52 protein-coding genes and 1 pseudogene (1 of these 53 running past the window's edge) are annotated in these 57,671 nt (G+C 50.7%); 20 read left to right on the forward strand and 33 right to left on the reverse strand.

What is annotated here, in order from left to right:
* Nucleotides 1–552 precede the first annotated feature (552 nt).
* Entirely contained in the window at nt 553–762 is a 210-nt protein-coding gene (locus ACO0LK_RS14760) for a hypothetical protein (protein WP_422976264.1), read from the reverse strand.
* Nucleotides 763–781: 19 nt separating this feature from the next.
* Between ACO0LK_RS14760 and ACO0LK_RS14765 the strand changes: the two genes are divergently transcribed.
* Nucleotides 782–3,919: a BTAD domain-containing putative transcriptional regulator gene (locus tag ACO0LK_RS14765; protein ID WP_422976266.1), complete on the forward strand. Its 3,138-nt coding sequence runs from the start codon at nt 782–784 to the stop codon at nt 3,917–3,919.
* A gap of 33 nt (nt 3,920–3,952) precedes the next feature.
* Here the strand turns inward: ACO0LK_RS14765 and ACO0LK_RS14770 are convergent, their stop codons facing one another.
* Entirely contained in the window at nt 3,953–7,144 is a 3,192-nt protein-coding gene (locus ACO0LK_RS14770) for a sensor histidine kinase (RefSeq protein WP_422976579.1), read from the reverse strand.
* Nucleotides 7,145–7,462: 318 nt separating this feature from the next.
* Here ACO0LK_RS14770 and ACO0LK_RS14775 point away from each other — a divergent pair, with 318 nt between their 5' ends.
* Nucleotides 7,463–7,603 (forward strand): hypothetical protein, encoded by a 141-nt coding sequence (locus tag ACO0LK_RS14775; RefSeq protein WP_422976593.1) that lies wholly within the window; start codon nt 7,463–7,465, stop codon nt 7,601–7,603.
* Nucleotides 7,604–7,618: 15 nt separating this feature from the next.
* Here ACO0LK_RS14775 and ACO0LK_RS14780 read toward each other — a convergent pair.
* Nucleotides 7,619–8,038, reverse strand: a pseudogene (locus ACO0LK_RS14780) (ligand-binding sensor domain-containing protein); the annotation flags it as partial.
* 116 nt (nt 8,039–8,154) lie between these two features.
* Entirely contained in the window at nt 8,155–8,622 is a 468-nt protein-coding gene (locus tag ACO0LK_RS14785; RefSeq protein WP_422976268.1) for a response regulator, read from the reverse strand.
* Between the two features lie 416 nt (nt 8,623–9,038).
* Here ACO0LK_RS14785 and ACO0LK_RS14790 point away from each other — a divergent pair, with 416 nt between their 5' ends.
* The 3 genes from ACO0LK_RS14790 (at nt 9,039) to ACO0LK_RS14800 (ending at nt 12,197) form a co-directional block, all read left to right on the forward strand.
* On the forward strand, nt 9,039–9,380 hold the full coding sequence (locus tag ACO0LK_RS14790) for a four-helix bundle copper-binding protein (RefSeq protein ID WP_422976270.1): 342 nt from the start codon (nt 9,039–9,041) through the stop codon (nt 9,378–9,380).
* 128 nt (nt 9,381–9,508) lie between these two features.
* The gene (locus ACO0LK_RS14795) at nt 9,509–11,095 is read left to right on the forward strand and encodes an oleate hydratase (RefSeq protein WP_422976581.1); all 1,587 of its coding nucleotides are present in this window, start codon (nt 9,509–9,511) and stop codon (nt 11,093–11,095) included.
* Between the two features lie 67 nt (nt 11,096–11,162).
* Entirely contained in the window at nt 11,163–12,197 is a 1,035-nt protein-coding gene (locus tag ACO0LK_RS14800; protein WP_422976271.1) for a zinc-dependent alcohol dehydrogenase, read from the forward strand.
* 236 nt (nt 12,198–12,433) lie between these two features.
* On the opposite strand, the gene ACO0LK_RS14805 is transcribed toward ACO0LK_RS14800, so the two are convergent.
* The 7 genes from ACO0LK_RS14805 to ACO0LK_RS14835 all read right to left on the reverse strand — a co-directional run bounded on the left by ACO0LK_RS14805 (nt 12,434) and on the right by ACO0LK_RS14835 (nt 20,993).
* Nucleotides 12,434–13,210: an enoyl-CoA hydratase gene (locus tag ACO0LK_RS14805; protein WP_422976273.1), complete on the reverse strand. Its 777-nt coding sequence runs from the start codon at nt 13,208–13,210 to the stop codon at nt 12,434–12,436.
* Nucleotides 13,211–13,227: 17 nt separating this feature from the next.
* A complete protein-coding gene (locus tag ACO0LK_RS14810; protein WP_422976275.1) occupies nt 13,228–14,106 on the reverse strand; it encodes an alpha/beta fold hydrolase in 879 nt (292 codons plus the stop codon).
* Nucleotides 14,107–14,203: 97 nt separating this feature from the next.
* Nucleotides 14,204–15,400 (reverse strand): acetyl-CoA C-acyltransferase, encoded by a 1,197-nt coding sequence (locus ACO0LK_RS14815; RefSeq protein ID WP_422976277.1) that lies wholly within the window; start codon nt 15,398–15,400, stop codon nt 14,204–14,206.
* 15 nt (nt 15,401–15,415) lie between these two features.
* Nucleotides 15,416–17,803 (reverse strand): 3-hydroxyacyl-CoA dehydrogenase/enoyl-CoA hydratase family protein, encoded by a 2,388-nt coding sequence (locus ACO0LK_RS14820; protein WP_422976279.1) that lies wholly within the window; start codon nt 17,801–17,803, stop codon nt 15,416–15,418.
* Nucleotides 17,804–17,860: 57 nt separating this feature from the next.
* Nucleotides 17,861–19,651 (reverse strand): acyl-CoA dehydrogenase C-terminal domain-containing protein, encoded by a 1,791-nt coding sequence (locus tag ACO0LK_RS14825; protein ID WP_422976281.1) that lies wholly within the window; start codon nt 19,649–19,651, stop codon nt 17,861–17,863.
* 92 nt (nt 19,652–19,743) lie between these two features.
* Nucleotides 19,744–20,346 (reverse strand): TetR/AcrR family transcriptional regulator, encoded by a 603-nt coding sequence (locus ACO0LK_RS14830; protein WP_162061746.1) that lies wholly within the window; start codon nt 20,344–20,346, stop codon nt 19,744–19,746.
* 260 nt (nt 20,347–20,606) lie between these two features.
* Nucleotides 20,607–20,993 carry an RNA-binding S4 domain-containing protein gene (locus ACO0LK_RS14835; RefSeq protein WP_422976283.1) on the reverse strand — a complete coding sequence of 129 codons (387 nt, stop codon included), beginning with the start codon at nt 20,991–20,993 and terminating at the stop codon, nt 20,607–20,609.
* Nucleotides 20,994–21,265: 272 nt separating this feature from the next.
* Between ACO0LK_RS14835 and ACO0LK_RS14840 the strand changes: the two genes are divergently transcribed.
* Both ACO0LK_RS14840 and ACO0LK_RS14845 read left to right on the forward strand, forming a co-directional pair.
* Nucleotides 21,266–21,904 carry a TetR/AcrR family transcriptional regulator gene (locus ACO0LK_RS14840; protein WP_422976285.1) on the forward strand — a complete coding sequence of 213 codons (639 nt, stop codon included), beginning with the start codon at nt 21,266–21,268 and terminating at the stop codon, nt 21,902–21,904.
* 155 nt (nt 21,905–22,059) lie between these two features.
* The gene (locus ACO0LK_RS14845; protein WP_422976287.1) at nt 22,060–22,944 is read left to right on the forward strand and encodes a hypothetical protein; all 885 of its coding nucleotides are present in this window, start codon (nt 22,060–22,062) and stop codon (nt 22,942–22,944) included.
* A gap of 3 nt (nt 22,945–22,947) precedes the next feature.
* On the opposite strand, the gene ACO0LK_RS14850 is transcribed toward ACO0LK_RS14845, so the two are convergent.
* The 10 genes from ACO0LK_RS14850 to ACO0LK_RS14895 all read right to left on the reverse strand — a co-directional run bounded on the left by ACO0LK_RS14850 (nt 22,948) and on the right by ACO0LK_RS14895 (nt 32,452).
* Nucleotides 22,948–23,748 carry a DUF429 domain-containing protein gene (locus tag ACO0LK_RS14850; RefSeq protein WP_422976289.1) on the reverse strand — a complete coding sequence of 267 codons (801 nt, stop codon included), beginning with the start codon at nt 23,746–23,748 and terminating at the stop codon, nt 22,948–22,950.
* Nucleotides 23,745–24,908 (reverse strand): cardiolipin synthase ClsB, encoded by a 1,164-nt coding sequence (gene clsB / locus ACO0LK_RS14855; RefSeq protein WP_422976291.1) that lies wholly within the window; start codon nt 24,906–24,908, stop codon nt 23,745–23,747. The genes ACO0LK_RS14850 and clsB overlap by 4 nt, the downstream gene beginning before the upstream one ends.
* Nucleotides 24,905–25,720 carry an endonuclease/exonuclease/phosphatase family protein gene (locus ACO0LK_RS14860; RefSeq protein ID WP_422976293.1) on the reverse strand — a complete coding sequence of 272 codons (816 nt, stop codon included), beginning with the start codon at nt 25,718–25,720 and terminating at the stop codon, nt 24,905–24,907. The genes clsB and ACO0LK_RS14860 overlap by 4 nt, the downstream gene beginning before the upstream one ends.
* A gap of 11 nt (nt 25,721–25,731) precedes the next feature.
* Entirely contained in the window at nt 25,732–26,199 is a 468-nt protein-coding gene (gene nudB, locus ACO0LK_RS14865) for a dihydroneopterin triphosphate diphosphatase (RefSeq protein WP_422976295.1), read from the reverse strand.
* Nucleotides 26,200–26,386: 187 nt separating this feature from the next.
* Complete coding sequence (locus tag ACO0LK_RS14870; RefSeq protein ID WP_422976297.1) at nt 26,387–26,869, reverse strand: cache domain-containing protein; 483 nt, start codon at nt 26,867–26,869, stop codon at nt 26,387–26,389.
* Between the two features lie 316 nt (nt 26,870–27,185).
* Complete coding sequence (locus ACO0LK_RS14875; RefSeq protein ID WP_422976299.1) at nt 27,186–27,992, reverse strand: CsgG/HfaB family protein; 807 nt, start codon at nt 27,990–27,992, stop codon at nt 27,186–27,188.
* A 28-nt stretch (nt 27,993–28,020) separates the two neighbouring features.
* Nucleotides 28,021–29,823 (reverse strand): aspartate--tRNA ligase, encoded by a 1,803-nt coding sequence (aspS, locus tag ACO0LK_RS14880; protein ID WP_186950204.1) that lies wholly within the window; start codon nt 29,821–29,823, stop codon nt 28,021–28,023.
* A 61-nt stretch (nt 29,824–29,884) separates the two neighbouring features.
* On the reverse strand, nt 29,885–30,487 hold the full coding sequence (locus tag ACO0LK_RS14885; protein ID WP_422976302.1) for a DUF502 domain-containing protein: 603 nt from the start codon (nt 30,485–30,487) through the stop codon (nt 29,885–29,887).
* Nucleotides 30,488–30,540: 53 nt separating this feature from the next.
* Nucleotides 30,541–30,867, reverse strand: a complete 327-nt coding sequence (locus tag ACO0LK_RS14890) for an FmdB family zinc ribbon protein (protein ID WP_422976304.1) — start codon at nt 30,865–30,867, stop codon at nt 30,541–30,543.
* Nucleotides 30,868–31,027: 160 nt separating this feature from the next.
* Complete coding sequence (locus ACO0LK_RS14895; RefSeq protein ID WP_422976306.1) at nt 31,028–32,452, reverse strand: sodium:solute symporter family protein; 1,425 nt, start codon at nt 32,450–32,452, stop codon at nt 31,028–31,030.
* Between the two features lie 404 nt (nt 32,453–32,856).
* Between ACO0LK_RS14895 and ACO0LK_RS14900 the strand changes: the two genes are divergently transcribed.
* On the forward strand, nt 32,857–33,537 hold the full coding sequence (locus ACO0LK_RS14900) for a Bax inhibitor-1/YccA family protein (RefSeq protein ID WP_422976308.1): 681 nt from the start codon (nt 32,857–32,859) through the stop codon (nt 33,535–33,537).
* 78 nt (nt 33,538–33,615) lie between these two features.
* Here the strand turns inward: ACO0LK_RS14900 and ACO0LK_RS14905 are convergent, their stop codons facing one another.
* Nucleotides 33,616–34,560 (reverse strand): M28 family peptidase, encoded by a 945-nt coding sequence (locus ACO0LK_RS14905; protein WP_422976310.1) that lies wholly within the window; start codon nt 34,558–34,560, stop codon nt 33,616–33,618.
* 229 nt (nt 34,561–34,789) lie between these two features.
* Between ACO0LK_RS14905 and ACO0LK_RS14910 the strand changes: the two genes are divergently transcribed.
* Nucleotides 34,790–35,920: a GNAT family N-acetyltransferase gene (locus ACO0LK_RS14910; RefSeq protein ID WP_422976312.1), complete on the forward strand. Its 1,131-nt coding sequence runs from the start codon at nt 34,790–34,792 to the stop codon at nt 35,918–35,920.
* A gap of 24 nt (nt 35,921–35,944) precedes the next feature.
* Nucleotides 35,945–36,253, forward strand: a complete 309-nt coding sequence (locus ACO0LK_RS14915) for a single-stranded DNA-binding protein (RefSeq protein ID WP_422976314.1) — start codon at nt 35,945–35,947, stop codon at nt 36,251–36,253.
* A gap of 110 nt (nt 36,254–36,363) precedes the next feature.
* Here the strand turns inward: ACO0LK_RS14915 and ACO0LK_RS14920 are convergent, their stop codons facing one another.
* The gene (locus ACO0LK_RS14920; RefSeq protein ID WP_422976316.1) at nt 36,364–36,960 is read right to left on the reverse strand and encodes a DUF938 domain-containing protein; all 597 of its coding nucleotides are present in this window, start codon (nt 36,958–36,960) and stop codon (nt 36,364–36,366) included.
* Between the two features lie 163 nt (nt 36,961–37,123).
* The gene (locus ACO0LK_RS14925) at nt 37,124–37,747 is read right to left on the reverse strand and encodes a LysE family translocator (RefSeq protein ID WP_422976318.1); all 624 of its coding nucleotides are present in this window, start codon (nt 37,745–37,747) and stop codon (nt 37,124–37,126) included.
* Between the two features lie 131 nt (nt 37,748–37,878).
* Between ACO0LK_RS14925 and ACO0LK_RS14930 the strand changes: the two genes are divergently transcribed.
* The 3 genes from ACO0LK_RS14930 to ACO0LK_RS14940 all read left to right on the forward strand — a co-directional run bounded on the left by ACO0LK_RS14930 (nt 37,879) and on the right by ACO0LK_RS14940 (nt 40,061).
* Complete coding sequence (locus tag ACO0LK_RS14930; RefSeq protein ID WP_422976320.1) at nt 37,879–38,331, forward strand: Lrp/AsnC family transcriptional regulator; 453 nt, start codon at nt 37,879–37,881, stop codon at nt 38,329–38,331.
* Nucleotides 38,332–38,480: 149 nt separating this feature from the next.
* Nucleotides 38,481–39,278: a type IV pili methyl-accepting chemotaxis transducer N-terminal domain-containing protein gene (locus tag ACO0LK_RS14935; RefSeq protein ID WP_422976322.1), complete on the forward strand. Its 798-nt coding sequence runs from the start codon at nt 38,481–38,483 to the stop codon at nt 39,276–39,278.
* A 102-nt stretch (nt 39,279–39,380) separates the two neighbouring features.
* On the forward strand, nt 39,381–40,061 hold the full coding sequence (locus ACO0LK_RS14940) for a flavin reductase family protein (RefSeq protein WP_422976324.1): 681 nt from the start codon (nt 39,381–39,383) through the stop codon (nt 40,059–40,061).
* A 5-nt stretch (nt 40,062–40,066) separates the two neighbouring features.
* Here ACO0LK_RS14940 and ACO0LK_RS14945 read toward each other — a convergent pair whose 3' ends face one another.
* Entirely contained in the window at nt 40,067–41,275 is a 1,209-nt protein-coding gene (locus ACO0LK_RS14945; protein ID WP_422976326.1) for a hypothetical protein, read from the reverse strand.
* Nucleotides 41,276–41,673: 398 nt separating this feature from the next.
* Here ACO0LK_RS14945 and ACO0LK_RS14950 point away from each other — a divergent pair, with 398 nt between their 5' ends.
* Nucleotides 41,674–43,662 (forward strand): OPT family oligopeptide transporter, encoded by a 1,989-nt coding sequence (locus tag ACO0LK_RS14950; RefSeq protein WP_422976328.1) that lies wholly within the window; start codon nt 41,674–41,676, stop codon nt 43,660–43,662.
* 268 nt (nt 43,663–43,930) lie between these two features.
* Here the strand turns inward: ACO0LK_RS14950 and ACO0LK_RS14955 are convergent, their stop codons facing one another.
* Nucleotides 43,931–44,461, reverse strand: coding sequence for an RNA polymerase sigma factor (locus tag ACO0LK_RS14955; protein ID WP_422976330.1), 531 nt, complete (start codon nt 44,459–44,461; stop codon nt 43,931–43,933).
* Between the two features lie 3 nt (nt 44,462–44,464).
* A complete protein-coding gene (locus tag ACO0LK_RS14960) occupies nt 44,465–44,689 on the reverse strand; it encodes a YgaP family membrane protein (RefSeq protein ID WP_422976332.1) in 225 nt (74 codons plus the stop codon).
* A gap of 247 nt (nt 44,690–44,936) precedes the next feature.
* Between ACO0LK_RS14960 and ACO0LK_RS14965 the strand changes: the two genes are divergently transcribed.
* Entirely contained in the window at nt 44,937–47,264 is a 2,328-nt protein-coding gene (locus tag ACO0LK_RS14965; RefSeq protein ID WP_422976334.1) for a DUF6600 domain-containing protein, read from the forward strand.
* Between the two features lie 421 nt (nt 47,265–47,685).
* Nucleotides 47,686–48,453 carry a substrate-binding periplasmic protein gene (locus ACO0LK_RS14970; RefSeq protein WP_422976336.1) on the forward strand — a complete coding sequence of 256 codons (768 nt, stop codon included), beginning with the start codon at nt 47,686–47,688 and terminating at the stop codon, nt 48,451–48,453.
* A gap of 14 nt (nt 48,454–48,467) precedes the next feature.
* Here ACO0LK_RS14970 and ACO0LK_RS14975 read toward each other — a convergent pair whose 3' ends face one another.
* From ACO0LK_RS14975 to ACO0LK_RS14985, 3 genes are all read right to left on the reverse strand, one after another.
* Nucleotides 48,468–49,085, reverse strand: a complete 618-nt coding sequence (locus ACO0LK_RS14975; RefSeq protein ID WP_422976338.1) for a hypothetical protein — start codon at nt 49,083–49,085, stop codon at nt 48,468–48,470.
* Nucleotides 49,086–49,446: 361 nt separating this feature from the next.
* Complete coding sequence (locus ACO0LK_RS14980; RefSeq protein WP_422976340.1) at nt 49,447–50,106, reverse strand: hypothetical protein; 660 nt, start codon at nt 50,104–50,106, stop codon at nt 49,447–49,449.
* A 161-nt stretch (nt 50,107–50,267) separates the two neighbouring features.
* Nucleotides 50,268–50,882, reverse strand: a complete 615-nt coding sequence (locus tag ACO0LK_RS14985; RefSeq protein ID WP_422976342.1) for a DUF4337 domain-containing protein — start codon at nt 50,880–50,882, stop codon at nt 50,268–50,270.
* Nucleotides 50,883–51,204: 322 nt separating this feature from the next.
* Here ACO0LK_RS14985 and ACO0LK_RS14990 point away from each other — a divergent pair, with 322 nt between their 5' ends.
* The 4 genes from ACO0LK_RS14990 to ACO0LK_RS15005 all read left to right on the forward strand — a co-directional run bounded on the left by ACO0LK_RS14990 (nt 51,205) and on the right by ACO0LK_RS15005 (nt 55,231).
* Entirely contained in the window at nt 51,205–52,464 is a 1,260-nt protein-coding gene (locus ACO0LK_RS14990; RefSeq protein WP_422976344.1) for a sensor histidine kinase, read from the forward strand.
* Nucleotides 52,457–53,227: a LytR/AlgR family response regulator transcription factor gene (locus tag ACO0LK_RS14995; RefSeq protein ID WP_422976346.1), complete on the forward strand. Its 771-nt coding sequence runs from the start codon at nt 52,457–52,459 to the stop codon at nt 53,225–53,227. The genes ACO0LK_RS14990 and ACO0LK_RS14995 overlap by 8 nt, the downstream gene beginning before the upstream one ends.
* Nucleotides 53,227–54,657 (forward strand): DUF4407 domain-containing protein, encoded by a 1,431-nt coding sequence (locus ACO0LK_RS15000; RefSeq protein WP_422976348.1) that lies wholly within the window; start codon nt 53,227–53,229, stop codon nt 54,655–54,657. Before ACO0LK_RS14995 ends, ACO0LK_RS15000 begins: the two co-directional genes overlap by 1 nt.
* 235 nt (nt 54,658–54,892) lie before the next feature.
* Nucleotides 54,893–55,231: a hypothetical protein gene (locus tag ACO0LK_RS15005; protein ID WP_422976350.1), complete on the forward strand. Its 339-nt coding sequence runs from the start codon at nt 54,893–54,895 to the stop codon at nt 55,229–55,231.
* A gap of 67 nt (nt 55,232–55,298) precedes the next feature.
* Here ACO0LK_RS15005 and pcp read toward each other — a convergent pair whose 3' ends face one another.
* The 3 genes in view from pcp to ACO0LK_RS15020 are tightly spaced (at most 48 nt apart) and all read right to left on the reverse strand, a layout consistent with a single transcriptional unit that may run on beyond the window.
* Nucleotides 55,299–55,949 (reverse strand): pyroglutamyl-peptidase I, encoded by a 651-nt coding sequence (gene pcp / locus ACO0LK_RS15010; protein ID WP_422976352.1) that lies wholly within the window; start codon nt 55,947–55,949, stop codon nt 55,299–55,301.
* 48 nt (nt 55,950–55,997) lie between these two features.
* On the reverse strand, nt 55,998–56,984 hold the full coding sequence (locus tag ACO0LK_RS15015) for a DUF979 domain-containing protein (RefSeq protein WP_422976354.1): 987 nt from the start codon (nt 56,982–56,984) through the stop codon (nt 55,998–56,000).
* Nucleotides 56,981–57,671, reverse strand: the 3' portion of a protein-coding gene (locus tag ACO0LK_RS15020; protein ID WP_422976583.1) for a DUF969 domain-containing protein. 44 nt of this gene lie beyond the right edge of the window; the window shows 691 of its 735 coding nt (coding positions 45–735); its start codon lies beyond the right edge, outside the window; the stop codon is at nt 56,981–56,983. The genes ACO0LK_RS15015 and ACO0LK_RS15020 overlap by 4 nt, the downstream gene beginning before the upstream one ends.

Raw genomic sequence — 57,671 nt, forward strand, 5'->3', positions numbered from 1 at the left:
CTGCGTATTCTTTCTGAACGGAGAAGCTTTGCGCGATGTCTTTGAGGGACAGGTTGGAGGCTGTCCAGTATGCCAGGCCCAATGGGTCCGCTGGACGGTTGAAATAAGCGATGTAAAGCTTTTGGATGTCACTAGCTGCATTAGCCATTTAGAACTCCTGTAAATTTTATTTGAATCGTTTTGCGCATCAAGCACGCACCAGTTAATTACCGGTTCGTATCTTCACAGAGATAATTATCTGGAGTAAGTGCCTAGAATCACAACAAGATATGACATTAGTCATTTGCACCATGTCTGGCCTGGAAAAATGCTTTTCTGTTCACGAATAAAGCGTGTTAAGCTTGACTCGATAACTAAAACTGATTTCAAGGATGAAAGCCGAAGTGAAAGCAGAGATGAAGACCAAGATGCAGCTATTCTGATGCTCTGCGATGACGGGGATGAAAATTTACCGGTGCGCTTCATAAAGCCTCATTTATAGAAAATGCTTCCTTTGATGAAATGAGTGTGAAGTGAGCGCGAAGTGAGCATTAAGTGAGTGCGAAGTGAGCGTTAAGTGAGTGTTACAGCGTTTGAAATCAGTCCCGGATATTTCAATGGCACATAATTATTTGATGGATTAGTCAGCAGACTCATATAAAACTTAATTCCACCCGTTGTGCCAAAGATTAATAAAACCAACAAGACATCCAAAGCATTAGCCACCATCCAGACGGCTAAAAAGAAAAGCCTTGGCATCAGCAAATATGCAAAGCTGACCATACCGCGCCTGCATGAGACCATGCAGCGACCAAGATTATTTTCTTTACTTGACCGCTTGTTTCAACAACATGCCATCGTTTGGGTAGTATCACCACCAGGAGCAGGAAAAACCACACTCGCGGCAAGTTATCTTGCGCAAAGCCGGCGTACGCCCATCTGGTATCAGATTGATGAACTGGATGGTGACAGCGGTACCTTATTTTTCTTTCTTTCAGAAGCAAGCAATTATCTGGCAAAGCCTGTCTCCATCACGCATGAAGATAAATTGAGAGATGCGAAAAAATTAGACCGCCTATATTTTCGTGATTTTTATGCCAATCTCCCGCCGGATACCATCATCGTGTTCGACAATATTCAGGATTTTGACTGGCAAAACGGTATTCATTTGATCGAGAGTGCATTGAGCGAAATACCTGCTGGAATTTCCATACTGGTACTCAGCAGAGAAGCACCTCCGGCAAGATTTTCAAGAATGCAGTTAGATCATAAATTGAGTGTCGTCAACTGGAATGAAATCAGTTTGACCCAGGAAGAGGCTTTAAACCTCGCGCGCTTGCACACGAGGCACAGCGAGATAGACACGCAATGGCTTTCACTGGTCGATGGCTGGGCTGCAGGCATCGTCATGTTGCGTGATCTGGCCAGACAAGCCGATGACAGTCCCCTTCAGCGATTTAATGGCCGGGACGAATTGTTCAAATACTTTGCAGGCGAAATTTTTGAGCGTATGCCAGCACAGCATCAACTCATTCTATTAAAGCTGTCGGTCATGACAGGCATGACCGAGAATGATGCAATCACATTAAGCGGCGATCAAAATGCGCCGGCACTTTTTAAATCGCTTTACTATAAGTCTCTTTTTCTCGAAAGACGGGGAACAGAACCCTACTCTTATCATTTTCATGCGTTGTTCAGGGAATTTTTACGACACGAATTCAATTCACGTATCGATGAACATGATCAGATCAGCTTGCGTCATATTGCCGCCAGACTTCATGAAGAAAAAGGACAGATTGAAGATGCCGTCATCCTGCACCAAAGAAATGCCAATTTTCAGCAATTGATACAACTCTTGATCAGCAGCGCAGAAGGCATGCTGAAAAATGGCCGGGGCCAGGTTTGGCGCGACTGGATAAGTGCTATTCCACCAGCGGTGATGAATGATGTACCTGAACTCTGGTACTGGCAAGGAATGTTTCTCAATGATGTAGCCCCAAGACAAGCCCGTACCTCACTGATACGGGCTGCCAATACTTTCCATGGGCCGGCACAATTGCACTTGAAGTTATTGGCCATCGCTGCAATTATCGAAGGCTATGATACAGAGGCAAAAAATTATGACGAACTAGGCCCCTGGATCAAAGAAATGCTAAGCGGCCTTGAGGTGCTCGATGTCAGCACTACTGGGGTTGGATCCGAAATTGAACTCAGACTATATTCAAGACTGCTGCTTGCACTGCTATTGTTTTCGCCGGAATCCGCCGATCCACCACATTTGATCAAACAAGTCATCGGCACACTCAGACTGGCGACAGAACCTGTGGAGAAATTATCAGCAGGCTCCATCTTGCTGCGTGTCATTGAAAGAGGATTTGAAGTCACTGCCGGACAAATCAATTGGTTACTGGCGACCATGCAAGACTGCTTGTCCGCCTTTGCAGCGCAGCCATTAAACCAGTTGAAATGGCTACGTCAAATAATTCGCTGGCATCAAAATGAAGGCAATCTGCATGAGTCATCCCGCTTCCTCGATGAAATAAAGAATATCGTCAACAGTAGCAATCTTGATCCAATTCTTGCACAGCTCATAGAAATTGAATATCTGATCGCTACGGGGGATGTGAAAAATTCACGCCATTTATTGGATCAGATACAAACTGCACTACCCTCCTCACCGGACAAGGAACATATAGAATTTCAGATTCTGGAAGCAAAATGGCATGCCCTCAATAACAATGTATCGCAGACCATTCGCTGCCTGCACCATGCATTTGAATTAAGCGACAAATTGAGGGTAAAGAACATAGGGCAATCACACCTTGAAATGTTTCTGGCGGCCTGTCATGCACAACAAGATGAATTTATCCTGGCCATGGACTGGTGTACAAAGGCATTAGCGCATGCAAATGGCTATGAACTATTTATAGCGCAGGAATGCCAGATTTTCATCCGCGCCTGCGCACAGATATCGACCGCCAATAACAAGCTAGCAATCCAATTATTGAATGATGCGTTGACACGTCATCAACAAAGAAAGGCGATTACGCTTTTCCCACTGAACCCCATGCTTGCCGCACGCCTGATCGATTTCGCACTGAAGAAAAATATCCAGCCCGAACATGCACGAAATATTATAGTCAGGCAAAATTTAAACCCACCAGATAAGTTTACGCCCCACTGGCCGTGGCCTGTCTCTGTACGTATCTTTGGCCAATTTGAGTTATTAATCAGTGGGGAAAGTGTTGCACATGCAGGCGGTGGCCAGCAAAAGCCCTTGTTGCTGTTAAAAATACTGATCTGCGCTGGCAACAAAGGACTTGGCTTAAAATCTGTTGCCTCGCAATTATGGCCAGACTCGGAAACTGCCCGCACCACCTTGAATGTGACTGTACATCGTCTGCGTAAAATTTTAGGTGGCGATGACAGGATACTGATAGCGAACGGAAATATTTTTATTTCCGAATCAAGAACCTGGTCGGACCTGGCAGCCATTACAAATAGCTGCCAAGTCATTTCAACTTTGGATTCTGCGACATCAACCGCAAGTATTGTTCAACTTGGTAATGAGTTACTGGGCTTATATAGAGGCCCTTTATGCGCAGAAGAAAGCGATAGCTGGCTCGTTGCCCATAGAGAACGCTGGAACAATCATTTCAGAGAGGCTGTAACACAGTTAGGACGACATCTGGAAAATGCTGAGGAATGGGGTTTAGCAGCAACACTATATAGAAAAGTACTGGAAGTTGACGCCTTGGCAGAGTCCAGTTACCGCGGCTTAATGCGTTGTGCCCATGCAAAAAATGATATCGTAACTGCCGTCGCCGCTTTCCGTCGATGCCGCGAAACACTGTCCATTCTGGTTGGTCTGCCACCGTCGGCTGAAACAGTATCGCTGGCCATTGAACTGGGTTTGATCATCGCGCCGCAATCGGATTAGATCTCACTGTGTTGATAACACCCTACCGGTCCGTCAGGAACGCGAACGTTCAAAATTCAATGGTAAATATAGTGTAAAGCAAGTTCCTTCGCCGACAATTGACCTTACCTGTATGCTGCCGCCATGTTGTTCGACAATGTCACGGACAATAGTTAATCCCATCCCCATACCTTCTCCAGCTGTTTTGGTCGTATAAAGTGGATCAAACAGGCGTTGCTGTGATTCGTGTGACATGCCAATGCCGTTATCTTCAAATTCAATTGCCAATACCTCCTTGATGATGGCTGTGCGAATAGTCAAGCTACCGGGTTTCTGTGTATGAAGTTTTTCGGGGCGCGCAAGGATGGCCTGACAAGCATTGATCAGCAGATTCATGAATACCTGATTTAATCTGGAGGGCCAACACTTCAGAACAGGATTGGCGTCCAGCTGAGAAATGATTTCTATGGCATCTCCGTACTGAACGCGCACCAGCTTGATTGTTGAAAGAATGCCTTCAGCGATACCCGTTTCTTTCATATCGGCATCATCCAGACGGGAAAAGGTACGTAAATTCAATACCAAATCGCGTATTTGCCTGGCGCCACCCAAGATGGTATCGAGCGATTCCACAGAATAGTTCAAATGCTGTTGAAAAATGGTGGCGATCTCTGGGTCAGTATCTTCATCCAGTAAATTGATCAGAAAATCATTGAACTGTATCAAATGCAGACGCAGGTTCTGGCTACCTACGTAAATGAAGTTGACCGGGTTATTTATTTCATGGGACAAGCCGGCAGTCAAGGTACCGATAGAAGCCACCTTTGCCTGGTTGATCATGTGCACCTGGGTACGTCCCAGCGTTTCTCTGGTCGTATCAAGCTGCTGTGACGCCTCTATATTTTCTATCGCGATTGCGCCATAGGAGCACAGGGCACGGAAGACCAGCCTTCTACGTTCATCAAACACTTTTGTTTCGGGAAATTTGACGTGCACCAGTCCAAGCAATTTACTACCTATAAGCAGTGGCGCAATCAGCGCAGCAATTTTTGGATTCAACTGTAAGACATCATTGTCGTCACCGTCATCCACACCGGTTTTAACAAGCAGTTCTTTTCTTTCCCGCGCGACTCTTGCCAGTTGAGAATCGCTTGATGCAAGCGAAATTTTTCTTTCACCGCTTACCGTCCTTGATTTGGCCGGAAATACCAATTCGAGCTCCGTACCCTCTTGCACTACCCGATAAATCAATATCTCTGGTGCATCAAGCAAGCGGCTGATGTGTGTATGCAAAGCTTCATACATCAGTTCAATATCGAGGTCGTGCGTTATGTCTACACCGATTTCAGAGAGATGACGAAAACTTTCCAATGACAAGGCTAGCTCAGTATTTGCCCGGTTCAGGGCAACATTGGTGTGAATCAAGTCCTTGTTAATATCCAGCAATTCAAGCTGCTTCTGCCGCAATGCCGCAGTACCCTCCTTGACCTTGGCGTCAAGAACTGTCTGTGCGTTACGCAAATAGCGGGTCCTTAACTGCACCAAAAAATAAAGAATCACGATGACAAGTAAAACCTGCAAGATGGTGAACCACCAGGTCTGCCGCCACGAAGGTAGCACCAGAACCGGTATGATCAATGCTGGCTCGGTCCATAGACCATTACGATTCGACACGCGCAATTTCAAATGATATTGACCAGGTGGCAAATTTGAATAACTGACCAGACGCCGGGAAGCATCGATTTCTATCCAGTCCTTGTCATAATTTTCCAAAAAATAAGCATACCGGTTATATTCGGGTGCGGAAAAATCAAGCGCAGCAAACTCTAACGAGAAATTATTATCGTCGGGGTTAATCTTCAGCTCCTGCGCGTCCTGCCCCATAAATCGCAAGGCTGAGGGCTGAATCTTTCCACCAACATGCAAATTGGTAATCGCAAGCGGAGCGCGGTAACTCCAACTTTGAAACAGTTCAGGCTTCACGATCGTGAGTCCGTCGGCGCCACCAAACAATAAGTCCCCCTGTGCAGTCTTTGCCCCGCTGTTTAACCAGTGAATTTGAATGGCACCGCCATCGGCCAGTCTGATTGGCTGGATTTTCAGCGTGTCGGGGTTGATGACGGCCAATCCCTTGTCCGTGCTCACCCAGATTTGACCTTTTGCATCTTCAAAAATTTTATCCACAATGGCGTTGGGCAAACCATCTTGAGTGGTAAGCCTGACTTGATCTGCAAGCATGCCTGTTGAAGACCCGTCGTGGCTGCGTTTGAATAAGATGATGCCATCACCGAGTGTAGAAACCCAAAGGCGGCCACGCGTATCGGCATGGACACTGGAAACGTATGCCGATGAATTCGCCACACTATTGCTGGTGGGCCATATGTGTTCAATTTTCTGCGTACGCTTGTCGTACCGATAAAATCCATGATGCCTTGTGCCTATCCACACACCCTTATCGTCATCTCTTTCCAGCAACACAATAATGTCATTATTCAATGCTTCCGTACCCGGGAGACGACTGGTCAGGCTGGTGTCTGCCTGATCAAGATCAAACGTCCACAAACCGTCAGTGCCGCCCATCCATAACTGCCTGTCGTCTTTCATCAGTGCAGTAACTGGCTCTGCGGGCTGACGCGGCGCTGTCGCAACCAGATGTATCTTCTTTTGGGAGGCATTTTTTGTATTTGCTATATAGAGACCTCGTGCTGAGGCCAGATAGATCTCATTGTCAGTCGTCTGCACCATTGCATTAATGGCGACCTTGGGAAGAGAAACGACAGGATTTTCTTCGCTGGATTTAATCCAGGTGATGTTTCCAGTCACCGGACTGATGATGTTCAAACCGTTGGTGCGCAAGCCTAGCCAGACTTCACCATTTTTCAACTGTAATACAGACGTAACGTCCGTATCCCTGATTTTAAAATTGGATGATGTCCCACCAAACATGGTTTGGATGGGTGATTGTTGTCCGCTTGTGCGGCTGATGCCGCGCTGGGTACCAATCCAGACCGTGCCAGCGGTGTCGCGCAGAATGGCCGAAGCCGTGTTATCTGCCAGGCTATACGGCAAATCATCCTTATGTTGCTCACGATGTGTCGTCATTGTGGCCACATCAACGACCACAATGCCCTGGCCCAGGGTACCAAGCCAGACCTTGCCCGGGTTGATTTCCTGGATAAAATTAATGTCCTCCTTACTGATCACATGGGGCGTATTACCGGTCTCCTGAACAGCCTTGATCAGCATGGAAGAATAGGCAGTTATAGTGGGCTCTGTCGTTCGCTCTGCCACGAATGCACCGTGCCCCAGGGTACCCACCCAGATCTTGCAATCGCTGCTTTTACTTACGCTCAGAATTTTTGGCGCTGTCTTGTCCTTGCCTGGCAAAGCAACAGGAATATAGCTATTCGACTTTTCATCCTTGATAAACAGACCCTTGCCCGTACCTACCCACAATACACCCTGACAATCGCGTACCAATGATCTGACTTCGCTGGAAGTCAGGCCACGGGCATCCATCCCACTCTTGCTTTCATGGGTGACGGCATCGTCCTTGAATTGCAAATGATCCAGTCCGCCCCTGCTGCCTATCCACAAACCATCCTTGCCATCGTCAATGATGCTTGCAATTGCCGGGTGATTGGTTCCAGTCCCGCCAACAGGGATGCGAATAAAGCGGTCAAGCGCAGCATCGTAACGGGCTAAACCGCCACTATTGGTGCCTACCCAGAGCCTGCCACGGATGTCGATATACAAGCTGAGTATGGCACTGTCGGGGACGCTAGCCTCATCATTCGGTATAGGATCAAAGTGGCGAAAGCGATAACCATCCCAGCGGGCAAGGCCGCCCTGCGTTCCAATCCAGATAAAACCACTTTTGTCCTGAACAAGCGCAGTGACAAAAGAATGCGGTAAGCCGTTGGAGTTGTTAAGGGTTTGGAAAATGCTATCGCCGAGATCTTGCCAGGGTATGGCATTCGACGCCGGCTCACTCGCGGCAACAATTGTATTCAGCGAAGCGAATACACACCAAAGAACAGCACGCCTGACTGTCAACAATATCAGCCGCACATGGGAACATGCATTGATTATTTTCACAGAAGAACGATGCTGATTTCTGGAGTCTGTGAAAATTCTCATTTTCTTCGATTGGGTGCGTGTTCCATCAGACTTGAAATAAGTGATTCGCTAACGCTGTTTGATCTGACTTTTCAGCGATAACTGCTATCGGCTTGCCAACTGAGCGATTACCCGCTTTAACTGGCAACAGAGGTTTTGCTCATAGTTTCAAACTGTTGAATTGCAAAATGGACCGCGTCCAACAACTGCTGAGAATCGTAGGGCTTGACGATGAATTTACAAATACCACCCAAATTAATCGAGTCAATTACGGCATCGACATCAATGTATCCCGATACCATGATGCGAGAAGTCAATGGCACCAGACGTTTGGCTTCAATGAATAAATCAACCCCGCCCATCCTGGGCATACGGTAATCACTGACTATGCAAGCCAGCTTATCTGTCGCGCCGATACTATTGATTATACCTATCGCTTCCAGCCCGTCACGCGCTTCCAGTACATGAAAATGATCGCGCAAAACACTCGCCATGACAGACAAATTCGATTCCTTGTCATCAACGATCAGAACCGAATAGCGCGGCAAAGCCAAATCCAGCCCTGCTTGCAGTTGCGCCAGGTTTTTTGTGCTAAAAACAGCCATCAAACATCTCAATAGTTAAGAAAATATCTTGCCTAGACTAAATCATTATCTGCACATAGGCAAGGATAGAAAATAGTGCCTGCCAACAACAAAATGCGCACCCCGTCTGCATCTCTGGACGAGTAGCCGCAAAATCAGATCCAGGGGACAAATTCTCTCTATGGCATATCTCTGAGCCACAGAGCTGAAATGAGTGCATGAATCAGAAACAGGCAAATCAGACACGGGCTTGATTACCGCGCAAGACTCCTGGGCAATCATAGTGGAAATAAGGCGTCATGTACGTCAACGCACATTCTATTTCTTTAAAACGACGTATATAGCTTTCATGCTCATACGCTATATGGATGGTTTTCAACGCGGCGCGTGAGTTGCATCCAACACCTCATCCGCCATACCTATACAGGGAAGTTATCATGAAACTGAAGCCACTCAATGAAAAAATGGAGCAATGCCTTGCCAACTGTCTGGCATGTCATCGCATCTGCACAGCAACTGCCGCCCATGTCATGCACGGGGATAGCAATCACAGTGAAGTGCTGCATCTTGTCAGCCTGCTGGATTGCGCCCAGATATGCATTGTGCATGCCGATTTCATGGCGCGCCGTTCGCCACACCATTCTCAACTTGCCAAGGAATGTGCAGAAATCTGCACGGCATGCGCCACTATGTGCGAAACCCATGACGACGCCGACGGCATGATGGACGAATGTGCAAAAGCCTGTCGTGCGTGCGCAGATAGCTGCGCAATGATGTGAATCAGGCGTCTTTCAAAATGCAAGGGTCTGTCATTTAAAAAAGTCTTTGTTTGTTATAGAACAAACTATCTCAGGCAAAAACGGGCCAAGCTAACACGCATTCAATCAATGAAAAAACACTATTTCTTATCAACAAGGAAATCATGACTACCAACAAAAACGCATATCTGATCGGTGGCGGTATAGGGTCGCTGGCGGCAGCAGCGTTTATGATACGCGATGGCAAGATGAGGGGTGAGCAGATATCCATCCTCGAGACTGGTTCTCTCATGGGCGGCAGCCTTGATGGAGCCGGCAATCCGGAACAAGGCTATTCATTGCGTGGTGGCCGCATGCTGACAACCGATAATTATGAATGCACGTGGGACTTGTTCAAATCCATTCCCTCATTACAACATGCAGGTAAATCGGTATTTGAAGAAACGGTAGATTTCAATCAACGCTATCACTCCAATTCAAAAGCCAGGCTGGTCGACAAACGGCGCGCCAAGGTACCGGTAACGTCTATGGGTTTCTCCATGCATGACCGTATGGAATTGTTGAAACTGGCGACGACATCAGAAGTTGAATTGGGCAACAGCAGAATTGTTGACTGGCTTTCGCCTTCGTTTTTTGAAACAGAGTTCTGGTATATGTGGGCGACAACGTTTGCGTTCCAGCCATGGCATAGTGCGGTCGAATTCAAACGCTATCTGCACCGCTTCATGATGGAATTTTCACGCATAGAAACCCTGGCAGGTGTCAAGCGTACCGTCTATAACCAGTATGACTCGCTGGTTTTGCCTCTGCAAACCTGGTTGCAGCAACAGGATGTCCGTTTTATTGCGAATTGCGAGGTGAAAAAGCTGCAACATAGCGGCAACGAATCTTCGCTAAGCGTAACTGGCCTGGATTGCCTGCACGATGGCCGTGAAGAAAGTATTGTCGTCAATGAAGGTGATCTGGTATTCCTGCAAAATGCATCCATGACGGATGCGTCCAGTCTGGGTTCAATGACCAGCGCCCCCGAAAAACGCAGCAAACTGAATAGTTGCGGCTGGCAGCTATGGGAACAACTTGCTGCAGAGCGACCTGGCATGGGTAATCCGACTGCCTTCAATAGCTGTATCGCGCAATCAAATTGGGAATCGTTCACCGTCACGCTAAAAGACCCACGCTTCTTTAATTTGATGCAAGAGTTTAGCGGCAATGAAGCTGGCACTGGCGGGCTGGTGACATTCAAAGATTCTAATTGGCTAATGTCGATCGTACTGGCGCACCAGCCTCACTTCATTGATCAGCCAGAGGGCGTTCAGGTGTTTTGGGGCTATGCGCTGTACCCAGATCGCATAGGCGACTATGTCGCCAAACCCATGAGCGACTGTAGTGGTGCTGAAATCCTGCAAGAACTGTTGGGCCATTTACGTTTCGATACCGACGTATTTGATAACGCCAATTGCATTCCATGCAGGATGCCCTACATCACCAGTATGTTCATGCCCCGTTCTGCCGGTGACCGCCCTTTGCCTGTGCCGCCTGGCAGCAAGAACTTTGCCTTCATCAGTCAATTTGTAGAAGTACCCGATGATGTTGTGTTCACGGTGGAATATTCTGTCCGCGCAGCCCAGATGGCGGTCTACCAACTGCTTGGCATTGACCGCCAGATACCACCTGTCACGGCACATGACAAATCCCTTGGTACGACTATAGAAGCACTTATCAAGGCGTTTAAATAAACACATCACTGTCTAGTGGATTGTTTCAATTGTTACAGTCCACTAGAACTCACTTTTGGAGAATCACATGACCCGGACCATGCAAGCTGCTGTAGTCGAACAATTTGGACAAGCACTGGTGCTGAAAGAATTACCGATTCCTGTACCGGGGCCGGGCCAGATTCTGGTCAAGACCGAAGTATGTGGTGTATGCCATACCGATCTGCATGCTGCCAGTGGCGACTGGCCTGTCAAACCTGGCTTACCTTTTATTCCCGGACATGAAGGCATAGGCATCGTAATTGCACTCGGGGCGGGTGTAACTGCGGTAAAAGAAGGTGACCGGGTCGGCGTTCCATGGTTATATTCCGCCTGTGGACATTGTGAATACTGCCTGGCAGCACATGAACCCGTCTGCCCTGATGCGCAGTTCGGCGGCTATACAAAAAATGGCGGCTTTGCCGAATACATAGTTGCCGACCCCAATTATGTTGCACACATTCCTGCCGGTTTGGCTGCGCGTGAAGCTGCACCATTAATTTGTGCCGGCGTCACCTCTTACAAGGGCATCAAGGAAACACAAGCCAAGCCTGGCGACTGGATCGTCATCTCTGGTATTGGTGGTCTGGGGCACCTGGCCGTTCAGTACGGTAAAGCCATGGGCTTGCACGTATGTGCGGTAGATATCGACGACGGCAAGCTTGCCCATGCCCAACGCCTGGGTGCCGATGGCATCGTCAACGCCAAAGCAGCAGATGCCATAGATCAGGTCAGAGAGATAACTGGTGGTGGAGCCCATGGCGTACTGATTACCGCACCCTCACTTGCCGCATTCAAACAAGGGGTGGGTATGACACGCAAATTTGGTACCTGTGTATTAGTCGGCTTACCTCCGGGTGAATTTCCTACCCCGCTGTTTGATGTGGTGGCCAATTGCATCACCATACGCGGCTCGTTTGTCGGCAATCGTCTGGATATGGCAGAAGCACTATCCTTCGCGGTTGATGGCAAGGTCAAGGCGGATATCGAATTACAACCGCTGTCTGCAATCAACAGCGTGTTTGAACGCCTTAAACATGGCGAAGTGCCTTCGCGAGTGGTGATCAACTTCGAACCGGCCTGAACGCGCGCCAGGACAAAAAACACCAGCTCAATATTCGGCCTGTACATGCCAGCCCAATGAGTGACACGTGATTGAGGGCTGGCATTAATAAATCAAAGCGTTAAGAGTGTGCACGCATCGCTGCGTGCACATTTTTTTATTGGCCATTCAGAAAATAGTCCCTATCACGCCCTATCAAAGTATCAATCCCAACTACGTTGAAATTCTTACAGGCCGACCAGGAAATCCATTCAATTTCAATTGAACTGACTAAAATCCGGCTTGCGCTTCTGAAAGAACGCCATGAAGGCTTCCTTCGCTTCAGGGCCGCTGAGCATGGCGGCGAAGTGTTTGTTTTCTTCCAGCATCTTGGCGCTAATGGCGGCAGGCTGGTTGCCCTTCATCAGGCGTTTGGTGACGCGTATTGAAGCGGCTGGCAAGGCGACCAGCTTGGCGGCTTGCTGTTGCGCATAAGGCAGTAATTCTTCCAGCGGCAAGACCTTATTGACAAAGCCCATTTCAAACGCTTCCTGCGCGCTGAAGGCTTCGCCCAGCATGAGTTTTTCTGCGGCACGCTGATAACCGACGATTTGCTGGAACACCATGCTGGACGCAAATTCTGGGCACAAGCCCAGTTGCGTGAAGGGCATGGAAAGCCTGGCATTGTCAGCCAGGTAGATCATGTCGCAATGCATGAGCAAGGTGGTACCTATGCCGACGGCTGCGCCGGACACAGCAGCGATGACAGGCTTGCCGAGTTCATTCAATGCCTGCATGAACTGGTACACCGGCGGCAAGTTGTCTGGCGAGGCAATGCTACCAGAATTTTTCATGAAATCTTCGAGATCATTGCCTGCTGTAAAAATCTCTGGCTTGCCGGTGATCAGGATGGCGCGCACGGTGACATCGGTTTCTGCATCACGCAGGGCATCTGCCATGGCCTGGTACATGGCCTGGGTAATGGCGTTTTTCTTTTCTGGACGATTGAAGTTGATCGTCAAAATACCGTTTTCTTTGTGGGTCAGGATATCCATGGTTTAGTCTCTTGTCTTCAGGTCGATTGTTTTATTGGGGTAGTGTTGAGCCATTGTAAGGCTTGCTGCCAAAGTGTGTTGCGGAACTGTGGACGGAAAAATCCGAAATGTCCGATACGCTTTGCATTCACTTCCGTGGGGTGGATATAACGCCGTTCCACTGCCGCGTTGCTGTAATAATCATGCATGCTGTCTATGCTGCGACGGCTCATCATTTCGTCATCGGTAAAGCTCATGCACAGTATGGGCTTGTGAATTTTATGATGGCCGGTCTGCATGGGGCTACCATCTTTCTCCACAAAATATTCAGGGCTGCGGCACCAGCGTGACCATTGATAAATCACGCCCTTGGGCAAGTCACCCACCTTGCGCATTTTTTTGCCGGGGAAATAGCCCCACAGGCGCGTGTACAGCGGGACCAGGAAATACCACATCAACCAGACAAAACGCTTCAACTGTGGGGAATTATCACGCCAGTAACCGCTGCCGCAACCTACAGTGAGCATGCCGTCTATCAGATGATTGTCGGGCACCAAACCTGGTAATTGCCCGCCCAGTGAATGACCAACGATCAGCAAGGGCACATCTGGCTGCCATTCCTTGGCTGTCTTCAGGGCGGCGTTATAGTCTTTTTCGGCCCAGTCATTGATATTTGCCTTGAAACCACGTAGCGACCCGCGATACTGGTCAGGAATGGATTCACCCATGCCGCGATAATCAAAGCTGAGCACGGCAATACCATGTTCAGCCAAAAATTCAGCGAAGGGTTCATAAAAATTCTGCTTCACCCCCATGGCTGCAGGCATGACTACCACCGACCGTATGCTGATAGCAGGTGTAAATTTTTTTGCTGTCAGCGTGGTGCCATCAGCAGTAATAATTTGTATCGTCTCCATCACAACTCCTTGCAGACTGATGCCTGAGCATTTCGTAAAAAAACCGCGCAGAAAAAGATAATCTGCGCGGTTTGATTTTTTATGCCGGTCTTGCAGCTTACATACGTTCAAAAATACCGGCAGCGCCCATACCCGTACCTACGCACATGGTGACCATGCCGTATTTGAGGTTGTTGCGATGCAGGGCATGGATAGTCGTTGCAGAACGGATCGCACCAGTTGCACCCAGTGGGTGACCCAAGGCAATCGCGCCGCCCATAGGGTTGACCTTGGCTGGGTCCAGGCCCAGGTCCTGTACCACGGCCAGGGATTGTGCTGCAAAGGCTTCATTCAATTCAAACCAGTCGATCTGGTCTTGGGTGATGCCAGCGGCACGGCATGCTGCCGGAATGGCTTCTTTAGGACCGATACCCATGATTTCTGGTGGTACGCCGCGTACTGCGAAAGAAGCGAAACGTGCCAGTGGTGTCAGGTTGAATTCTTTCAGGATTTTTTCGCTGACCAGGATCAGGGCACCTGCACCGTCAGAAGTTTGCGAGCTGTTACCTGCAGTGACGCTGCCTTTGGCGGCGAATACAGGTTTCAGTTTTGCCAGGCCTTCGATGGAGGTATCTGGACGTGCGCCTTCGTCACGGCTGACAGTGCGGGTTTTCAGTTCGATTTCGCCCGTTGCCAGGTTAGGTGCGCGATCGATGATGTCGACAGAAGTTGTCTCAGCATCAAAGTAGCCAGCGTTTTGCGCGGCGATGGCACGTTGGTGCGATTGCAGGGCAAATGCATCTTGCGCTTCGCGCGATACTTTCCATTGCTGGGCCACTTTTTCTGCTGTCAGACCCATGCCATAAGCCATGCCTACGTTTTCATCTTTCAGGATAGCCATGTTCATCGATGGACTATTGCCCATCATCGGTACCATGGACATGGATTCGACACCACCAGCAATCATGACGTCAGCCTGGCCAACGCGGATGCGGTCTGCCGCCATGGCAACAGCAGTAATGCCGGATGCGCAATAACGGTTGATGGTGACGCCACCGATGGTATTTGGCAAACCTGCCAACAAAATGCCCATGCGTGCCAGGTTCAAGCCTTGCGGGCCTTCAGGGAAAGAGCAACCAATGATCGCATCTTCAGCCAGCTTGGGATCAAGGTTGGGTACTTGTGCAAAAGCAGATTGCAGTACGCGCACCAGCAAGTCATCAGGGCGGGTGTTACGGAACATGCCACGACCAGATTTGCCGATCGGGGTACGGGTAGCAGAGACGATGTAGGCGTCTTGGAGTTGTTTAGTCATGTTAATGTACCTCGATTAGTTACGGACTGGCTTGCCAGTTTGCATCATGCCCATAATGCGCTCTTGTGTTTTTGGATGATTCAACAATTCCATAAACGCTTTGCGCTCCATGTCGAGCAACCATTGTTCGCTGACCAGGCTGCCATTATCGATGTCGCCACCGCTGACCACTTCAGCAATCATTTTGCCCAGTTTAAAATCATGTGCAGAAATGAAACCGCCATCACGCATATTGATCAGTTGTGCAGCAATTGTGGCGATACCATGACGACCAGTGACTGGCACCAGTTTGCGCATAGGGGCGCGGTAACCGGCGTCAAACATGGCGCGTGCTTCAACTTTCGCAACGTGCAGCAATTCGTAAGGGTTGAAGACAATGACGTCATCCGCAGACAAATAGCCCATTTTCTGTGCTTCCAGCGCAGATTTGGAGACCGCAGCTGTGGCTGCATTGGTGAAGTAGTTTTTCAGGAATTGCAGCAAATCTGTGCCTTTGGCATCCGCCGCGGCACGCACTGCTGCTTCTTTCAAACCACCGCCACCAGGTACCAGGCCTACGCCCACTTCAACCAGACCGATGTAAGATTCAATGGATGCTACGCGTTTGGCTGTGTGCATCATCAATTCGCAACCACCACCCAATGCCAAGCCGGATACGGCAGCAACCACAGGGATATTCGCGTATTTCAAGGCCTGATGCGCATTTTGCAGGCGGGAGATTGCTGGCTCGATTGCTTTCACACCACCGGACATGAACAATGGCAGCATGGCTTGCAAGTCAGCACCGGCTGAGAAAGCACCGCCGTCAGCAGCGTCTGCACTCCAGATGACCAGACCCTTGAAGTTTTTCTCGGCTTCGGCGATGGCTTTTTCCATGCCTTCGATAACGCCTGGGCCAATCACGTGCATCTTGGTTTTCAGTGACAGGACCAGCACGTCGTCATTCTGATGCCAGATACGGACAGATTCATCTTCAAAGAAGGTCGTACCGGCAGTTGCGCCAGTTGCCACGCCTGTGCCCAGTACCGGGGCACGGAATGCCTGACGATCGTACACAGCCAGTGTGGAACGTGGCACGTAAGTGTTGCTGGCCGGTGACCAGGAACCTTCGGCAGTATGTACGCCAGCGCGTCCGTCCAGTACCCAGGCTGGCAGCGGTGCATTGCACAGTGCCTTGCCTGCATCGATATCTTCCTTGACCCAGCCAGCAACTTCTTGCCAGCCAGATGCCTGCCATGTTTCGAACGGGCCTACATTCCAGCCAAAGCCCCAGCGCATTGCGAAGTCGATGTCGCGTGCATTGTCGGCAATCGTTGCGCCATGGACGGCGATGTAATGGAAGGCATCACGGAAAATCGCCCACAGGAACTGCGCCTGTACATTGGTCGATTCACGCAGGGTCTTCATTTTCTTGACCGGGTCTTTTTCTTTCAGCATGCGGGCGACGACGTCATCAGCCTTGGCGCCACCAGTCACGTATTGTGCTGTGGCGAAGTCCAGACGCTGAATGTCCTTGCCAACTTTTTTGTAAAAGCCTGCACCGGATTTTTGACCCAGCGCACCTGCAGCGACCAGTTTGGCCAGCACTTCAGGTGTTTTGTAGACAGCAAAGAAAGGATCATCAGACAAATTGTCTTGCATGGTCTTGATGACATGGCCCATGGTATCGAGACCAACCACGTCAGCAGTACGGAAAGTACCGGAAGAAGCACGGCCCAGTTTTTTGCCTGTCAGGTCATCGACGACATCTACAGTCAGACCAAATTTTTCTGCTTCATAAATCGTTGCCAGCATGCCGAAGATACCGACGCGGTTGGCGATGAAGTTAGGTGTATCTTTGGCGCGTACTACGCCTTTACCCAATGACGTTGTCAGGAAACCTTCAAGCTGGTCGATGATTTCTGGACGGGTAGCGACGGTAGGGATCAATTCCACCAGATGCATATAGCGTGGTGGGTTGAAGAAATGCACGCCGCAGAAACGGGCTTTCAGTTCCGCATCAAAGCCATCAGACAGGGCAGTGATGGACAGGCCGGAAGTGTTGGATGCGAAAATCGTATTCGGTGCAATGTGCGGTGAAACCTTTTTGTACAGATCATGTTTCCAGTCCATGCGTTCTGCAATGGCTTCGATGATCAGGTCGCAACCCGCCAGCACGTCGAGGTTGTCTTCGTAGTTAGCGACTTCGATGAGTGCTGCGTCATCCTTGTTACCCAGTGGCGCAGGATTGAGTTTTTTCAGATTCTCGATGGCGCGCAGGACGATGCCGTTTTTCGGACCTTCCTTGGCAGGCAAATCAAACAGCACTACAGGGATCTTTGCATTGATACAGTGAGCAGCAATTTGCGCACCCATCACGCCAGCGCCCAGAACGGCGACTTTTTTAACGATGAAATTGGTCATTTTTAACCTCAGGTAGGACGTTCCATCCTGCAAAAGCAGGATGGAACGCATGTTTGATTAGAACAAGTCAGCTTCGAGTGCCAGCAAATTGGCAGAACCAGAACGTGCCTGGCGGATCAGCATTGCTGTTTCCGGATACAAACGGGCAAAATAGAAACGCGCTGTTGCCAGTTTGGAGATATAGAATTTGTCGCCTGAATCCTGCTTTTCAAGAGCGATCTTGGCCATTTGTGCGAAGAAATAGCTGTAAACCAGATGACCGACTACGCGCAGATAAGGTACGGCAGCAGCACCGACTTCATCCGGGTTCTGGAAGGCCTTCATACCGATTTCCATGGTCAGCTTGGTGACTTTGTCGCCCAGATCAGCCAATGGTGTGATGAATTCTGCCAGTGCTTCGTTGGTGCCATTGGCTTCAACAAAAGCCTGTACCTTGGCACCAAACTTGCGCAGTTTTGCACCGTTGTCCATCAGGATTTTACGACCCAGCAAATCCAGGGACTGGATCGTATTCGTGCCTTCATAAATCATGTTGATGCGGGCATCGCGTACATATTGTTCCATACCCCATTCGGCGATAAAGCCGTGGCCACCGTAGACTTGCAGGCATTCGGAAGTCGCAGTCCATGCATTGTCGGTGATGAAGGCTTTGATGACTGGTGTCAGCAAGGCGACTTCGTCAGCGCAATCCTTACGCACTTGTTCGTCAGGATGGTTGAATTCTTTATCCAGTTGCAGAGCAACGTAGGAACAGAATGCACGTGCACCTTCAGCATAGGCTTTTGCGGTCAACAACATGCGGCGTACGTCAGCATGAACGATGATAGGGTCAGCTGGTTTGTCCGGTGCCTTAGGGCCAGACAGGCTGCGCATCTGGATACGGTCTTTGGCGTAGACCAGCGCATTTTGGTAAGCAACTTCTGTCAGACCCAGACCTTGCATACCTACGCCCAGACGTGCGGCATTCATGAACACAAACATCGCATTCAAACCCTTGTGCGGGCCACCGATGAGCCAGCCAGTTGCGCCGTCCAGATTCATCTGGCAAGTGGAATTGCCGTGGATACCCATTTTTTCTTCGATCGCGCCGCAGAAAATAGGATTTCGTTCACCGATGCTGCCATCTGCATTCGACAGGAATTTAGGAACGATGAACAGGGAAATACCTTTAGAGCCTTCTGGTGCGCCGGGCAAGCGAGCCAGTACCAGATGGATGATATTTTCAGCCATATCGTGCTCACCGGCAGAGATAAAAATCTTTGCGCCTGTGATTTTGTAGCTGCCATCAGCCTGTGGTTCTGCTTTGGAACGCAGCATGCCCAGATCAGTACCGCAATGTGGCTCGGTCAGGCACATGGTGCCAGTCCAGTCGCCAGAGATCAGCTTAGGCAGGTACAGGGATTTTTGTTCTGGTGTGCCGTGTTCATGGATACATTCGTAAGCGCCATGCGACAAGCCTGGGTACATGGACCATGCCTGGTTCGATGAATTCAACATTTCATAGAAAGAATTGTTGACCACCAGTGGCAAGCCCTGACCACCAAATTCCGGGTCGCAAGACAATGCAGGCCAGCCCGCTTCCACATATTGTTTGTAGGCTTCTTTAAAGCCTTTTGGTGTGGTGACCGTGTGGTTGGTCTTGTCGTGGTGGCAGCCTTCGCGGTCACCGGAGTGGTTCAGTGGGAACAGTACATTGGCAGTAAATTTGCCGCCTTCTTCCAAAATCTGGTTGATGATGTCGCCATCAACATCAGCGTGCTTGGGCAGCTGTTTCAATTCTTCTTCTACATTCAACAGCTCATGCAACACAAACTGCATATCACGCAATGGAGCGATATATTGACCCATGATTTTCTCCTGACGGCAAAGTTATAACGGTAAATGTGGATACTAAATTTTTTGCGGCGGTATCTGTAAAAGCCTGTCAAAGCCTATCAAATTCAGGCGGTGACCTGCACCGGCGCGTAATACTCGATCATTCGTTCAAATCCGACTTCGGCACGACCTACACTACCCGGCTTGCGCAAGAAACGCGCATCATGGTGCAGGGCTAATATGAGGCCATACATCTCATACACAATCTGTTCAGGTTCGACATCATCACGCAAATGGCCGAGTTGTATCGCCTGTGCTGCTGCACGGTGCAAGGCACCCTGCCACGCATGGACCATACCTACCAGCTCATCCCTGATGGGCCCTGCCCGGTCATCGTATTCGGCTGCACCGCTGATATAGATACAGCCAGATGCAATCTCTACCGTGACGCGCTTGACCCATAATGCAAACATGGACTGCAAACGCGGCAGACCACGTTCTTCTTTCATGCTTGGATAAAACACCTCTTGCTCGAAATGATGGTGATACAGCTTCAGCACTTCGATCTGCAAGTCTTCACGCGAACCAAAATGGGCAAACACGCCAGACTTGCTCATGTTCATCTTGTCGGCCAGCAAGCCTATGGTCAGCCCCTCAATGCCATCGCGGCTGGCAGCGTCCAGGGCTACATCCAGAATGGCGGCGCGGGTCAATTCCCCCTTGCGCATGAATTTTGATGTCATATTCATATTACATTGATTGTGTTGAGAAGATTCATGCTTACATGGACCAATATAAAAAAGTGATGCAAACAAATGAATTTATCGAACGCTCGTACTATTATGCACAGCGCATGAAATGTCAAACCAGATTCCGTCTTTAGAGGAGAGTATCTATTATGTTTTGACTCCTTTGACTCCTTTGACTCCTTTGATTCCGCTTATACCTACCTTATTATCGGTCTTGCCTGCCGTCTTCAAAACCGGATTCAAGAGTCTGAACCACGGGTCTGGTCAAGTTGCCGCCTGTCGCGCTTGGTGGGCCTGACTGTCATGGTCGCCGTCGGTTCACGGAAATACTTTCTGTCTTCTGCCACTTTGGCACGTTTTGCGGCACTTTCAGCAGTTTCTTCATACATGGTCTGGGCAACCGTTGCCGACCCGCGTATTTCCAGTATGCGCATCACCCTGACCTGCCAGACCTGCTCTGCCTGTTGTACCTCGATCAGGTCTCCGACTTTGACACTGTGGGCAGGCTTGATGCGCTGCTCGTTTTGCATGACACGGCCCAGCTCCACGGCATTGGTGGCCAGGCTGCGGGTTTTAAAGAATCTGGCTGCCCATAGCCATTTATCGATACGGGTGGTGTCACTCATGAAAATGTCGCTTTTCAATTCAGGATAATCAAACTAAATAAAACCAGTATGACGTTAAAAATACGTTCATTCTATTTTGATGCAATGTATGGCAGCTGTCAGGCAAATACAAGCCATTTTTGCCCAAACTTTGTGCATACAACAAAGCCTGTCAACAAGTTGAGCTATGTTGCACTGCGCATAGACAATAAACTGAACGACCGTACAATTCGGCAAAGTTTTGCATTAATTCATATACTTTCGCATGCTTGCCAATTTGGTCGGATCAGCTCATGAGCTCTGTTGAAGAACTAAGTGGAAAAAAGCGCGCAATTCTCATTGCCGCTGAGAAATGCTTCGCCGCACAAAGCTATGAAGGCGTCTCCATACGCGACATCGCGCATGAGGCTGGGGTACCTATCGCCCTGATTGGTTATTACTTCGGTGCCAAAAATGAGCTGTATTACGCCATCTATGAACACCACAGCGGCTATATCGCAGAACGCCTGAACGGCTTGCGTCATGCACGTCTGCATAGTCCACCCGCTGTTGCACTTGAAGCCATCATCGCCGCCTTTGTGCTACCGGTACTCAAGCTCAATGAAAAAGCCGACGGTGCCAATTTTTCACGCATGGTGATGCGCGGCGTGATTGACCAGCATGAGGCCAGCGAGCGCATCACACGCGAATTTTACGACCCCATGGCGCGTGAATTCATCGCTGCACTGCACGATGCCCTGCCCCATGCGCCCGCCGATAGCATCTACTGGAGCTATCAGTTCGCCCTGGGTGCCCTGCTGCACCACGTCGTCGATATCCGGATAGAACGCCTGTCCGACGGCCTGTGCCCCGCCCGGCAGGCTGACCTTGCCGCACCACACCTGCTGCGTTTCATTACCGATGGCATCAGGGCGGTCACGCGGGTGAATTAGTTAGGACTTACGCTAGAACTCACCCAAAATGTGTGCTTCAAGACACCACCGCTGAAAGCTGGAAAACCATAGGATGAGAAAAATTCTGAAAACAGACTTTGAATTACCGCAAAGGCAAGCATATGGGAATTTCCTGTCAAACTTGTTAGCACCCGATGCAGACTGATCATCATACAAACAAGCAACAGCAATCTCCTGTTACGGCCTACCTGCTAGCGCCTCTATTAGCACCAGTCATCTGGTTCATTGCCGGGCTTGTTAAAGACTTGTCTGGCCGTGGATTAGGTCTGACAGTACTTGGCTTCAAAGCCCTGTTCATGCTCTCGCTATGCCTGGGATCTTATGCTGTCTGCATACCCCTGTTACGCATTCTGGAAACCTTGCTACCGGCACCTGACAAGAAAACGCACGGCAATATTCTATTGGCGACAGTATTTATTACAGGCATTACGGCAGCAAGCGGATTCATCTATGCGCAACCGGGGTTTCAGGATGCCGGCGTTTTTACGCGTAATATGTCTTATCTTGGAATCATGCTGTTCATCTGTATTGGCATGTTTTTCAGCCTGAAAGGCATCTTCGCAACCACCAATCACCGAGGTTTCACTACCCGATTTACATGGATACGCAGTCTACAAAACGCTTGGGGAATCTTAAGCATGCTGCACGGGATAGTCTCCATCGTCCTGATAAGTACCGTGACTTATCTGCAATCCATTAATTTTCATGCGGACGTCTTGAGATTTCTGTCTACAAAAGACCAGCGCGCCATCTACCCGGAAGAAGTATTCCGCGCATCTGTATTCGATGTGAGTCCGAACGCCATTGTCGACTGGTGTTTTTATGCTGCCATTATCCTGGCGCTTGCAGCAATCGCGTCCTCACTGGTGGCAAAAATCCAGTCTGAAAATTCCCTGTATCGGGCCGCAGGCTGTGTTTTCGGGTGCATGGCATTTGCCATCATTGATCCCAGGCTGGCTGTCTATGCGATGGTCTTCTATGGCATCACTACTTATGCACTGCGGTTGAAAATACATTAGAACTCAAGCCCCAACTATCCAACCCTCCAATGCATCAAACACAGGCAAACCATAATTCTGCTCCCGTCTTTGCCAGCCCCATGCGGCCAGCAACAGGCATAACACAGCATCGAGCAGATCGGCGCTGCCGTCTTCTATCAGCTCATTTCTGAACTGAGTCACATCCAGTCTGATGTTCCAGGGTGTGCGACCGGCTTCCAGTGCTTCAATTATCTGCACACGTGCCTGCCTGCGTTCAGGCGTCTGTTTAGCCTTGTCGTCGCTCTTGTATGAAGCCTTGGTGATAATGCGTGCCACCATGCCGGGGTAAGCTTCCAGCGCTATGCGTTGCGGATCACCTTCATGCATGCCGGGCAGGCTGACACCCGCATCCAGCAAACGCGGGGCACCGGCGTGCAGCATGTAGGCGACGGGTGGGTTGACCCATTTCATGGAAGGTGATGATCCGGCAGGAAAGTCAGCGGCCCTATGGGCGAATTTATTGCCAGCAGGACGTGCGTCGCAAAAAGCCTTGAATTGCAGGCGCATGTCGGCTCGCGACAGGCTTTGCAAATGGCGCATCAAGGATTGCCAATTCGTTGGCCAGCCCAGATGCTCAACCAGTTCTCGCGGCAGAGAAAACGGCAGGTCAAAGCCTGCCAGCCAGGGGCCAGGCTGCCTGAGCCAGGTTTCAAACGCTGTAAATTCAGACAGGCTGGTCAGCGCCTGCAATTGCAGCACATCGGCGTGCAGGGTGCCGCTGGCAATGGTGATGCATTTGCGGCGCGTGGGTGCGGACGTGAAATCTACGCCGTACAGCTTCATCCGTAATGCCCGAATGTAACGATACGCATCAGGCCGCGATAAACCAGATAGGCAATGCCATGCCAGACGCGTTTATACCATGCACGCTTTTGCACATCGGCGGCGACAATTTCGACACCGTCTGCCAGACCCTGTTCCAGTTCATGCGACAGCGTCGCTGCAAAGTCACGGTCGCGTATGACAATATTCGCCTCATGATTAACGAACAGGCTCAGGCCATCAAAATTGCTGGACCCCACGGTCGCCCAGTCTTCATCCACTACGGCTACCTTGGCGTGCAACTGGGTTTTTCTATATTCAACGATACGCACGCCTGCCTGTAACAGACGGCCATAAAAAGATTGTGCTACTGCATCCTGAAGGGCAAACTGACCCACGCCCAGCAAGAGTACGACGTCAACCCCGCGTGATGCGGCAGATATCAGGGCGCGCCTGAATTTTCTGCCGGGTGCAAAATAAGGTGTCACCAGGATGGCACGTGTTCTGGCTGTGCCCAGCGCATGCAGATAGGCTTTTTGTATGGTAGTGCGGTTGCGCAAATTGTCCCGTACGACCAGCGCAGCTGCCGTGATTTGCTTGCCGCCGCGTTTGGCATCCGCATGCAGATGGCGCATCAGGGCAAAGCGCATGCGAAAATTCAAGCGACCCAGCTTGCGCCATTGTGCGTCCACTTCCAGATGCACATGGGCGACCAGTGGCCCGGTCACCCGCACGGCGAAATCCCAGCGCGGCGAAGGAAGGGCAATACCGGAGCCATCATCGGCTATGGAGTCGTCAATAATATTCAGACCACCGACCATGGCGACCTGCTGATCAACGACACAGATCTTCCTGTGGGTACGCGCCAGGCCACGTTTGAACCAGGGATTGAAACAGCGGCAATCGACACCGGCATCATTGAAACGGCGGGTCAGGTCGATTGCAGCCTGACGGTCGCTACCTATCCAGTCAATGACCACCCTGACCTGCACTCCACGGGCTGCAGCCTGTATGAGGGCAGTCTGCACGGCGACGGCTGTCTGGTCGCTGGCAAAGATATAGGTTTCCAGATAAATTTCGTGACTGGCCTGATCAATTTCGCCTATCAGCGCAGGAAAAAACTGCGCACCGCTATGCAGCAGTTGTATATCATTGCCGGCAACGAAATGTAGCCTGCTCATTTAGCTTCATCAGGATTCAACAATTCCAGGCTGGCCATGATGGGTACATGGTCTGACAGCGTGGTCCAGGGAGCACCCTTGAGCACCTCGGCTTCATTGACTTTAAAGCCGCGCAAATAAACCCGGTCCAGACATAGCCATGGCAGGCCAGCAGGAAAGGTGCGGGCATGGCGCCCCTTGTTTTTGGCAAACAGGTTGCGCATGTTGCGCAACGAAAAACGCGGCATGCCATGGCGGGCATCCACATCAAAGGCTTCAAACACACCCAGTTCCTGGTACAGGGTCTGGCTCAGGCGCTGGCTCCAGTCATTGAAATCACCTGCAATCACCAGCGGCGCCTGGGCCGGCAGATCACGCTTGATAGTGTGGATCAGTGCCTGTATCTGACGGCGCCGGCTGACCGCAAACAGGCCCAGATGTATGACGAAACAGTGTACGTCCACGTCCTCTACACGTACTACGGCATGCAGAATGCCGCGCTGTTCATAGGCATGATCAGAGACATCATGGTTCACGAAAGATGCAATCGGATAGCGGCTCAGCAAGGCATTCCCATGGTGACCATGTTCATACACGGCGTTCATACCATATACGGCCTGATGCGATTGCCCGGCCAGAAAATCATGCTGACCCTCTTGCGGCCACAGCGTGTGGTTTTCTGCATGCAGGTCATGTTGCCCCTGCACTTCCTGTAGAAATACGAGGTCAGCGTCCAGCAAGTCGATGGCATCCTTGATGCCATGTATGCGTGCCTTGCGGCCAAATGCACTGACGCCCTTGTGAATATTATAGGTAGCAATGCGCAGTTTCATTGCGGTTCTCTTTAACTGGTAAGGTCGGCATGAACCCGCATCAATTCGGGTAATTGCAGAATGGCTTCAGCATTCGATGCAGAAAAACAGCGATCCGCCGCCTCGCGCCACGGCAACCACTGATACTGCAAGTGTTCGCGTGGTGCCAGGCGTATTGCGACATCTGGGCTGACGCACAGACCAAATACATGTTCGATATTGCGTGTCACGCCGGGTGCGTAACGATGGCGCCAGACCGGATAAATGTCGTACACATTCGATAATTGCCAGTCACGCAAAGTGTGTTGTGTGGCATCGATACCGGTTTCTTCAGCAACTTCACGAATGGCAGTCGCCATCAGCGCTTCGTCAGGGGTGTCTTTGGAGCCGGTGACCGATTGCCAGAAACCGGCCTTGTCGGCCCGCTCCAGCAACAATACATCCAGGGCAGACGTATAGATAACAACAAGAACAGATTCAGGTATTTTGTACTCAGGCATGGTGCTTATGGTTGCGAGGCAGAGCCATATGGATATCTTCAACAACAGCATTCTAGCGCCTTTAGCGCAAGCATTTTTGCTATTGTGCAAAGTAAAACGCCACGCCGTGAAATCATTTTCACGGCGTGGCGTTAAAAACTCAGTGCTTGCCTGTCATATTGACTGCATCAGGCAAGCCACAGACTACTTATTTGGCGAAATACGTACCAACACAGATCATGCTGTCACCAGCACCACGTTCGCAATACGAACGCTTCAGCTCATACGACTGGGTAGCCGGATTATTGAACTTGTAAGGGCCATACCAGCCTTTGGAGGATGCCTTGACGGTATCTATCATGCCCTTGATGAAGGCATTACCGTCCACATCTTTCATGGAAATAAGGTTTTTTCCGACCATTTTTGCATTGGCACCCTGTGCCAGGCAATTGCCTTCAAAATCATAGACAAATACATACAAGTCTTTTTCCTTGAATGCACCGTCAGGATGGTCGGTAAATACCTTATAGGCTTTTTCTGCGCCAGCTGATTTAACCAGCGCCACGGCTTTTTTCACCATGTCCTGTGCTTCTGCTTCGCTTCCATGCTCGCCTGCGGCATAAGCCAGTGGTGTCAGTGCCGCGGTTGCCAGCATCGCGACAGCCAGTAATTGTTTCAATAAACTTTTCATCGTTTCCCCTTGAAAGTGATTATTATCTGACAACGCAGGTCACATCCTGTCTGTCAATAGTTTCTTTATAGCAGTTTTATTTACTGCGTTCTCAAAAGAAACAAGAGTTCACATTGGGCTGTTTACACCGCGCTGCCACCAAAAATACGCACTTTTAAACGAAATTGTGTCAAAAAATACTTTTTCCAAAGCTTGCGGTCACAGTCTATCGCCTACTCGCATTGCAGCAAAAAACAGAACGCCGTACCATGATTGGCGGCACAGAAAAGCAAAAAGGCCCGCATCGCGAGCCTTTTTACCAACATCATAACAACAATCATTTCTTGACCGGTACTGCCGGTGGCAATTCTTTTTCCTGCAACTGCCTTATCTGGGGCACCAGTTTGTTATGTGCATCCAAAAAGGCTGCAACGATGACCTTGGCTTCATTGGTATTGCTCCAGCCGGCACCAAAACCACCTCCAGCCGCACCAAAGCTCAGACCACCCATGCCAAGATCAGTGGACTTGGCAGAGCCGGTTGAAGCGGCCAGTTGTTCAGTTGTTTCATTATCCGTCAACAGCAGGGCGACCTGGGCTTCCTTGAAACTGACTTTTTCAGCATAGCCGGTAAAGTTTTTCAGAATCGGGATCATGCCCATGATGGCACCTATACCACCGCCAGCCTTGCTTTCTGAAAACGTCAGGCTGGGGGTCAGTGTGTATTGCGCTTCATAGCCCTTGCCTTTGGCAACGGTAGAATTTTTACGGATAATGCCCTGGTCCTTCAGTTCCTGTTCCTGTATCACTGCTTTCAGGCCAGACGAACGATCAACCACGCGGAAACAACCGCTTTGCTGTGCCAGCAAACGAATCAGTGGCACGGGTGATGATGGCAGGTTGTACTGGCTGCTCATCACGTAGCCATTCGGGTTTTCCACCAGCGACAGGGTCGCCACTGGTGCATCGCACTTCACCAGGCTCTTGCTGGCACCTTTGGCACCGGCAGGACCGGCAGCGCCGGTCACTTCCGAAGAACCTTCACCCAATTCGGTTTTCTTTTCACCGCAGGCAGCGAGAAACAGACTGGCACTCAACAATAAAAACAGGGCTTTCTTGTTACTGGCTTGAATCTTGAAATTCATCGTTATTTCCCGCTGTTTCAGTAAAAAATTACGCGATTTTTGGTTCAGTCGCACGCAGGCGGATGTGCAGTTCACGCAATTGCTTTTCGTCGACTTCAGACGGTGCCTGTGTCAACAGACATTGGGCGCGCTGGGTTTTCGGGAAAGCGATCACGTCACGGATGGATTCTGCACCGGTCATCATGGTGACGATACGGTCCAGACCAAAAGCCAGGCCGCCATGTGGAGGCGCGCCGTACTGCAATGCATCCAGCAGGAAGCCGAATTTCAGTTGCGCTTCTGCATCATCAATCTTCAATGCGCGGAATACTTTGCTTTGTACTTCAGCGCGGTGGATACGGACAGAACCGCCGCCCAGTTCCCAACCGTTCAGAACCATGTCGTAGGCTTTAGCGATACACTTGCCTGGATCTGTTTCCATCAAATCTTCATGACCATCTTTTGGTGCCGTGAATGGATGGTGCGTTGCAGTCCAGCGGTCGTTTTCTTCATCATGCTCAAACATCGGGAAATCAACTACCCACAATGGTTTCCAGACATCGTCAAACAAACCATTGGATTTACCGAATTCGCTATGACCAATTTTTACGCGCAAGGCGCCAATCGCATCATTCACAACTTTGGCCCGGTCAGCACCGAAGAAAATCAGGTCGCCATCTTGCGCGCCTGTACGTTCCAGGATTTGTGTCAATGCTGCATCATGGATATTCTTGACGATAGGTGACTGCAAACCATCACGGCCTTGCGCCTTGTCATTGACCTTGATGTAAGCCAGGCCTTTGGCGCCGTAAATGCCAACGAATTGGGTGTAAGCATCGATTTCAGAACGTGGCATGTTGGAGCCACCTGGTACACGCAAACCAACGACACGACCATTGACCATATTCGCAGCACCGGCGAATACTTTGAAATCGACGTCTTTCATGACATCGGTCAATTCAGTGAATTGCAGCTTGACGCGCATGTCTGGCTTGTCGGAACCATACAGGCCCATCGCTTCGGCATAGTCCATGACCGGGAAAGGATTTGGCAAATCGATGTCCAGCGTATTTTTGAAGACCAGACGTATCATGCCTTCAAACATATCGCGGATTTCCTGTTCATTCATGAAGGAAGTTTCGCAATCGATCTGGGTAAATTCTGGCTGACGGTCAGCACGCAAGTCTTCATCGCGGAAGCATTTGGTGATCTGGTAGTAACGGTCAAAGTTGGCCACCATCAGCAATTGTTTGAACAATTGCGGGGATTGTGGCAAAGCGAAAAAGTTACCGGCATTCACGCGGGAAGGTACCAGATAGTCACGTGCGCCTTCTGGTGTGGACTTGGTCAGCATCGGTGTTTCGATATCGATGAAGCCGTTCGCATCAAGGAACTTGCGCACTTCCATCGTTACTTTATAACGCAGACGCAGGTTGTTTTGCATTTGCGGACGACGCAAATCCAGCACGCGGTGGGTCAGGCGTGTGGTTTCAGACAGGTTGTCATCATCCAGCTGGAACGGTGGCGTGACGGAAGGATTCAAGACTTCCACTTCATGCGCCAGCACTTCGATCTTGCCGGATTTCAGATTGTTATTGCCAGTACCTTCGGGGCGGCTACGTACCAGACCAGTAATGCGCAGGCAGAATTCATTACGTACAGTTTCAGCAGCTTTGAACACATCAGCACGATCAGGATCGCAAACAACCTGCACCAGACCTTCGCGGTCACGCAAGTCAATAAAGATCACGCCGCCGTGATCGCGACGACGGTGCACCCAGCCACACAGGCTGACGGTTTGGCCGAGTAATTCCTCAGTAGTGAGGCCGCAGTATTGGGTACGCATGGACATATTTCTTACCTGTCTGTATTCAAAATTAAAAATGATTTGATGCGGTGGGTAACCACATCATTTATTTGGTGGGGAGATGCTCGGGAGCCACCACGCCCATGGAAACGATGTATTTGAGTGCAGCATCTACACTCATATCCAATTCTATCGCCTGATCTTTCGGCACCATCAAAAAGAAGCCGGATGTCGGATTAGGTGTCGTCGGCACATAGACACTGACAAAGTCACCTTTCAGGTGATTAACCACATCACCACCCGGTATACCAGTCAGGAAACCGATAGTCCAGCATTCGCGACGTGGATATTCGATCAGCACGGCCTTGCGAAACGCATTGCCTGAAGACGAAAACAGCGTATCCGATACCTGTTTGACACTAGAGTATATAGAACTGACGATGGGAATGCGCTGTAACAGGCTTTCCCATGCCTTGACGACATAGTTGCCGATAAAGTTCTGTGCCAGCAGGCCGGTCACAAAAATGATCAGCAAGGTCAGCACCGTGCCTATGCCCAATACCTTGAAACCGACCAGTTTTTCTGGCCGCCATTCAACCGGCAACAGCAACAATGACTGATCCATGGTACTGATAACAGCATGCAGCACCCACAGCGTAATTGCCAGGGGCACTAAAATCAGCAGGCCGGTAATAAAGTATTTACGCATGGTAATCGATTCACTCTTGATAAAAATGACAAAACAAACTGGGCAAATGCCGCTCAGACAGCCTGATTACCTTCTGCTGAGGTCGATGAAGATGCTGAGGTCGGGGCCGGGGCCGAAGCAGAGGCAGCAGTTGATACCGCCGACTCAGTGGACGCCGGTGCAGATTCGCTTGCGGGCGCAGCTGCTGCACCGCCGGAACCACCACGGAAGTCAGTCACATACCAGCCCGAACCCTTAAGCTGGAAACCGGCAGCGGTGACCTGTTTCGTAAAAGAAGACTTGCCGCATGTTGGACATACGCTCAGCGGCTCATCGGAAATCTTTTGCAATACATCTTTGGCAAATCCGCATTCTTGACAGCGGTAAGCGTAAATCGGCATGGCTTTGCCCCTAAAAAAAACTGATAAAACCCTGAATTATAAAGGTTTTTGATCAGAATTTGCGCATTGCATCACAACCGGGCCTATGTCATGCCTATACTATACCGATACATGCCTATGCCGGGCCAGGGTCAGGCCCGTGCAAAGGCTGCCTTCAGGTCTATACCGCCATGGTCTTACGAGTGTACTGGGGCAGTAAAGAACCCAGGATCATCCCTGTCATACTCATCAGTACGCCCACCAGTTGTGGCGGCCACAAACCTTCAGGAAGCAATATCTCCATGCTCACCCAGGAGACAATACCCAGAATAATCGATGCCAGACCACCCTGTGTCGTGGCGCGCTTCCAATACAAACCGAAAGCCAGCGGGACAAAAGCCGCCACCAGGGTCACTTTGTAGGCATTTTCCACCATTTTATAAATGCTGGATTCGGTATTCATAGCAAAAATAGTAATGATGACCGTGAAAACCAGTACGACGATACGCATCATCAGCAAGAATTGCTTGTCGCTTTGCTTGGGGAAGAAAGGCTTCAGAATGTTTTCAGAGAAGGTCACCGAAGGTGCCAACAAAGTTGCACTTGCGCAACTCTTAATGGCCGACAACAGCGCACCAAAGAACATCACCTGCGCCAGCATCGGCACCTTGGTCATGATCAGGGTAGGCAGGATCAGTTGCGAATCCTTATCTATCAGGCTTTCCACCATTTTAGGATCGATCAGCGTTGCCGAATACGCCAGAAACATGGGGATAAAGGCGAAGAAGAAATACAACACGCCACCCAGCACAGATGCATTTCCGGCAATTTTTTCATTTTTCGATGAAGCCACGCGCTGAAATACGTCCTGCTGCGGTATTGAACCCAGCATCATGGTAATCCAGGCCGCAAAGAACCACAGGCTTTCCTTGGCAGTAGGCGCAGGCCAGAAATCGAGTTTGCCGGCATTGGACGCATGTTCGATGACCACACCAGCGCCTCCGACCATGCCCGACACTTCCCAGCCTATGTACAACATGCCGACCACGATGATGATCATCTGCAGGAAATCCGTGATCGCTACCGACCACATGCCACCCATCAGGGTATAAATCAGCACGCTGCCGGCACCGATGATCATGCCCACATCCATAGGAATATAACCACCGGACACCACACTGAACACCAGGCCCAGTGCCTTGATCTGGGCGGCGACCCAGCCCAGGTAAGACACCACGATACACATCGTCACCATGACTTCGGCAGTACGGCCAAACTTGTTGCGGTAATAGTCACCGATAGTCAGCAGGTTCATGCGGTACAGCGGACGGGCAAAAAACAGCCCGACAAATATCAGGCACAGGGAAGAACCAAAAGGATCAGCAACTACGCCCTTCAAACCATCCTTGACGAAGGTGGATGAAATACCCAGTACCGTTTCGGAACCAAACCAGGTCGCAAATACGGTTGCTGTCACCACATACATGGGCAGCGAGCGTCCGGCAACGGCGTAGTCCTTGGAATTTTTCACATAACGGGCGGCATACAGGCCTATCCCCACAGAGATGACCCAATACAGAATGACAAACCAGATTAATGTGTTCATGGATAGACGTGTTAGGTGATGATATCAATAAAAAAACCCGCATTTTTGCTGCGGGCATTATAGACGTAAGTTACACGAAGTTTGAGCCTGAAGCTGGCAATTTTGTAACGAACTGAAGCTTTATTCTCTTTGCTGAATGCTATTGCCACATCAATGGGAGTGCTTATCTATTTTCAAAGATATTTGCACAAGAAAAGTGCACACAGTTTGGCAATAATTTCCCAATCAACGGTCCATGAGCAGAAAGCCATACCCAGCCAAGCACCACACCTGAATTGTTAAAATTTGTTATATAGCAATGATTATTGTAGAATCCGGTACGACTTGCACTTCGTGCAGGTTACCTAATAAACCAAGCCACTTACCTTTTACAGGTTTAAGGCAATTCTAAGATAGGGATATCCATGGAACTGGCAAGCACCCAACAAGGCTACGGACCTGCGCGTGAGCGCTTTATCAGTAAAACTTTTAATCACCTCGGTGGTGCCATTCTGAGTTTTACGGCGATTGAAGTCATCCTGTTCAAAACTGGCGTTGCAGAAGTATTGGCCAAGGGCATGCTCAGTATGTCGTGGCTTATCATACTTGGTGCCTTTATGCTGGTGGGTTGGCTGGCGTCACGCGCCGCTCATACCGTCGAGAGCCTCGCAATGCAATATGTGGCACTGGCTGCTTACATCCTGGCTGAAGCCATCATCTTCATTCCCATCCTGGTTATTGCTGATCATGTCGCTCCCGGCGCTATCGCCAATGCTGGCCTGATCACGGTGCTGGCAACCGTAGGTCTGGTTGGTGTTGCTTATATGTCACGCAAGGATTTTTCCTTCCTCGGTAGCATCCTGAAATGGGCAGGTCTGGTCGCACTGGTCCTGATAGCAAGTGGCCTGATCTTTGGGTTCCAGCTTGGTATGTTCTTCAGTGTCGCCATGGTCGCACTGTCCGGTGCCGCCATTTTGTATGATGCATCGAATGTCATCCATCATTATCCGGAAGACCGCTATGTCGGTGCCTCATTGCAGTTGTTTGCCTCTGTCGCAATGATGTTCTGGTATGTGCTGCGCATCCTGATCAGTCTGCGCGATTAACCTGGTCTCAACATGCGCTGCCGCCCTGGCAGCGCATGGCTTACCTTCGCCACCGGCTTATGGTGTGGCAAAGCCTCTCTACTGCTTATTCCTGAAATTTATGGTCAGCAAAGCCTGATCGAGCAAATAACTGGCTTTGGACAGCAAATCTACCGTACCAAGATAAAACTGCGGGTTGATCTTGTCTGCCGTATCGCCAGGCTGATGATAATCGACGTGATCTTCCACGCCAAAATAGATGTGCGGCACCCCGGCAGCAAAGAAAGGATAATGATCCGACTGTTTGGTCCAGTCATCTGTACCCTGCTCTGGCCGGTCATGGCCAAACATCAGCTTCACGCCCTGATTACCATCCAGTGGTGCCAGCAAGGTTTTTAATACAGGTAATTGATGTGTGCCGCTGGCATATAACTCGCCCTTATCGCCACGGGCAATCATGTCGAAATTCATCACCATGCCTATGCGCGCCAGATCAGCCACTGCCTGCACTGTATAGGCACGGGAACCACCCAGGTTAACCTCTTCTGCATCAAACAGGATAAACATCACATCATGTGCGGGCGGATTCTTTTGCATGGCCCCGGCAATGGCCAGCACCGCAGCGACGCCAGACGCATTATCGTCGGCACCATAATAGATTTTGCCATCACGCACACCCAAGTGATCATAGTGGGCAGAAATCACCATCCTGGCAGCGCTGGAATGGTCCTTCAGACTGCCAGTACGGCAAGCCAGAATATTATGCCCCGTCTTGCTTGCGCCTTGTCGCGTCTGAAATGTGAAGCCCTGCACAAATTCCGTTCCGCAAGGCGCTACCCCAATCTGCTTTAGTCGCTCGATAATATAATCACGCGCATGCGCATTGCCTACGGTATCACTGGCCCGCCCCGCCATCTCTTCACTGGCAAGACGCTGGACATCAATCAGCACTTGCGGTTTCACTTCTTCCGCAAGCGACGTGCCCACAGCAAGCAACAGACTGAAAAACAGGCAGCGCAGCAAGGATTTTCTTAGATCAGGCATATAAACATTCTATTTAAAATGGAAGTGGTAGATTCTGGGCAATTTCAGGAAACCAGGGTAATCCTCTCTTGATCCGAATCAGCCCACTGCGTTACAAGCTTGCAATTTACTCTGGAACATGGCATAACCGCCGACTTGATACCCCTAAAGTATCTCAAGTATATCTGTTGATTTGTGATAGTTTGTATTAACGTGCTGGCAGTGACCTCAAGCCCAGAATTCGCCATTGATGTTGAATCCAGAAAAATTTATTATTACTAACGAAGCCGGATTTGATGCCCTGGCGGCGCCTTGGCGTCAACTGGAAACCCAGGTTGCGCATTTGTTGCCCTTTCAGACTTTTGACTGGAACCGGGCGTGGTGGGCCGTTTTTTCAGATTCTTCGTGGTTTCACAAAGATGAACTCGCCATCTGCACCCTGCATCACGAACAACAACTCGTTGCCGTCATGCCGCTGACCAATACCCACGTCGGCTTGCACAGGCTGTTCTTCTATCGTTATGTACGCCCGTTTGGGGCCGACCCTAACCTGACAGAAATACGTATCCCACTGGCACTACCTGCTTATACTGAAACCATATTGCAGCAATGGGAAGACTTGTCAAAACAGGAAACCTTTGGCCTGACCGAATTCCAGATTATCCATACCAGACAACATGCCGCGCATTTTCTGGCGACGAATACTGCCGTACATCCACTGGAAGCAAGGGATATTCCAAATTTTATCCTGCAACTCGATACTGACTGGCCCGGCTTCAAAGCCGGACTGAAGCGCAATATCAAGGAATCACTGCGCCACTGCAATAACTCACTGGCACGCGATAACTTGCAAGCCAGACTGAAGGTGTGGCGCGGCAACGCAGAGGTGCGGCAGAATCTCAATACCTTCTATGCCCTGCACAGCGCCCGCGCCAAGGCAACAGACACAGTAGAACACCCGGACTATTTTGCTGACAACAAACATCGTGCCTTTATCCAGGCCTTGCTGGACAGCCCGTTTGCCAGCAGAATCATACTTTTTGGTTTGGAACTGGGTGACAAGACAGTCGCCATGCGCATGGCTTTTGACATGGGCGACGAGTTATATCTGTACTATTCAGGCTATGACCTGCAATACGCAAAATACAGCGTCATGACGACACTGCTGGCAGAAATCATACAATGGGCATTTACCCAGGGCTTGAAACGCATCAATCTGTCAGTAGGTGACGACGTATCCAAGACCCGTTGGGGACCAGGTGTCATTGACTATGTAGAATACCAGTGCGTCAAAAATAATCCCTGGCGCAGAAATCTGGGCAAAAATATCCTGAAGATGCGCAAGCTGCGTAAATCATGGTCTACCAGCAAACAAGAATAAAGTCAGAAAAAACAGGAAAACAGCATGATAGACGCATTGATCGCTGGCCGTATCTATGGCCAGGTTGAAGAACGCGCGGGACAAAATGGTTCCGTGTACGTAACCTGCAAGGTACGCGCTGCTACCGATGACGGTGACTTCATCATCTGTAACGTCATCGCCTTCAACGATGCAGCACGTGCGGCCTTGCTAGGTCTGGGTGATGGCGACAGCCTGTCACTGTCCGGAGCACTGACACCCAAGGTCTGGACTGACAAGCAGGGCAAAGCCAGACCGGCACTGGATTTGATCGCACATGCCGTGATCACGGCACATTCAAATACATCCGACTAAACGTTGACAAGCGGTAGAGTTCACCGTGCGCACCATTCAATAAAACTTGATGCGGCAAAGATGGTGCGCGTGGCGCACCCTGCTATTTCGACATGCGGCGCTTATACAGTTCACGTCTGCTTTGCCAACACCAGCAAACGATTATTGGCAGGCATGGCGACATCATCCTGCAAGCGCATGCCGTACTTGTCTGCCAGTGCAATGATCTTTTCAATATCGCGTATGCCCATGTGCGCCGCCTGCTGCTTCAGTGATGCATCAAACTGCTGATTGCTGGCGCTGGTGAATTCACCTGCGTAATTGAAGGGGCCATAGATTAAAAATTGGCCAGGGTTTTCCAGCACCTGGGCCACACCAGCGAACATCAGTTCCACTTCTTCCCATGCCATGATGTGGCAGGTATTGGCCGTGAACACGGCATCAAACTGTTGTTCTGGAAATGCGGTTTTACCTATATTCAATTCCAGCGGTGGCAGAGCATTTGGCAAAGCTGCCTCATCCAGCCACGCCAATATGCCAGGATGATATTCCAGCCGGTCACTGGTTTGCCATAGCAAATGCGGCAAATGCTGTGCAAATGTCACCGCATGCTGCCCCGTGCCACTACCGATTTCAAGCAGGCTCTGACAGTCTGTCAATAGCGGCTTGATGGCTTGCAGAATCGGGGCGCTGTTTCGCTCACAAGCGGCGGAAAAAAGTTTACTCATTCTGGATACTTTCGTTTGTTACCTTCAGCGTGACGCGAGAACTCATTTCATAAATAGGGACGAGCCCTGGTACTCTACGATGAAACAGGTAATGCCACAACACGGAAATTTTTTACTAGCGACTCCTGCGCATTACCAATCGACCAAACCGGCTTACACCCACTTACACCCAATTACCCACACTCAGTATCTGCCAAACGGCAAATCCCAGCAACAGGCAACCACCGACACGGTTGATGAGAGTCATTACAGTTGCGCTAATTTTTTTGCGTATCAATGCCACACCGCTGCTCAGGATTAACCACCACAAGGCTGATCCTGTAAACACGCCTGCGACCATGAAGGCTGCGGCAGAGGGATGCACCGCAACCGGGCCAGCGATACTGGCGAACACGGCAATAAAGGACACGATGGTCATGGGGTTGGTAATGGTCAGAAAAAATATGGATAAAAAAGTTTTGACGAATGACTGCTTGCCTGTCTCGCCCTGATCCATGAACTGGGCTTTGCTCAGTATCAGCTTGACGCCCATCCATGCCAGGAACAAGGCTCCGGCTATTGCCAACGGCGTACTCAGTGACACAAAATAATCAGTAACGGCCACCATGCCAAAAGCTCCTATGGCACCATACACTGCATCAGCGCAGGCTGCCCCCATACCGCTGACAAAACCGGTGCGCATGCCATGTTTCAAAGTGCGCTGTATGCACAACAAACCTATGGGGCCAACCGGCGCTGCAATCGACAGACCTATCAGCATTGCCTTGAAAAACAAACTCCACTCCATAGATGCTCCTGACAATAAAAAACATGTGTCAAGTATGAAGATTTTTCTTGCGCAATCACATAGAAAAATTCAGGTAAAACTGCTACATTGCCTGAACTATTCTTGCAAATCAGCACCTGGACTTAAATATCATGGATCTTGATGCCAAAGCCTGGAAAATCCTGACAGCGCTGCAACGCGACGCCCGCATTTCCTTGAAGGCGCTCGCTGATGAAACAGGTTTATCCCTGCCCGCTACGTCTGAAAGGGTAAAGCGCCTGGAAGAGGCTGGTGTCATCAGGGCTTACAGGGCAGAAGTAAATGCCGAGGCCATAGGCTTGCGGGTGCAGGCTGTCATCGGCATCACCGTGCCGCAACCGCAAAAGGCCAGCCTGATCACCCTTCTCAAATCCCTGCCCGAGGTGCTGGAATGTCTGCATGTGACAGGACAAGATTCTTTCCTGTTGCGTGTAGCAACGACGGACCTGCACCATCTGGAAAGTTTTGTCGGCCATATCAATCATTATGGGGAAACCCGTACCTCCATCATCATGTCAGCACCAATACCGCTACGCGCATTGACGGCCATGCCAGATCATAAATAGAGCGGATAGCAAAGCAGATGAACTACAGGTTTGTGTTACATCAAACCTTGTGCCTGAAACCAGCTGGACTAGTTCCTTCGAGGAATGGCCTTTCGTTCTCCAACAGCCTAGCCTGAGCTCCACTACATTCAATATGCATTGGAGTTGGCATGCAACGCAGAACATTCATCACAGGTAGCCTGATTATGGTCGGGGGCCTGTCATTACCCTTCAGCACATTAGCCCAGGTAGCAAACATCAACGATGCCATCAACAAGGCAGGTCGTCAACGCATGCTGACACAAAGACTGGCCAAGGCCTATCTGCAAATCGGCCAGGAGGTGGAAACGGAAACATCAAAGAAAATTCTCGATCAGTCGATGTCCAGTTTTGACCGTCAACTGGTAGAGTTACATGCATTTTCCCCGACAGCAGACATACGCAGTAATCTGACCCGGATGGAGCAGACCTGGCAGGAATACAAGCAAACCCTGGTTGGCAAGACACCAAATAAAAGTGATGCGAAGCTTGTGTTAAAGCTCAGCGAAAGTCTTTTGCAAATGGCCGACGACGTGACCATGCAACTGGAAAAACATGCCGGCGGCAGTACAGGAAAACTGGTCAACCTGGCGGGTCGTCAACGCATGCTATCGCAACGTCTGGCCAAGCTGTATCAAGCCACAAACTGGAATATCGCTCCCACGAATGCAGTTGCCGTCATAGAGGCAAGCCGTAAGGAATTCGCCAGCGCCATGCAAACCCTACAAGCAGCCAGCGGCAATAATACCCGACTGAAGGATGAATTATTGTTAGCACAGTCTCAATGGGTCTTCTTCGACTCGGCCCTGTATCAAACCGGCGATGGAAAACAGCAACGCCTGTCTGCCAGCAATGTGGCAACTACCAGTGAACGGATACTGGAAGTAATGGACAAGATTACTGTGATGTATCAGCAATTGACTGTTTGACAGAAATTTTACCTGATTGAAAATTTCATGTCCGTTTCTGGCGAGCCCAAATAAAATTCAAGTTGCATACTTCCCACCTCAACATCCACAAGCGAGGAAGAAATGCACATCAATAGCGAATCCGCCATTTTATATTTTGGCACACCCGTCATCCTGGTCAGCACAGTTAATGAAGATGGCAGCTTTAACCTGGCACCTATCTCATCCATATTCTGGCTGGGCTGGCGGGCGATGATAGGTGTGGGATCAACATCACAAACAGCACGCAATCTGAAACGTAGCGGTGTCTGTGTACTGAACCTGGCATCGGTGAATGAAGTTGAGGCCGTTAACCGGCTGGCACTGACCACCGGTTCCGATGCCATGTCGGCATGGAAGGCTGCACGTGGCTACCGTCTGGAAAGAAACAAGTTTGCACTGGCTGGCCTGACACCACAGGCATCAGAAACCGTGGCTGCACCACGCGTGCAGGAATGCCTGGTGCAACAGGAAGCCAGTGTCGCCGCCATGCACGGTATTGCTGATGATGAAGCCATGCTGCGCGGTGGCATTCTGACTTTTGAATTGCGCATACAGCGTCTGTACCTGGATGCATCCATCCTGCTCGATGGTAACCCTGACCGGGTTGATCCTGACAAGTGGCAACCACTGATCATGAGCTTTCAGAAATTCTATGGCCTGGACAACCAGCAACTGCATCCGTCGACGCTATCAGGTATTCCAGAAAAAGCCTACCGCAGCCCGGATGTAGACAAGGCACGCCAGATACCGGCAATCGCCTGAAGCTTTTATCCCACCATGGAAGCTGTTTTTGGTTTGGCCAGCAACTCTGCAAATACCTGCCAGCGGCTGCCTTCATTACCTGGCTGTGCCAGCCGCTCTACATAGGCCCGGGTCATATCCTGACCAAGGTTGTAGTTGATGACGTAGGAGCGATGTCTTTCCATGAAACGCAGGCGCTGCCTGGACCTGGCTTCGTCCGACAAGGCATATTTCATCAGCATGACGACGGCGGCTTCGGTATCGATATCGCCATCCAGGTAGCGTTTGGCAACCATATTGCCAGCATAAGACAGCTTTTGCAGCACTGCCTGCACCTGATAATAATGATCCACCTTGGTCGGGTCGATGCCTGCCAGCGGGAACAACTGCGCCTTTTCAAAAGCCATGCGCTCTGCATGTGGGAAGGCGACTTCGATACCGTAATTGGCACTACCCTCTGCCAGAAAAGACATGGGTGAATACAAGGGGTAAATACTGTATTCAACCCAGCCATTTTCATTCACCAGATGCTTTTCAATCAGCAAATTGAAAACATGGTGGCCAGGGTAACCCTCATGGCTGGCCAGGTCGATGGCACGGCTGATGAACATGGGGAAATCCGTATTCACCTGTATCAGGCTATAGCTATTTCCCTTGTACCAGTTATAGGCACTCCAGACCTGGTCCTTCACATATTCGACCCTGAAGCTTTCTTCTTCCGGCAGGCTGATGTGTTTTCTGGTACGCGCCCGGGCTTCATTGATGGCAGCACTAAAGACGGCATCGAGCTTGTCTTGCGGGATTTCAAATTGCTTGTTGTAACTGCTCAGGCGGGTGTTCAGATCGCCTTCACCGGGCAATAGCTGATCGAGTTCAGCCAGGATAGGTTCAAAATCAGCCGGACTCAAGTCTGGCGAACGTGCATCATACAAGGCCAGGGATTCTTCATCGAAGGACAGGGTTGTGCCAGCCAGATGGGCGATGTAAGTACGCAAGGCCGCCACATGCAGGCGCAAAAAATCCTGACGCAATTCTTGTCCTGCAACCGCAGGTGGCAGGGCATATGCCTGCCTGTTCAATTCTTCTGCCTGTTGCAAAAGTTCAGCCAGAGGTAATTTTTGAATGTCTGCCTGCCATTCTGGCGGGCCATAATAGGCATCAACATAGCCTGGATCATGCTGGCCAGTGGCAAGTACCAGTTTTACATAGGCTTCGGCAACGTCATTGAGTGTCATGGAATGTCCTGGCTTTAATTTATTGCAAGTATTTTACTGTGCCCGGAACATACGCGCACAATCGTGTTCAAACCCCTGGCAGTCAGGAGCAATACAAAAATTGACACTCTGTTCGGCTAACACTATATTGCGCTACCGCCCTTGATCAAGCATCCAAAAAATCGAATCATGGCGCGACTCTGAGCATAAGAACCTGGTTACGATCTGTAGCGAGCGTGCGTCAGCGGGAGTGAAGAGCAGCACATGAGCCCCGATCACGCATGCGCAGTAAGATCGTAAGCAAGGTTCTAAGAAGCATCCCACAAGGATGCGGTACGACTAACAGGACTGAAGCAAGATTGCTAATGCAAGCAAGCGCTGATGCAGTTTTGCGATAATCCGACCAAAATGGAGAACATATGGCTCTGCAGCAACTGGACGAAGCACAGATACGCACCTGGACACGACGTCAGAAAGATCAGTGGTGGTTTGACAATATCTACCAAAAGGATATGGCGCAACTGACCTTGCGCTCGGCACTGACCGGTTTTCTGCTGGGTGGCATACTGGCTGCCACAGCTCTGTACATTGGTGCCAAGACCGGTATCGGCATCGGCGTTGGTCTGACTTCCGTGATTTTGTCCTTTGCGATTTTCCGTATTCTGCACAGCCTGGGTATCACCTCTGACTACACCATATTGGAAAACAACTGCACGCAATCCATTGCCACGGCTGCCGGCTACATGATCAATCCGCTGATTTCCAGTCTGGCTGCCTATATGCTGATTACTGGCAAAATCATCCCCTGGTGGCAGATGCTGCTCTGGGTCACGGTGGTGGCGCTGATCGGTGTGCTGGTCGCCTTCCCGCTGAAGCGCCGTTTTGTCAATGAAGATCAACTCCCCTTCCCGGAAGGCCGCGCCTGTGGCGTAGTGCTTGATTCCCTGTACACCGATGGCGCTGGCAGCGGCCTGTACAAAGCCAAACTGCTGGGCTATACCAGCCTGTTCGCCGGCTTGTACCAGATGATAGTCAGTGATGGCTGGATGCGCCTGATACAGTTCAAGATACTGCGCATGGATAAATGGGCTGGCATGACAGAAGCCTGGAATCTGCCCGAACGTCTGGACACCTACTACTACACGGCTGCCACCAAACTACACTGGTGGATACCCAATATACTCGGCACCGACATACGTCAGTTGGGCCTGCGCCTGAATCTGGATGTTGCGATGTTCGGCGTTGGTGGCCTGATGGGGATACGGGTTGCCAGCAGCGTGATGCTGGGTGCCTTCATCAATTTTGTATTGCTGGCACCGTGGATGATACAAAAAGGAGATATCGCCGCACGTGCCATGCCGAATGGCACCATAGTGCCTATCTCGCGTACCGAAATTGTCAATCAATGGGGTCTGTGGTGGGCAGTGACCATGATGGTAGTCGGCTCTTTGGTGGGCCTGCTGGCCAAGCCTGAACTGTTCAAGGCGGCGTTTAAATCCATGACCGGCAATGGCAAAAAAGCCGTGGATGCCGGCCCCGATCCGCTGAAGGATATTGAAGTGCCACTGTGGATTTCCTATATCGGCGTACCGGTGCTGTGCGTCATTGCAGCCTGGCTGGTGAACCTGCTGTTTGGTGTTCCCTTCATCATGGCCATGGTCGCCTTCCCGCTGATTTTTGTGCTGACCATCATCTGTATCAATGCCATGGCACTGACTTCCTGGGCGCCCATCGGTGCACTGGCAAAGATTACCCAGTTCAGCATGGGGGCCATAGATCGCAGCAATCCGGCCAACAACCTGCTGCCAGCCGGCATGACTGCGGACATCGCCTTCAACGCCTCTGCCCTGTTGTCTGACATCAAACCAGGTTATATGCTGGGTGGCAAACCCAGGCATCAGGTCATCGGCCATATCATCGGCATTTTCTCTGGTGCACTGGCTTGTATCCCCCTGTTCTTCCTGTTGTTCCTGCCACCTGACCATGACGGCATACGCAGCACGGCAACTATCGTCAGTGAACAGTTCTCTTTCCCGTCCGCCTTGCAATGGAAGGGCGTGGCCGATATTATCGCCAAGGGTATCAGTGGCTTGCCGACTTCCGCCATCATCGCCATGGCCGTCGCCGGTTTGTGCGCTGCCTTTATTGAAATCACGAATGTCATCACCCGGGGCCGCCTGCCACTGTCTGCCGTTTCCATAGGCCTGGGTGTGATATTGCCACCAGAATCCTGCTTAGCTATGTGGCTGGGTGCCTTGATATTCTGGTACATGGGCAAGAAAAATCCAAAGGCAGGCAGCAAAGGCCATACCTTCTGGGTAGAAGGTTGCGAAGCCATCAGCGCAGGCCTGATATCCGGCGCGGCTATTCTGGGTATAGGGAATGCCATCATCAACGTCCTGATGTAAGCCAGATACAGGTTATGCCAGACTTATTGATCTGGCATAACCTGCCCCTGAACATCCTGGGCATTCTAGTGGACTGTAACAATTGAAAACAGAGTGTCTGCCACGTGCGCGCCGACCATGGCTGTGTTGCAAATGCTCGCGATAGTCCCACTATCGCTGTGCTTTGCGCCTTGCCCTGATCGCCGGGCACGCGCCATTCACTTCTTTTTCAACTGTTACAGTCCACTAGTTGGCACAGCAACCAGAGAAATCAGATATTTCATTGATTTCATCTGGAATCATAGGCAAGCAGATATTCCCGCACCAGCACCCGGGCACGGTGCAAGCGACTCTTGATGGTACTGGCCGGTTCCGCCAGACGTGCCGCAATGTCAGTGATGGTCAGTTCTTCAAAGTCCCGCAAGATGACTACTTCCAGATAATGGGCGGGTAAGGATTCCAGGGCGGCTACAAGATCCATGCGCAGGCTGTCATCGCTTTTGTGCGCAAGTTGCTGTTCTGGTGTGATCTCATCGAGTGAAGTGTACGGCAATAAGGCACGACCCATCCTCAGGCATTCTCGCTTGATGATGGTAAACAGCCAGGATGAAAATGCCACCACCGCTTGTAGCCCACCGAGCTTGCGCGCAATAATCATTAGAGATTCTTGCACGGCATCATCAATGTCGCTGGCGCGGCAATGCCGGTAAGCATAACGCCGCGCATCTGCCTGGCAGACTTGCAGCAAACGGGCAATGGCACTGGCATCACCTGTCTGTGCAGCAACAATCAGTTGTTCCCGTTTCACGCTGGCTGCCATGGTCTAAGCGTTCCTGTCCAGTTTGCGCGCAACAGGCTTACGGGCAAGCAATGCACACATGGGACAAAAGCCGATCAGGCCAGTCAGTGCTGCTACTGCCCCGCTAATTCCTGCCAGCACACTTAATCCAGAGATGCCCCAGTTCATTGCAGCAAACACCAGACATGCCAGTCCGGCAACAATACGCAACAGACGTTCCCAGGCTGGTAAATTTTTCATATACAGCATGATATCCCCTTAAAAAGATGTGAATGACGATTTGTCATACTTAAGAGGCCACCAAAAGACAAAAGGATTCGCAGGCACGGCATTATTTTTTGATAGCCATTCATCAACTTGCTGACGATAACTGGCCGGTAGCAAATTAAAAATTTCAACTTTATGCACGTTGTTGACATCCAAAACGCCCGCTCATGCGTTATGGATAAAACAGATCGACTATTTTTAAATGACCTCCTATGCCGGGAAGAGACAAATGAGTGCAAATCTTCGCTCCACCCCAGTCCTCAGCATTGCTGCATTGCTGATTGCCACCCTGTTTATCCAGACACCGGCCCGGGCACAGGATGAGCCACCCGGGCGTGTTGCCAGGGTCAGCTATTCATACGGCAATATCAGTTTCGCAGATGCAGGCACCGACAACTGGTCCACATTGATAGCGAACCGTCCCATCGCTGGCGGCGACAGCCTGATGGTCGCGCCATCCGGCAGGGCTGAACTGCATGTCGGTGCGAATGCCGTGCGGCTGCAGGAAGGTTCACGCATCAGCTTTACTACCCTCAATGATGACAATACCCAGATCGACCTGAAACAGGGCAGTATCATCTTGCGTGTACGCACGCTGGCCGGCAGGGAAAATTTTGATGTCAGCACACCTAACCTGGTGTTTTCTGTGCAAGAGCCGGGTGAATACAGAATTACTATTAATTACGACAACAGCACCAGCATCCTGATACGCAGTGGTACCGGCATTGCCCTGGGGGACCGTGACACCATTACCCTGCGTGCAGGTGAACAAACGCGTTTTTCCGGCAGCAATCTCCAGCATACGCAGATAGGTGCGGCACCACCGCCGGACACCTTCGACATGTGGGCCGCAGACCGTGACCGTGCCGAAGAAAATGTGACGACCGCACGCTATGTATCTCGCGAAGTCATAGGCTATGAGCAGCTGGATGATTACGGTGCCTGGGAAACTACAGTCGAATACGGTGCCGTATGGTACCCAAGACAGGTCACCACTACCTGGGCCCCTTATCGCGATGGCAAATGGGTCTGGGTTGCGCCATGGGGCTGGACCTGGGTAGACCGTGCCCCCTGGGGTTTTGCGCCTTACCATTATGGCCGCTGGGCCTTTGTCGGTGCCCGCTGGGCCTGGGTACCTGGTCCCTATCATGCGCATCAGCGCCCTGTGTATGCACCGGCGCTGGTTGCCTTTGTCGGCAATAGCAATATCGGTATTAATCCTTCAAATGGGCATCGCAATATACCTGGCGTGGCCTGGTTCCCGCTCGGACCTGGCGAAGCCTACCGTCCTGGCTACACCCACAACAGCAACTACATACAGAGGCTGAACCAGAACGTGGTCATCAATAACACCGTCATCAATAATAATCGCGGTGTATATGTGAACCAGAATATACGCAATGCCGTCACCGTTGTGCCGACACAAACCTTCGTGCGAGGTGAGCATGTATTGCCTGCATCGACCACCAGGGTCATCGTGGAAAACCAGCGCACACCGGTGGTGACCGAAGCACCTGGCCTGGTACCTGGCAACAACAACCGCTTTGGCGAGGCCCGCCCGCAAAATGTGCAGAACGTGGATCAATTCCGTCAGCGGATTTTGAGAAGCGCGCAGTCACGCGATGAACCACGGGGTGTATCTGTCAACAATTTCAATAGTCGTCAGCAAAACAATGCCGGTCCGGTGCAGAATGCAGCGCCTGTTGGCGCCAGTTCCCTTAATCCGGGAGCGGGTGTCAACACACTGGGTAACGGCAATGCGAATAATGCAAATACTGTGAATAATGCCAACATCGGTCCCAGCTATAATCGTCCACAAGACAATGCGAACAACCGCCCGTATGGCAATGGCATGTCCAACAATGGCAATAACCGTCCGCAAGGCAATCTGACGCCAGCACAAACAGCACCCGCCAACCCAGCAACCGTGGTTCAGCCTGCCGGCATCAATGCACCGGTGAACAATGTTCCTGCGGCTAACCAAAGGCCGGCAGACAACAATAGCGGCGTCCGTCAATACGGTAATGGCGGGCAAAATAATTATTCAGGTCGCCCACAAAACAATGTGACAGTGCCACAAAATGCAGCGCCGGTAGTCAACAATCCACCTGTCAGCAGCATCAATACACCTGTCAACACACCCGTACACACACCAAATACCAACAGTCCTGCGAATAATGCCATCATGACGGCACCCACTCGCCCTGCCGACAATATCGACAGAACACCAAGACAAGGTGGCGGCAGAGCCTGGGACAATAACGGCCAGGGTGAAATCCGCAATGAAAGAGCCGTAGAACGCATGCCGGACCGCCCCGTCGTCGAAAGACCGGCAGAACGACCACGCCCCAGCTACACGCCGCCAGAACGTCCACAGCAAATGGCCCCAATGCCACAGCCAGCACCAAGAGTAGAAGCACGCCCGGCACCTGCCCCGGTAGCCATGCCGGTACCGATGCAGGCTCCGGCGGCAGCACCTGCGCCGCGACCAGAAAAACCGAAAGAGAAAGAAGAAACCAAAGCCAAGCAACATGGCTTGAGTGAACGTGAGCGTTAATCATCTACAGCAATAGTGTCGGCAAGTGTCGGTAACAATGACCGCGACAGCATAAAACAGGAGGCGATAAGCCTTCTGTTTTTTATACAACGAGCCTGTCATTGTTTCGTCAATATTTGCGCCTCTTCCGTCCATATCTGAGATTGCTCACCCAAAATAGAACAAATGGAAAAAAATGGAACAAATAAAAAAAATGAACCGAAAGAGATAAGCATCCACATCAATTTGCAACAAGCTCTGACAATGTTTTACCTAAGTCCCTACCACTATTTCCATAACTGCTGTAAATTCAGATTACGCACTCTTCCCAGGAATCTGCGCACATCCGGCTGGTGATATTTTTTGCACAATAACATGGCGTTCAAACATGCTTGCTGCATCACTTCACATTTTTTCCTTACGTCTGCGTCATGCTTGCGCCATGCTGGCACTTTCCTGCACAGCTTGTCTGATACACGTTCACGCCCAGGCTCAGGAACTGCAAATTTTTACTGAAGACTGGCCACCCATCAGTTTTGGCAGCGGGTCCAAAGCCGAGGGCATGGCAGTCGACGTGGTGCGCGCCATGCAGGCACATATAGGCAGCAATCAGCCGATACAGGTTGTGCCCTGGGCGCGCGGCTACAAGGCATTACTGGAAGAACCGAATACGCTTTTATTTACCGTAGGCAGATCAGAAGAACGCGAAAAGCTCATGGTCCTGCTAGGCCCCATCGCCATTTCGACCACCTCTTTATATACCCGCAAAGGCAATGCTGCACGCTTGCACGGCATGGGGGATGAAATACAGAAACTCAAGGTCGGGGCTTATCGCTCCAGCATCTTTGCAGATACCGCACGCAAGAAAGGTTTTCAAAATATAGAACAGGCACCCACCCCACAAATCATCGCCAACATGTTGCTGGCCAAACGTTTTGATTTATGGGTCGAGGGCAGCCTGGTGGTTTCATCTGTGCTCAAGGAAATAGGGCACACTGCCGACGATGTGGAAAAGGTTAAAGTTCTCGACAGCCTGGAGCTGTATCTGGCTTTTTCAAGCTCTACCTCCGCAGCCACTCTCAAGGTGTGGGAAGATGCCTTGCGCTGGCTGAAGAAGGAAGGCCACTTCAGCCGCATCCATCAAAAATGGTTGCCGAATGAGCCACCACCAATGGCGGTGATACGACTTGATCCACCGGGGCGGCCTTAGAACCTGAAACAGGATCAGGCGTACTTGATGTTTTCCAGATGAAATGAAAACGGTTTGGAGTCGGCACCCGGGCCACCACCTGTCATCACGATATCTGCGCTGGCGATACCGAGCAAAGACAACTCTGTATTGATACTGGACATCACCGCCGGATTCATGACATCGCCTTCTTCCATCTCTGAAACTGCGCCTATCCACAAGGTAGGTTCCAGCCTGAATGCTGCGCTTTGACCAGGGGCAATGCCGGTCTTGATCGCCAACAGCTTGCCATCCTTGAAGATATGCGCATTGATTGCGCCTTGCGTCAGGTTATTGCGCACCTGGACTTCTGATGCATCTGTTGCTGGTCCGGCATAAGCAAGGATGTGGCCAGAGGGGGCCATTTCCAGCGCAAACATTTGCCCATCTTGTGCGGCCAGTTGTCGCATGTAATTACCCCAACTGTCGCTGGAAGACACTGTCATGCGAGTAGGATAGGTAAAGGGATGGTACCCATTTTGACCGCAATTGCGGATGACCGTCCAGGCCACGGCCTTTTCGCCAAAATCTGCTACGACATTTTTCTGGAAAATAACGACACTGGAATTATTCGTATCGTTGGATAGATTGCGGAAAGTAAGTTTTATATCCATCGCCGGCTCCCTTTGCTTGATTCGTAAGAAATTGCCTGTGATATCGATTACAAATAATCGATTGCAAATAATCGATATCAAATAAATTGCAATATTGATATTTCAATAGTACATCCACAGACAAAGTATCACAAGAGAAATCAAGGCAGAGAAAGGGGGCAAAAAAGACAATCCAGATTGCGGATCAACATCCGCAATCTGGATATACACAAAGAATCAGGACAGCATCGCCACCAATGCATCAGGATGGATATACAGATCAAATAAACCGGCAACGCCCATCAGCGCACCAACGTCCGTAGGTACTAGCGTCGCGAAATAAAGTCAGCGCTGACTGACGAGCCGTCACCAATGCCGAAGCTCAGGTCAGGCCAGATCCATCGGGCAAACCCTGAGCAGGGTTATATTGCATAACGACATTTTCCAATGAAAAAACAAAGGGAGTGAAATTGGCACCTGGGCCACCACCTGTCATGACGATATCAGCACTGGCTACATCCTTCAGGGATAATTCTGTATTGATGTTGGAAATAGTCGCCAGGTCCATGACCTGGCCTTGCACGGCCTGTGAAGCAACACCTATCCAGATAGTCGGTTTGAATTCGAACGTGGCCTTTTGCTGTGGAGCGACGGAGGTTGTAGTCGCCAGCAATTTTTCATTTTTATAAATGTGTACAGCGATAGCACCTCTCAGCAAATTATTCAAGACTTGCATTTGCTTGGCGCTGGCGCTATAGCCATCACGAACCAATCTATCACCAGAATGCGTAAACTCCATCTTAACGAGCTGCCCGTTTTGTATGTCTAATCGCGGTGTATAGTTGCCATAGGCATCAGTGGCAGCAACATAATTTCCTAAGATAAAATCGAAAGGATGATGATCACCTCTGCCGCAGTTTTTGATGACCATCCAGGCAACGGGCATTTCATTATAATTTGTTGCCACATTTTTTTGGAAGATGACGATTTCCGAATTATTCAGATCATCTGATCGATTGACAAAATTCAGTGCTATGTCCATGTCTGGTCCTTTGCTTTGGTGAGCTTACCGTGTAAGTCACAGCGTTGAGGTAGTAAAGAGGATGCCAATAACATCCGTCCACGAATTCGGGAAAAGATAACATATTTTTAACTTATCGGACAAAATTTAGCGTGTTAACACCTACCTCTTTGCCAGATGGCTCATGACAACAAAAGCACGAATGCGGTTGGATGAATATGCCAGCCCATCAAACCGGACAAGCCCATCAGTACACCAAAACCGGTAGGTACCAGCGTCACAAAATACAGCCAGCGCTGTTTGGTCAGGGCAGTGACTGCCAGCAAGGAAATGGCAATCGCCAGCAAGGCATCTGACAGGTCGAACTGGTCGTCCTTGTAATTGGCGTTGTCATAATCGACCTGGTCTTGCTCAGCCTGTTTTTTCAATTCTTCTTTCTTCTCATGCTGCTCTTTGCCCAGCTTTACATAACTGTCTATGGCAGCCTGGTATTCTGCCTTCTGGTCAGCAGGTACATTTTTGGAGGCCAGGCGCAGTTGCAATTCGGTTGATTTGGCCAGTTCTTCTCGCATATTCCTGGCCTGATAAAAAGCCCAATGGTCGATCTTGTTGGCCTGTGATTGCTGCATGGCCTGGACGATATTGTCATCCTTGACCTTGCATATACCCATGAAGGTCGCCAGCAGAGCCACGGTGATGGCAACCCAGATATTCAACTGGCGGGTGATTTTGTCCTGCCTGGCCTCTTCCTGCTGTTCTGTCAATTGTTCTACGGTTTCCACTGGGTCAATGTCCATATATGCTCCTATGTTCAAAAATGCATCAAAACAGTATTGTCGCACCAAGTTCACTTCTTTTTTAGGACTTACGCAAAATTGTCCCAGCAAGGCGCCGCGACGAAGACAGTACTTTAGTACGACTAGGAGCTGCAACGCAGTTGGGGCAGTTTTGCGCAAGTCCTATATTTGTTGAATTTCAATACGGCTTTACTATCGGCGGGCTTTCACACCCCGATTTCCTGAACTCGTCAGGCTATTTTTGCTTTTGTCGGAAAATACAAGACGAAATCACGTAAGACAATTATTCTTGGCAACAATCGCAAATTATAAGAAAGCAATCATGTTCACAACTATCTGGTTTATCCTGCGTGCCAGTTTTGGCTGGAGCCTGCTCATCCTGTTCACTACGATATTTATGGTCAACGTGGTTTTCAGGAATCACATGCCGGATGAAATCATTTTCTTGCCACTGACCGGGGTTGCTCTGGTGATGGGTATCAGTTTTTCCCATGTACGCAGGGTACGACTGATTGCCAGCAAAGTAGATAGCAGTACGCTCGCCAACCGGCAGCGCCGCCAGATAGAAATCCCGCTGGAAGCCGGCGAGGCATTTGAACTGGTAGATGCCGCCATACGCGAACTGCCCGGTGCAGAAGACACTGACAGTGCCAAGGACAGTTTGCAGATACGCGCCAAGATCAAACGCATCGACCCTTACCAGGCAAATTTCGTTGACGACTTGAAGATGCTGGATTTTCTGACGACCAAGCGTAACCAGATCCTGGCAACGATCACCCCCGGCGACGGAGTCGGCAGCCTGACCCTGATTTGCGAACCGGAACGCCCGGCCTGGACCGATTTATTCCTGGTCGACAACGGTACCAATCTCGAAAACGCAGAAGCCATCACCCGCGCCATCACCCGCCGCATTGCCGAACGCAGGCGTAAGGAAAAAGCCAGTGCGGCACAATCCGTCACAGAAAAAGAATTGACTGTGGCCAAACTGAACTTGCTGCATGCGCAGGTAGAACCGCATTTTCTGTATAACACCCTGGCCAGCGCACAATTATTGACGCGGGCTGATCCCGCAGCAGCCGATCAGATGCTGGGCAACCTGATCACCTACCTGCGTCATTCACTGCCACGCACGGAAGATACTGCCTCAACCATCGGTGAAGAACTGGAACGATCCATCGCCTATCTGGACATCATGAAGATACGCATGGGTGCACGCCTGAACATACAGATTCAGGTACCGGCAGAATTGAAAGCCCTGCCCTTCCCCATGATGATGTTGCAAACCCTAGTGGAAAACGCCATCAAACATGGCCTGGAACCCAAGACTGGCGGCGGCACGATATGGATTATCGCCAGGCAACATGACGGCAATGTCGCCGTCACCGTCGCCGACGATGGCAACGGCCTGGGAACAGAAATTGGCGGCACCGGCATAGGTTTGAAAAACGTTCGTGAACGCCTGCGCCTGGCGTATGCAAATACGGCCAGCTTTGTACTGGTTGGCAATTTTCCCAGCGGTGTGGCTGCCACTATTACGGTGCCGGTGACCAACACCACTGACAAAGGAGAGCAACATGCCTAAGTGTGTCATCGCCGAAGATGAAAGCCTGTTGCGCGAAGCCCTGCTGCAACAACTGAGCCTGGCCTGGCCAGATCTCGAGATTGCTGCCGCCTGCGATGATGGTGGCAGCGCGCTGGAAGCGATAGCCACCCATCAGCCGGATGTGGTGTTTCTCGATATCCGCATGCCGGGCCTGAGCGGACTGGAAGTGGCCACCGCCATGACAGAAGTCAGCCCACGCAGCCAGATCGTATTTGTCACGGCCTATAACCAGTACGCAATCGATGCCTTTGAAAAAGGTGCCGTCGACTACCTGCTCAAACCGATTACCCAGGAACGTCTGCTGGCCACTGTAAAACGCCTGCAAATGCGCGCCCTGACCGGTGCCACTGACATGCAGGCGATTACCACCCTGGTACGCCAGTTAAGCGGCGGCCCGGCTGACATGCCCAAACCGGCACCACTGGTATGGATTACTGCCAGTGTAGGCACAGAAACCCGGCTCATCATGGTGGATGATATTGCCTACTTTCAGGCGGACAGCAAGTACACCGTAGTCATGACGGCAGAAGGTGAATCCCTGCTGCGCAAACCGATACGCGATTTGCTGCAAGTGCTGGACAACAGCATGTTCAAACAGATACACCGGTCCACCATCGTCAATATGCGCGCCATCGCCTCCATCACCCGTGACGATGGCGGCAAGGGACTGGTCAGGCTGAAAACACGGCCAGAAACCCTGAGCGTCAGCCAGCCCTTCATGGTCTTGTTCAGGAACATGTGATGACCATCCGATTTTTTGATGGCCACGCCTGCTTGCAGGCAGGCAAATCCGTATTGGCCCTGTCGGCTGCTGTCAGCCTCAAAGTGCTGGACCAGCAGGACAGCAATGGCAACTACCTGTATGCGCGTGGCCGCCACAAGTATTTTGGCATAGGTGCGCTGGTGATCTTCTTTGCGCTGTTTTCCGGCTATGGCATGGCGCATATGCTGGCCAGCATGGTGAATGTCAGCAGTAGTGGAGCCAGTGGTTCCATCATTGCCGGCTGCCTGTGGGCCATGTTCCAGTGGTGTCTGGAACGCCAGATGATCATGTCCATTCATTCTGACAGCAGTTGGGTCAGCAAAACTATCGGTATCAGCTGGCGCAGCCTGCTGGCTTTGCTGTCCGCGATCACCATGGTGTACCCGTTTTTTGTGGATAGCAACCGGGCTGAAATTGATGTCAGGATCGGTGAAATGACACGTACGCGACTGATACAGAACTTACAGACTGCGCAGGCAGCAACAGGTTTGCCCGTACTGCAAAAGAGCAGTACAGACCTGGATGAAAAACTGCGCAAGGCGGAAGACGCCATATTGAGCGACCCGCCACAACTGGCAGAGATGCGCAAACAGCTGCACAACTGCCGTGATCGCGCCCGGGAAGAAGAACGCAAAAGCATGCAGCAGATTGCAAGCTGGCAGCAGGCATTATCAGGCATCGGAGGCATCGCAGGCATCACATCCATCAATCCGGAAACGGCTCTGCTACAACAAAAAATCACAGCAATGCAAAATCGTATCAAGGCTGGCAAAGTCCGGTGCCAACAGTACGAACAGGAAATCAACAATAGTCTGCTGACATGGAAAAACGAAAAACTCGCAGACAAGGCGCTGGTAGCGACTGCATTAAAACAAACCCAGTCCAGCATCAGCAAAGCGCAGGAACGCAGCAATGTACTGGAACAAAAACAGACAGCAAAAATAGAAGCTGCCGCTGCGTCCGGCTTTGCCGCGGATTTTGCCGCCACCTGGCAGATGCTGCAAGATGACCAGCACCGTCGCCTGCAATTTATCTGGTGGCTGCTTTGGTTCCTGACGATAGAAATGGTCGCCATCATCGTCAAGTTCAGCTCACACACCGATGTGGATGCAAAGCTCAATAGCGACGAAGAACTGGTCAAATTCGATATCAGTCAAAGCACACAGATGCGCCGCGCCGAACTGGCACTCAGGCAATTACATCATGCAATGAATATCAAAGGCCAGCAGGCTGCATTGCAAGCCGATGACGGCAAAAGTGCGGCAGCACTTGCCACCTTGCAGCGGCTTCATGAACTGGAAAAACAGGCAGGAACTGGTAGTGGCCTGTCTTTTGAATCGCAACAAATGCTGCAACAAACCATCAGCGCCATTCATGCCAGTTTTGCAAGGCTGCTATTGGTGAAGTAAGACTTAATTCATTGATGCAGGATGATTCATTAAAAGCAATTGTGTCCGGTGTGTCCGCCAGTGTCCGGCCTATTCAGGAATAGCGGACAGTCCGGGGCTGAAAAAGTTCCGTCAACTTGCTGTTTTTGTTGGATTTCTTTATTTCAGAGCGATGGCACAATCCTTGCAAAAGCTGTGGACGGACACAAGTAGTCAATTGCCATAAAATTATTATTCTATCGGGGATGCAGGCAAAATGAAAACCATACTCATGCTGAAGCTGACATGTGCAACACTTTTGCTGGCTACTCTGTTGCCGGCATCCGCCCGCCAGCCCCTGCCGGTTACGCACCAGGATGCGCAATTGATTTCCTACTTCAGGTCGTATGCACCAGCCGCTGAAGTCATGATCAAGAGAACCGACAGTGGCATGTCAACAAATGGCGACGTCAGTGTTGATAAAAATGGCATACCCAGAAAGGCATCTGTCACAGGCAATCCAGCTGATGGCGATAAACAAAGCAACCGGATGAATGAAGCAAATCAGCGTGATGACAGGCTGGTGATGCCGCAGGCACCACAATTGCCGCAATAAATCACTCCCTCTGCACACCCTGCCCTGCAAGAGCAGGCTTCAATCTCTGGCCTTGACTGTAACTGCTTTAATGCGTGGCACCGCCAGCAATGACCATGTCTTTGCGGGTCTTCAATATTGTTTCCAGCACATGAACCAGGGCGGTCTTCATCATGTCCAGCGGCATGCTGGCGGCACCCGGGTGGGCAATGGCCTGTTCAGGCAGATAGGGAATATGGATAAAACCGGCCGCCTGCACATAGTCCATCTTTTCTGCCATATGCATGAGACCGTAAAACACATGATTGCAGACATAGGTACCGGCCGTCTGTGATACCGCTGCCGGTATGCCATTCTGTTGCAGATCATGCACGATGGCCTTGACAGGCAGGCGGCTGAAATAGGCTGCCGGGCCATCACTGAATACCGGCACGTCAATCGGTTGAGCACCAGCATTGTCAGGAAAGCGCGCATCATCCACATTGATGGCAATGCGTTCTATGCTGATCTCGGCACGACCACCAGCCTGGCCCAGGGCCAATACAACGGCTGGCCGGTGCTTTTTCAGCGCAGCTTCCAGCGTCTGCAAAGAGCGATGAAATTCGCAAGGCAACAGAACGCTGACAATTTGATGCTGATCACCGATCAGCAAACCTTCCAGTTTGCGCACCACTTCCCATGATGGATTGTTCTGCTCGCCGGCAAAGGGATCAAATCCAGTCAATAGTATTCGCTTCATAAACACCTCATGGAGATGAAATTTCTGGTCGGAGATTCAGGCAAAAATTCAGGGAAAAACAAAGTAATGTATCAACAGGATATTACAAACCAGGACCAGCAAAGCCGTTGGTATCTGTGTCTTGATGACCAGATACTTGTCTTCCAGCTCCAGTAAGGCCGCAGGAACTATATTGAAATTCGCCGCCATCGGTGTCATCAGGGTACCGCAATAGCCAGAGAACATGCCTATCGCAACCAGTGCCGCCGGATGGGCGTGATGCTGGTTGATCAGGAATGGCAAGGCGATCCCTGCCGTCATCACCGGAAAAGCTGCAAAAGCATTACCCATGATCATGGTGAACAAGGCCATGCCACCACAATACATGACGATGAGAGTAAACCGGCTCTCCGGGTTGATGAACAGATTGACGATGGCCTGTATCGATTGCCCTGTCTTTGCCACCACAAAGACACCGCCCAGCATGGCCAGCATCTGCGGCAATATCAGCGCCCAGCCTATGGCATCGATCAGGCGGCGTGATTCTCTTACCGCCTGCAAAGGTGTGCTGCGGGTATATCGACAAGCGATGGTCATGGCCACCAGACAGGCCAGACAGAGCGATGTCAGCGTCAGATTTTTTTGATCCAGCAAATACCAGGCACCCAGTTGCCAGTCTTTTACCACGACAGTAAGAATAACGGTGATGACGGGTATGGTCAGCGCTGGCAAGAATATCCGGTTACCCAGCCTGCTAAGCGCAGCCAGACGCTGCTGCCGGTCTGTATCGGCATGGCTGCCCTTGCCCAGCCAGTTCATGCCTGCCAGTACAGCCATTATGATGACGCCTGTACCTGTCACTTTATAGGTCACCGATTTACCCAGTGTCGCCAGCATCAGGTCACCAAACAAAAAACTGACGCCGAACAGACCCCAGAACAGTGCAGTCGTATAGCGGCGCGGATTACTGTGATCGCGCAGCGCCATGTATGCCACCAGCATGACGATGATACCGATCAGGTAAAACACCAGATTGATGCTGACGATGGCGTTCATGTTGGCATACCCGGTTTGCTGGCAACACTGACTGCTTGCTTGCCTTGTTCAACCGCACGCCAGGCATGGATGTCACGCGCTATCGCCGCATCCAGCCGCGACAGGCGAAACAGGTGAATGACCAGCGCGCACAGCGCTGTTGGTATACCCCACATGCCTATGCTCAGCGGTTCTATTCCCTGTATGCCGTTTTCCTTGAGGAAAGCGCTCATCAGCAATACCGCACCAAAGGCAATGAAAATATCTTCTCCGAAGAACAGGGCAACATTGTCACAGGCGGCAGCATGGGCTGCTATACGCTCACGTATGGGTGCAGGTAAATCGCCATGCTGGTTGCTGGCCGCCGCTTCCGCCATGGGCGACAACAACGGCCGGACCGTTTGCGCCTGTCCACCCAGGCTCAACAAACCCATGGCCGCACTGATTTCACGCACTACAAAATACAGCATCAATATCCTGCCGGTGGTAGCACTGCGTATGCCTGCCACCCAGGCCTGCGCACGTTCCCGCAGACCAGCTCTTTCCAGCAAACCGATCACGGGCAATATCAGCAAGGCACTTGCCAATTGGCGGCTGTTCAGAAATTTCTCACCAAAGGTTTCCAGCAGACTACCAAAATCCATACCTGTCGCCAGCCCCGTCACCAGACCGGCCACAGTCACCACCAGCAAGGGATTGAAACGCAAA

Source organism: Undibacterium sp. Ji49W (genome assembly GCF_049340205.1).
GTDB lineage: Bacteria > Pseudomonadota > Gammaproteobacteria > Burkholderiales > Burkholderiaceae_D > Undibacterium.

Excerpts from the sequence above, each read along its gene's own strand:
- ACO0LK_RS14905 (WP_422976310.1), bottom strand. The coding sequence starts at position 34,560 with ATGCCTGATCTAAGAAAATCCTTGCTGCGCTGCCTGTTTTTCAGTCTG.
- ACO0LK_RS14985 (WP_422976342.1), bottom strand. The coding sequence starts at position 50,882 with ATGGACATTGACCCAGTGGAAACCGTAGAACAATTGACAGAACAGCAG.
- ACO0LK_RS15005 (WP_422976350.1), top strand. The coding sequence starts at position 54,893 with ATGAAAACCATACTCATGCTGAAGCTGACATGTGCAACACTTTTGCTG.
- ACO0LK_RS14965 (WP_422976334.1), top strand. The coding sequence starts at position 44,937 with ATGAGTGCAAATCTTCGCTCCACCCCAGTCCTCAGCATTGCTGCATTG.
- ACO0LK_RS14870 (WP_422976297.1), bottom strand. The coding sequence starts at position 26,869 with ATGAAAAGTTTATTGAAACAATTACTGGCTGTCGCGATGCTGGCAACC.
- ACO0LK_RS14920 (WP_422976316.1), bottom strand. The coding sequence starts at position 36,960 with ATGAGTAAACTTTTTTCCGCCGCTTGTGAGCGAAACAGCGCCCCGATT.
- ACO0LK_RS14955 (WP_422976330.1), bottom strand. The coding sequence starts at position 44,461 with ATGGCAGCCAGCGTGAAACGGGAACAACTGATTGTTGCTGCACAGACA.
- ACO0LK_RS14770 (WP_422976579.1), bottom strand. The coding sequence starts at position 7,144 with ATGCTGATCAAGGCTGTTCAGGAGACCGGTAATACGCCCCATGTGATC.
- ACO0LK_RS14825 (WP_422976281.1), bottom strand. The coding sequence starts at position 19,651 with ATGGGTCAATATATCGCTCCATTGCGTGATATGCAGTTTGTGTTGCAT.
- ACO0LK_RS14975 (WP_422976338.1), bottom strand. The coding sequence starts at position 49,085 with ATGGATATAAAACTTACTTTCCGCAATCTATCCAACGATACGAATAAT.
- ACO0LK_RS14885 (WP_422976302.1), bottom strand. The coding sequence starts at position 30,487 with ATGCGTAAATACTTTATTACCGGCCTGCTGATTTTAGTGCCCCTGGCA.
- ACO0LK_RS14810 (WP_422976275.1), bottom strand. The coding sequence starts at position 14,106 with ATGGAGACGATACAAATTATTACTGCTGATGGCACCACGCTGACAGCA.
- ACO0LK_RS14900 (WP_422976308.1), top strand. The coding sequence starts at position 32,857 with ATGGAACTGGCAAGCACCCAACAAGGCTACGGACCTGCGCGTGAGCGC.
- ACO0LK_RS15015 (WP_422976354.1), bottom strand. The coding sequence starts at position 56,984 with ATGAACGCCATCGTCAGCATCAATCTGGTGTTTTACCTGATCGGTATC.
- ACO0LK_RS14840 (WP_422976285.1), top strand. The coding sequence starts at position 21,266 with ATGAGCTCTGTTGAAGAACTAAGTGGAAAAAAGCGCGCAATTCTCATT.
- ACO0LK_RS14910 (WP_422976312.1), top strand. The coding sequence starts at position 34,790 with ATGTTGAATCCAGAAAAATTTATTATTACTAACGAAGCCGGATTTGAT.
- ACO0LK_RS14845 (WP_422976287.1), top strand. The coding sequence starts at position 22,060 with ATGCAGACTGATCATCATACAAACAAGCAACAGCAATCTCCTGTTACG.
- ACO0LK_RS14930 (WP_422976320.1), top strand. The coding sequence starts at position 37,879 with ATGGATCTTGATGCCAAAGCCTGGAAAATCCTGACAGCGCTGCAACGC.
- ACO0LK_RS14940 (WP_422976324.1), top strand. The coding sequence starts at position 39,381 with ATGCACATCAATAGCGAATCCGCCATTTTATATTTTGGCACACCCGTC.
- ACO0LK_RS14895 (WP_422976306.1), bottom strand. The coding sequence starts at position 32,452 with ATGAACACATTAATCTGGTTTGTCATTCTGTATTGGGTCATCTCTGTG.
- ACO0LK_RS14945 (WP_422976326.1), bottom strand. The coding sequence starts at position 41,275 with ATGACACTCAATGACGTTGCCGAAGCCTATGTAAAACTGGTACTTGCC.
- ACO0LK_RS14935 (WP_422976322.1), top strand. The coding sequence starts at position 38,481 with ATGCAACGCAGAACATTCATCACAGGTAGCCTGATTATGGTCGGGGGC.
- ACO0LK_RS14990 (WP_422976344.1), top strand. The coding sequence starts at position 51,205 with ATGTTCACAACTATCTGGTTTATCCTGCGTGCCAGTTTTGGCTGGAGC.
- ACO0LK_RS14760 (WP_422976264.1), bottom strand. The coding sequence starts at position 762 with ATGGTCAGCTTTGCATATTTGCTGATGCCAAGGCTTTTCTTTTTAGCC.
- pcp (WP_422976352.1), bottom strand. The coding sequence starts at position 55,949 with ATGAAGCGAATACTATTGACTGGATTTGATCCCTTTGCCGGCGAGCAG.
- ACO0LK_RS15000 (WP_422976348.1), top strand. The coding sequence starts at position 53,227 with ATGACCATCCGATTTTTTGATGGCCACGCCTGCTTGCAGGCAGGCAAA.
- ACO0LK_RS14925 (WP_422976318.1), bottom strand. The coding sequence starts at position 37,747 with ATGGAGTGGAGTTTGTTTTTCAAGGCAATGCTGATAGGTCTGTCGATT.
- ACO0LK_RS14890 (WP_422976304.1), bottom strand. The coding sequence starts at position 30,867 with ATGCCGATTTACGCTTACCGCTGTCAAGAATGCGGATTTGCCAAAGAT.
- ACO0LK_RS14765 (WP_422976266.1), top strand. The coding sequence starts at position 782 with ATGCAGCGACCAAGATTATTTTCTTTACTTGACCGCTTGTTTCAACAA.
- nudB (WP_422976295.1), bottom strand. The coding sequence starts at position 26,199 with ATGCCTGAGTACAAAATACCTGAATCTGTTCTTGTTGTTATCTATACG.
- ACO0LK_RS14830 (WP_162061746.1), bottom strand. The coding sequence starts at position 20,346 with ATGCGCAAGGGGGAATTGACCCGCGCCGCCATTCTGGATGTAGCCCTG.
- ACO0LK_RS14805 (WP_422976273.1), bottom strand. The coding sequence starts at position 13,210 with ATGGATATCCTGACCCACAAAGAAAACGGTATTTTGACGATCAACTTC.
- ACO0LK_RS14970 (WP_422976336.1), top strand. The coding sequence starts at position 47,686 with ATGCTGGCACTTTCCTGCACAGCTTGTCTGATACACGTTCACGCCCAG.
- ACO0LK_RS14860 (WP_422976293.1), bottom strand. The coding sequence starts at position 25,720 with ATGAAACTGCGCATTGCTACCTATAATATTCACAAGGGCGTCAGTGCA.
- ACO0LK_RS14850 (WP_422976289.1), bottom strand. The coding sequence starts at position 23,748 with ATGAAGCTGTACGGCGTAGATTTCACGTCCGCACCCACGCGCCGCAAA.
- clsB (WP_422976291.1), bottom strand. The coding sequence starts at position 24,908 with ATGAGCAGGCTACATTTCGTTGCCGGCAATGATATACAACTGCTGCAT.
- ACO0LK_RS14835 (WP_422976283.1), bottom strand. The coding sequence starts at position 20,993 with ATGAGTGACACCACCCGTATCGATAAATGGCTATGGGCAGCCAGATTC.
- ACO0LK_RS14820 (WP_422976279.1), bottom strand. The coding sequence starts at position 17,803 with ATGACCAATTTCATCGTTAAAAAAGTCGCCGTTCTGGGCGCTGGCGTG.
- ACO0LK_RS14790 (WP_422976270.1), top strand. The coding sequence starts at position 9,039 with ATGAAACTGAAGCCACTCAATGAAAAAATGGAGCAATGCCTTGCCAAC.
- ACO0LK_RS14875 (WP_422976299.1), bottom strand. The coding sequence starts at position 27,992 with ATGAATTTCAAGATTCAAGCCAGTAACAAGAAAGCCCTGTTTTTATTG.
- ACO0LK_RS14995 (WP_422976346.1), top strand. The coding sequence starts at position 52,457 with ATGCCTAAGTGTGTCATCGCCGAAGATGAAAGCCTGTTGCGCGAAGCC.
- ACO0LK_RS14915 (WP_422976314.1), top strand. The coding sequence starts at position 35,945 with ATGATAGACGCATTGATCGCTGGCCGTATCTATGGCCAGGTTGAAGAA.
- ACO0LK_RS14775 (WP_422976593.1), top strand. The coding sequence starts at position 7,463 with ATGATCCAGTCCGCCCCTGCTGCCTATCCACAAACCATCCTTGCCATC.
- ACO0LK_RS14980 (WP_422976340.1), bottom strand. The coding sequence starts at position 50,106 with ATGGACATAGCACTGAATTTTGTCAATCGATCAGATGATCTGAATAAT.
- ACO0LK_RS14960 (WP_422976332.1), bottom strand. The coding sequence starts at position 44,689 with ATGCTGTATATGAAAAATTTACCAGCCTGGGAACGTCTGTTGCGTATT.
- ACO0LK_RS14785 (WP_422976268.1), bottom strand. The coding sequence starts at position 8,622 with ATGGCTGTTTTTAGCACAAAAAACCTGGCGCAACTGCAAGCAGGGCTG.
- aspS (WP_186950204.1), bottom strand. The coding sequence starts at position 29,823 with ATGTCCATGCGTACCCAATACTGCGGCCTCACTACTGAGGAATTACTC.
- ACO0LK_RS14800 (WP_422976271.1), top strand. The coding sequence starts at position 11,163 with ATGACCCGGACCATGCAAGCTGCTGTAGTCGAACAATTTGGACAAGCA.
- ACO0LK_RS14815 (WP_422976277.1), bottom strand. The coding sequence starts at position 15,400 with ATGACTAAACAACTCCAAGACGCCTACATCGTCTCTGCTACCCGTACC.
- ACO0LK_RS14950 (WP_422976328.1), top strand. The coding sequence starts at position 41,674 with ATGGCTCTGCAGCAACTGGACGAAGCACAGATACGCACCTGGACACGA.